Annotated in this window: 53 protein-coding genes (1 of these 53 only partly in view); 28 read left to right on the top strand and 25 right to left on the bottom strand. The window is 71.6% G+C overall.

Annotated features, from left to right (window positions below):
• Together VFB40_RS00305 and VFB40_RS00300 are read right to left on the bottom strand one after the other, a co-directional pair.
• On the bottom strand, nt 1–1007 hold the 5' portion of the coding sequence (locus VFB40_RS00305; protein ID WP_324847192.1) for a carbohydrate kinase family protein. It extends 43 nt beyond the left edge of the window; only the first 1007 of its 1050 coding nucleotides appear in the window; the start codon lies at nt 1005–1007; its stop codon lies beyond the left edge, outside the window.
• Entirely contained in the window at nt 1004–1969 is a 966-nt protein-coding gene (locus VFB40_RS00300; protein ID WP_324847191.1) for a pseudouridine-5'-phosphate glycosidase, read from the bottom strand. Before VFB40_RS00300 ends, VFB40_RS00305 begins: the two co-directional genes overlap by 4 nt.
• A 49-nt stretch (nt 1970–2018) precedes the next feature.
• On the opposite strand from VFB40_RS00300, the gene VFB40_RS00295 reads away from it, so the two are divergent.
• From VFB40_RS00295 to VFB40_RS00285, 3 genes are all read left to right on the top strand, one after another.
• Complete coding sequence (locus VFB40_RS00295; protein WP_324847190.1) at nt 2019–2678, top strand: TetR/AcrR family transcriptional regulator; 660 nt, start codon at nt 2019–2021, stop codon at nt 2676–2678.
• 66 nt (nt 2679–2744) lie between these two features.
• The gene (locus tag VFB40_RS00290; RefSeq protein ID WP_324847189.1) at nt 2745–3584 is read left to right on the top strand and encodes an ABC transporter ATP-binding protein; all 840 of its coding nucleotides are present in this window, start codon (nt 2745–2747) and stop codon (nt 3582–3584) included.
• The gene (locus tag VFB40_RS00285; protein WP_414641990.1) at nt 3581–4447 is read left to right on the top strand and encodes an ABC transporter permease; all 867 of its coding nucleotides are present in this window, start codon (nt 3581–3583) and stop codon (nt 4445–4447) included. The genes VFB40_RS00290 and VFB40_RS00285 overlap by 4 nt, the downstream gene beginning before the upstream one ends.
• 52 nt (nt 4448–4499) lie before the next feature.
• Here the strand turns inward: VFB40_RS00285 and VFB40_RS00280 are convergent, their stop codons facing one another.
• From VFB40_RS00280 to chrA, 3 genes are all read right to left on the bottom strand, one after another.
• Nucleotides 4500–4778, bottom strand: a complete 279-nt coding sequence (locus VFB40_RS00280) for a GlsB/YeaQ/YmgE family stress response membrane protein (protein ID WP_324847187.1) — start codon at nt 4776–4778, stop codon at nt 4500–4502.
• Between the two features lie 163 nt (nt 4779–4941).
• On the bottom strand, nt 4942–5979 hold the full coding sequence (locus VFB40_RS00275; protein WP_324847186.1) for a GNAT family N-acetyltransferase: 1038 nt from the start codon (nt 5977–5979) through the stop codon (nt 4942–4944).
• 55 nt (nt 5980–6034) lie between these two features.
• The gene (gene chrA / locus VFB40_RS00270) at nt 6035–7240 is read right to left on the bottom strand and encodes a chromate efflux transporter (RefSeq protein WP_324847185.1); all 1206 of its coding nucleotides are present in this window, start codon (nt 7238–7240) and stop codon (nt 6035–6037) included.
• A 146-nt stretch (nt 7241–7386) separates the two neighbouring features.
• Between chrA and dhaK the strand changes: the two genes are divergently transcribed.
• The 4 genes from dhaK (at nt 7387) to VFB40_RS00250 (ending at nt 10155) form a co-directional block, all read left to right on the top strand.
• Nucleotides 7387–8379 (top strand): dihydroxyacetone kinase subunit DhaK, encoded by a 993-nt coding sequence (gene dhaK / locus VFB40_RS00265; protein WP_324847184.1) that lies wholly within the window; start codon nt 7387–7389, stop codon nt 8377–8379.
• Nucleotides 8380–8382: 3 nt separating this feature from the next.
• Entirely contained in the window at nt 8383–9075 is a 693-nt protein-coding gene (gene dhaL, locus VFB40_RS00260; protein WP_324847183.1) for a dihydroxyacetone kinase subunit DhaL, read from the top strand.
• Nucleotides 9076–9115: 40 nt separating this feature from the next.
• Nucleotides 9116–9502 carry a dihydroxyacetone kinase phosphoryl donor subunit DhaM gene (gene dhaM, locus VFB40_RS00255; RefSeq protein WP_349261285.1) on the top strand — a complete coding sequence of 129 codons (387 nt, stop codon included), beginning with the start codon at nt 9116–9118 and terminating at the stop codon, nt 9500–9502.
• Nucleotides 9503–9579: 77 nt separating this feature from the next.
• Entirely contained in the window at nt 9580–10155 is a 576-nt protein-coding gene (locus VFB40_RS00250; protein WP_349261280.1) for a YbaK/EbsC family protein, read from the top strand.
• Between the two features lie 635 nt (nt 10156–10790).
• On the opposite strand, the gene VFB40_RS00245 is transcribed toward VFB40_RS00250, so the two are convergent.
• The 6 genes from VFB40_RS00245 to VFB40_RS00220 form a co-directional block, all read right to left on the bottom strand.
• Nucleotides 10791–11786: a TIGR03842 family LLM class F420-dependent oxidoreductase gene (locus tag VFB40_RS00245; protein WP_324847180.1), complete on the bottom strand. Its 996-nt coding sequence runs from the start codon at nt 11784–11786 to the stop codon at nt 10791–10793.
• Between the two features lie 11 nt (nt 11787–11797).
• On the bottom strand, nt 11798–13201 hold the full coding sequence (gene hydA, locus VFB40_RS00240) for a dihydropyrimidinase (RefSeq protein WP_324847179.1): 1404 nt from the start codon (nt 13199–13201) through the stop codon (nt 11798–11800).
• A 15-nt stretch (nt 13202–13216) separates the two neighbouring features.
• Complete coding sequence (locus VFB40_RS00235) at nt 13217–14059, bottom strand: nitrilase-related carbon-nitrogen hydrolase (protein ID WP_349261284.1); 843 nt, start codon at nt 14057–14059, stop codon at nt 13217–13219.
• A 49-nt stretch (nt 14060–14108) separates the two neighbouring features.
• Nucleotides 14109–15638 (bottom strand): NCS1 family nucleobase:cation symporter-1, encoded by a 1530-nt coding sequence (locus tag VFB40_RS00230; protein ID WP_324847177.1) that lies wholly within the window; start codon nt 15636–15638, stop codon nt 14109–14111.
• A gap of 308 nt (nt 15639–15946) precedes the next feature.
• Nucleotides 15947–18232, bottom strand: a complete 2286-nt coding sequence (locus tag VFB40_RS00225) for an MMPL family transporter (RefSeq protein WP_324847176.1) — start codon at nt 18230–18232, stop codon at nt 15947–15949.
• A 322-nt stretch (nt 18233–18554) separates the two neighbouring features.
• Nucleotides 18555–19946 (bottom strand): MFS transporter, encoded by a 1392-nt coding sequence (locus tag VFB40_RS00220; protein ID WP_324847175.1) that lies wholly within the window; start codon nt 19944–19946, stop codon nt 18555–18557.
• 557 nt (nt 19947–20503) lie between these two features.
• Here VFB40_RS00220 and VFB40_RS00215 point away from each other — a divergent pair.
• From VFB40_RS00215 to atzF, 5 genes are all read left to right on the top strand, one after another.
• Nucleotides 20504–22078 (top strand): amino acid permease, encoded by a 1575-nt coding sequence (locus VFB40_RS00215; RefSeq protein ID WP_324847174.1) that lies wholly within the window; start codon nt 20504–20506, stop codon nt 22076–22078.
• Nucleotides 22075–22782, top strand: a complete 708-nt coding sequence (locus VFB40_RS00210) for an urea amidolyase associated protein UAAP1 (protein WP_324847173.1) — start codon at nt 22075–22077, stop codon at nt 22780–22782. The genes VFB40_RS00215 and VFB40_RS00210 overlap by 4 nt, the downstream gene beginning before the upstream one ends.
• Nucleotides 22779–23402, top strand: a complete 624-nt coding sequence (locus tag VFB40_RS00205; RefSeq protein WP_324847172.1) for an urea amidolyase associated protein UAAP2 — start codon at nt 22779–22781, stop codon at nt 23400–23402. Before VFB40_RS00210 ends, VFB40_RS00205 begins: the two co-directional genes overlap by 4 nt.
• 74 nt (nt 23403–23476) lie before the next feature.
• On the top strand, nt 23477–25486 hold the full coding sequence (locus VFB40_RS00200) for a 5-oxoprolinase/urea amidolyase family protein (protein ID WP_324847171.1): 2010 nt from the start codon (nt 23477–23479) through the stop codon (nt 25484–25486).
• A gap of 5 nt (nt 25487–25491) precedes the next feature.
• Nucleotides 25492–27186, top strand: coding sequence for an allophanate hydrolase (atzF, locus tag VFB40_RS00195; protein WP_324847170.1), 1695 nt, complete (start codon nt 25492–25494; stop codon nt 27184–27186).
• A gap of 59 nt (nt 27187–27245) precedes the next feature.
• On the opposite strand, the gene VFB40_RS00190 is transcribed toward atzF, so the two are convergent.
• From VFB40_RS00190 to VFB40_RS00180, 3 genes are all read right to left on the bottom strand, one after another.
• Nucleotides 27246–28487, bottom strand: coding sequence for an SGNH/GDSL hydrolase family protein (locus VFB40_RS00190; protein ID WP_324847169.1), 1242 nt, complete (start codon nt 28485–28487; stop codon nt 27246–27248).
• A gap of 140 nt (nt 28488–28627) precedes the next feature.
• Nucleotides 28628–28918 (bottom strand): hypothetical protein, encoded by a 291-nt coding sequence (locus VFB40_RS00185; RefSeq protein ID WP_324847168.1) that lies wholly within the window; start codon nt 28916–28918, stop codon nt 28628–28630.
• Nucleotides 28919–29161: 243 nt separating this feature from the next.
• Nucleotides 29162–29608 (bottom strand): hypothetical protein, encoded by a 447-nt coding sequence (locus VFB40_RS00180; protein ID WP_324847167.1) that lies wholly within the window; start codon nt 29606–29608, stop codon nt 29162–29164.
• A gap of 90 nt (nt 29609–29698) precedes the next feature.
• On the opposite strand from VFB40_RS00180, the gene VFB40_RS00175 reads away from it, so the two are divergent.
• Nucleotides 29699–30115, top strand: coding sequence for a DUF3151 domain-containing protein (locus tag VFB40_RS00175; protein ID WP_324847166.1), 417 nt, complete (start codon nt 29699–29701; stop codon nt 30113–30115).
• A gap of 152 nt (nt 30116–30267) precedes the next feature.
• Nucleotides 30268–30747: a YbaK/EbsC family protein gene (locus tag VFB40_RS00170; RefSeq protein ID WP_324847165.1), complete on the top strand. Its 480-nt coding sequence runs from the start codon at nt 30268–30270 to the stop codon at nt 30745–30747.
• A 36-nt stretch (nt 30748–30783) separates the two neighbouring features.
• On the opposite strand, the gene VFB40_RS00165 is transcribed toward VFB40_RS00170, so the two are convergent.
• Together VFB40_RS00165 and VFB40_RS00160 are read right to left on the bottom strand one after the other, a co-directional pair.
• A complete protein-coding gene (locus VFB40_RS00165; RefSeq protein ID WP_349261281.1) occupies nt 30784–31542 on the bottom strand; it encodes a dioxygenase family protein in 759 nt (252 codons plus the stop codon).
• A 214-nt stretch (nt 31543–31756) separates the two neighbouring features.
• Complete coding sequence (locus tag VFB40_RS00160) at nt 31757–32452, bottom strand: GTP cyclohydrolase II (RefSeq protein ID WP_324847163.1); 696 nt, start codon at nt 32450–32452, stop codon at nt 31757–31759.
• A gap of 185 nt (nt 32453–32637) precedes the next feature.
• On the opposite strand from VFB40_RS00160, the gene VFB40_RS00155 reads away from it, so the two are divergent.
• A complete protein-coding gene (locus VFB40_RS00155) occupies nt 32638–33174 on the top strand; it encodes a YbhB/YbcL family Raf kinase inhibitor-like protein (protein ID WP_324847162.1) in 537 nt (178 codons plus the stop codon).
• 64 nt (nt 33175–33238) lie between these two features.
• A complete protein-coding gene (locus VFB40_RS00150) occupies nt 33239–33796 on the top strand; it encodes an RNA 2'-phosphotransferase (protein WP_324847161.1) in 558 nt (185 codons plus the stop codon).
• Between the two features lie 45 nt (nt 33797–33841).
• Here the strand turns inward: VFB40_RS00150 and VFB40_RS00145 are convergent, their stop codons facing one another.
• From VFB40_RS00145 to VFB40_RS00125, 5 genes are all read right to left on the bottom strand, one after another.
• Nucleotides 33842–34342 carry a DinB family protein gene (locus VFB40_RS00145; RefSeq protein WP_324847160.1) on the bottom strand — a complete coding sequence of 167 codons (501 nt, stop codon included), beginning with the start codon at nt 34340–34342 and terminating at the stop codon, nt 33842–33844.
• A 39-nt stretch (nt 34343–34381) separates the two neighbouring features.
• A complete protein-coding gene (locus VFB40_RS00140) occupies nt 34382–34783 on the bottom strand; it encodes a YjbQ family protein (RefSeq protein ID WP_324847159.1) in 402 nt (133 codons plus the stop codon).
• Between the two features lie 2 nt (nt 34784–34785).
• Nucleotides 34786–35565 carry an SDR family NAD(P)-dependent oxidoreductase gene (locus VFB40_RS00135; protein ID WP_324847158.1) on the bottom strand — a complete coding sequence of 260 codons (780 nt, stop codon included), beginning with the start codon at nt 35563–35565 and terminating at the stop codon, nt 34786–34788.
• 185 nt (nt 35566–35750) lie between these two features.
• Complete coding sequence (locus tag VFB40_RS00130) at nt 35751–36029, bottom strand: DUF397 domain-containing protein (RefSeq protein ID WP_324847157.1); 279 nt, start codon at nt 36027–36029, stop codon at nt 35751–35753.
• On the bottom strand, nt 36026–36895 hold the full coding sequence (locus VFB40_RS00125) for a helix-turn-helix domain-containing protein (RefSeq protein ID WP_324847196.1): 870 nt from the start codon (nt 36893–36895) through the stop codon (nt 36026–36028). The genes VFB40_RS00130 and VFB40_RS00125 overlap by 4 nt, the downstream gene beginning before the upstream one ends.
• A 338-nt stretch (nt 36896–37233) precedes the next feature.
• Here VFB40_RS00125 and VFB40_RS00120 point away from each other — a divergent pair, with 338 nt between their 5' ends.
• From VFB40_RS00120 to mscL, 7 genes are all read left to right on the top strand, one after another.
• A complete protein-coding gene (locus tag VFB40_RS00120) occupies nt 37234–37821 on the top strand; it encodes an ATP-binding protein (protein ID WP_324847156.1) in 588 nt (195 codons plus the stop codon).
• 256 nt (nt 37822–38077) lie between these two features.
• On the top strand, nt 38078–38887 hold the full coding sequence (locus tag VFB40_RS00115; protein ID WP_324847155.1) for an SAM-dependent methyltransferase: 810 nt from the start codon (nt 38078–38080) through the stop codon (nt 38885–38887).
• Nucleotides 38888–39172: 285 nt separating this feature from the next.
• The gene (locus VFB40_RS00110; protein WP_324847154.1) at nt 39173–42055 is read left to right on the top strand and encodes a helix-turn-helix transcriptional regulator; all 2883 of its coding nucleotides are present in this window, start codon (nt 39173–39175) and stop codon (nt 42053–42055) included.
• A gap of 294 nt (nt 42056–42349) precedes the next feature.
• Nucleotides 42350–43972: a S53 family peptidase gene (locus VFB40_RS00105; RefSeq protein WP_324847153.1), complete on the top strand. Its 1623-nt coding sequence runs from the start codon at nt 42350–42352 to the stop codon at nt 43970–43972.
• 246 nt (nt 43973–44218) lie between these two features.
• Complete coding sequence (locus tag VFB40_RS00100) at nt 44219–45127, top strand: NADP-dependent oxidoreductase (protein WP_324847152.1); 909 nt, start codon at nt 44219–44221, stop codon at nt 45125–45127.
• Between the two features lie 151 nt (nt 45128–45278).
• Entirely contained in the window at nt 45279–46268 is a 990-nt protein-coding gene (locus VFB40_RS00095) for a MerR family transcriptional regulator (protein WP_324847151.1), read from the top strand.
• A gap of 175 nt (nt 46269–46443) precedes the next feature.
• Nucleotides 46444–46959 carry a large conductance mechanosensitive channel protein MscL gene (gene mscL / locus VFB40_RS00090; protein ID WP_324847150.1) on the top strand — a complete coding sequence of 172 codons (516 nt, stop codon included), beginning with the start codon at nt 46444–46446 and terminating at the stop codon, nt 46957–46959.
• 66 nt (nt 46960–47025) lie between these two features.
• Here the strand turns inward: mscL and VFB40_RS00085 are convergent, their stop codons facing one another.
• Nucleotides 47026–47529 (bottom strand): VOC family protein, encoded by a 504-nt coding sequence (locus VFB40_RS00085; RefSeq protein ID WP_324847149.1) that lies wholly within the window; start codon nt 47527–47529, stop codon nt 47026–47028.
• Between the two features lie 71 nt (nt 47530–47600).
• On the opposite strand from VFB40_RS00085, the gene VFB40_RS00080 reads away from it, so the two are divergent.
• Nucleotides 47601–48158 carry a MarR family winged helix-turn-helix transcriptional regulator gene (locus tag VFB40_RS00080; RefSeq protein WP_324847148.1) on the top strand — a complete coding sequence of 186 codons (558 nt, stop codon included), beginning with the start codon at nt 47601–47603 and terminating at the stop codon, nt 48156–48158.
• 97 nt (nt 48159–48255) lie between these two features.
• Here VFB40_RS00080 and VFB40_RS00075 read toward each other — a convergent pair whose 3' ends face one another.
• Entirely contained in the window at nt 48256–49308 is a 1053-nt protein-coding gene (locus VFB40_RS00075) for a pyridoxal-phosphate dependent enzyme (RefSeq protein ID WP_324847147.1), read from the bottom strand.
• A 145-nt stretch (nt 49309–49453) separates the two neighbouring features.
• Between VFB40_RS00075 and VFB40_RS00070 the strand changes: the two genes are divergently transcribed.
• The 4 genes from VFB40_RS00070 to VFB40_RS00055 all read left to right on the top strand — a co-directional run bounded on the left by VFB40_RS00070 (nt 49454) and on the right by VFB40_RS00055 (nt 54385).
• Nucleotides 49454–50101, top strand: a complete 648-nt coding sequence (locus tag VFB40_RS00070) for a TetR/AcrR family transcriptional regulator C-terminal domain-containing protein (RefSeq protein ID WP_324847146.1) — start codon at nt 49454–49456, stop codon at nt 50099–50101.
• A 288-nt stretch (nt 50102–50389) separates the two neighbouring features.
• Nucleotides 50390–51535, top strand: coding sequence for an alpha/beta fold hydrolase (locus VFB40_RS00065; RefSeq protein WP_324847145.1), 1146 nt, complete (start codon nt 50390–50392; stop codon nt 51533–51535).
• Nucleotides 51536–51824: 289 nt separating this feature from the next.
• A complete protein-coding gene (locus VFB40_RS00060) occupies nt 51825–53942 on the top strand; it encodes a putative bifunctional diguanylate cyclase/phosphodiesterase (RefSeq protein WP_324847144.1) in 2118 nt (705 codons plus the stop codon).
• 83 nt (nt 53943–54025) lie between these two features.
• Complete coding sequence (locus VFB40_RS00055) at nt 54026–54385, top strand: DUF6204 family protein (protein ID WP_324847143.1); 360 nt, start codon at nt 54026–54028, stop codon at nt 54383–54385.
• 58 nt (nt 54386–54443) lie between these two features.
• On the opposite strand, the gene VFB40_RS00050 is transcribed toward VFB40_RS00055, so the two are convergent.
• Nucleotides 54444–55499, bottom strand: a complete 1056-nt coding sequence (locus VFB40_RS00050) for a Gfo/Idh/MocA family oxidoreductase (RefSeq protein WP_324847142.1) — start codon at nt 55497–55499, stop codon at nt 54444–54446.
• A 91-nt stretch (nt 55500–55590) separates the two neighbouring features.
• The coding region (locus VFB40_RS00045) for a carboxypeptidase-like regulatory domain-containing protein (protein WP_324847141.1) at nt 55591–55983 on the bottom strand (393 nt) is incomplete at its 5' end.

Raw genomic sequence — 55983 nt, 5'->3', positions numbered from 1 at the left:
GCGAGTACGCATCCGGAGCGCAGCGCCTCGGCGAGGGACGGCGTCGTCAGCCATTGCCGGAGGAACCCGGCCGCGAAGGCGTCGCCCGCGCCGGTGCTGTCGATGGCGACGTCGGCGCCGAGCGGCACGGCGTCTACGTATTCGTAGTCGCCGGTCGAGCTACAGGCCAGAGCTCCGAACGCGCCGAGCTTGACCACCGCCAAGCCGCAGTGTTCGGCGATGGCGCGCGCCGCAGAGACCGAATTCAACCGGTGGATCGTGGCCGGGGATTGATCGGTCGCTGCGATCGGGGGCGGCGCCGAGTGCGCGGCCGAGGCGAGGGTGCGCGCCTCGGCTTGATTCGCGAACAGCACGTCGATTCCGTTGATCCAGTCGAGGAAGCGTTCGGCGCCGGCCGTCTCCAGCGGCCCGACCGACGCGGCGTCCACGGACGTGGTCATGCCGGCCTCGTGGGCCAGGTCCAGGGCGGCGAGGGCGGCCTCGCGGCTGCTCGGGCGCAGCAGGGTGTAGCCGGACAGGTGCAGGTGCGCTCCCGATGTGAAGACGTCGTACGGCAGGTCGTCAGCCGTCAGCGCTTCGTTCGCGCCGGCGTCGGGCACCATCGTGCGCTCGCCGCCGGGCTCGACCAGCACGATCACCGTGCCGGTCGGCCGCTGGCGGTCGATCGCGAACCGGGTCTCGACGCCGTGCGCGCGCAGGCCGTTCGCCGCCGCGCGGCCGGCCGCGTCATCGCCGACGCGCCCCAGCAGCACGCTGCGCGCGCCGAGGCCGGCCAGCCAGCTGGCCGTGTTCGCCGCGGCCCCGCCGCCTTCGACGCTGATGCGGGCCGGACTGTCGCTCGCCGGGACCAGCGGACCGGCGAGCCGCGCCACCAGGTCCGTCATGACGTCGCCGAGCAGCACCACGGTCGGCGCTCCCGAGGCGGCCTTCGCAGCAGGCTGATCTGAGGCCTCGGTTCCGGCAGGGTCCTGATCGGGCGCGGCGGCGCCGGCGGCGGATCGGTTCACTCCGGGTCGGCGCCGGCCGCGCCGCGCGCCAGCTCGGCGGCGATCTGCCCGGCGAGCGCGGCGTTGCGCAGCACCAGCCGCACGTTCGCGCGCAGGCTCTCGCCCCCGGTGTGCCGGTGGAAGAAGTCCAGCAGGAACGGCGTGACCGCCTTGCCGGTGACGCCCTGCGCGTCCAGCTGTTCGAGGGCTTCCTCGAGGACTCGCTCGTGCAGCTCCGCGTCGAGCTGCTCATCCTCCGGCAGCGGGTTCGCGATGACAAGGCCCTGATGGGAGAGCCCGAGCGCGTCGCGGGCCCGGATGACCGCCGCGACCTCGGCCGGCGAGTCGGCCCGCCAGTCGATCCGGTGCCCGGAGTCGCTGATGTAGAAGCCCGGGAAGGCGTTCGTGCCGTATCCGACGACCGGCACGTTCAGGCTCTCCAGGCGTTCGAGCGTCGCCGCCACGTCAAGGATCGACTTCACTCCCGAGCACACCACGGCGATGCCGGTGCGGGCCAGCGCGACCAGGTCCGCCGACTCGTCCCAGCTCTCCCGCGCGCCGCGGTGCACGCCGCCGAGCCCGCCGGTGGCGAACATCCGGATGCCGGCCCGCTCGGCCAGATGCGCGGTCGCCGCCACCGTCGTCGCCGCGCTGCCGCCCCTCGCCACGACGAAGCCGAGGTCACGCACGCTGGCCTTCGCCACGTCGTCGCGCTCGGCGATGGCCGCCAGCGCGGCTTCGTCGAGCCCGACGCGCGCGACCCCGTCCACGACCGCGATGGTCGCCGGCACGGCGCCGGAGGCGCGCACCGCCTCCTCGATCTCGCGTGCGACGCGCAGGTTGTCCGGCCGCGGCAGGCCGTGGCTGATGATCGTCGACTCCAGCGCGACCACCGCGGCGCCCCGCGCCAGCGCCTGCGCGACCTGCGGCGCGACCTCGAGGGCGGCGACGGAGGAGGAGTGAGTCAGCCCGCGTACGTCCATGTCGATCATCTTATCCGTCAGACTTCGCCGGCGCGGCGATAATGAAGCGGTGAACGCACAGCGTGACGCCGACGCGACGGGGACCGCAGCCGAGGCCGCGAAGACGCGGCCGGCGGCGCGCCCGGCGGCCGGCCGCAAGCCGGGCCGGCGGCCAGGAGGCGCCGACACCCGGCAGGACATCCTGGTCGCGGCCCGCGCCGAGTTCGCCGCGCGCGGCTACGAGAACACCAGCATGCGGGCGATCGCCCGCGCCGCCGAGGTCAACTCCGCGCTGCTGCACCACTACTTCGGCACCAAGGACCAGCTCTTCCTCGCCGCCCTCGACTTCCCGCTACAGCCGCGGGAGCTGGTCATCCGGGTCGTCGACGGCGACCGCGGCCGCGTCGGCGAGCGGCTGGTCCGCTTCGCCTTCGGGCTGCTCGAGCAGGCGGCGGCCCGCGAACGCGTGCTCGCGGTCCTGCGCGCCGCGGCCACGAACGAGCAGATGGCCCGGCTGCTGCGCGGCTTCATCGCCCGCGAGGTGGCCGGCCCGATCGCCGCGGCCCTCGACGCGCCGCAGCCGGAACTGCGCGCCGAGCTGGCGATGACTCAGATCGTCGGGCTGATCATGGGGCGCTACCTGCTCGCCGTCGAACCGCTGGCCTCGGCGCCGGTCGAGGAGCTCGTCGCGCTGCTCGCACCCACCCTGCAGCGCTATCTGGTGGGCTGAAGGCGACGCCGCGCCGAGCCCGTGCGGCGGTTTGACAGCGCGCCGCCCAAGCTCAAAACTAATCGCATGGTTAATTTCTCCGGCGCGGCCGCCTCCGCGCCCGCCGACGCGGCGGCGCGGACCGCGCCCGCACCAGCCGTCGACGTACGCGACCTGCGCGTCGTGCGCGGCGGACGGTCCGTGCTCAAGGGCATCAGCGTCGCCATTGCGCGCGGCACGGTCACCGGTCTGCTCGGGCCGAGCGGCTGCGGCAAGAGCACGTTCATGCGCGCGATCGTCGGCGTGCAGAAGGTGGCCGGCGGCGAGGTCCGGGTGCTCGGCCGCCCCGCCGGAGATAGGCAGCTGCGGCATCGGGTCGGCTACGTAACGCAGGCGCCCTCCGTCTACGCGGACCTGTCGATCGCCGAGAACCTGCGGTACTTCGCGGCGATCCTCGGAGTCCCGCGCGACGACGTCCAGCGCGTCATCGAGCAGGTCGGGCTCCAGGGCCGCGAGCGCGACCTCGTCTCGCGGCTCTCCGGAGGGCAGCGGGCACGCGTCTCGCTCGCCGCCGCACTGCTCGGCGCTCCGGAGCTGCTGGTGCTCGACGAGCCGACGGTCGGACTCGATCCGGTGCTCCGGACCGAGCTGTGGGACCTGTTCCACGCTCTCGCCGCGGACGGCGCCACGCTGCTGATCTCCAGCCACGTCATGGACGAGGCCACCCGCTGCGGAAACCTGCTGCTGATGCGCGACGGCGAGATCATCGCCGACGACACGCCCGCGGCGCTGCTCGCCCGCACCGGCGCGAGCGAGATCGAAGCGGCCTTCCTCGCGCTCGTGGCGAAACAGGGCTCTACGACGGTAGCGGGCTCTGATGCGCAGTCGTCCGATCAGCCCGAGCCGGTGAAGGGAGCAACCCGGTGAGCCAGTCGACTCCAGCACCGGCGTCCGAGCAAGCCGCCGCGCACTCGCCGTCCGTCACGCCCGCTGCGGCACCCGCCGCGACTCCGACGCCGACTCAGGATTCTGCGACCAGTGGCCGAGCACGTGCCAGCGTCCGGCGAACCGTCGCCACGGCCGGCCGCGTGCTCGCCCAGTTGCGGCACGATCCGCGCACGATCGGCCTGCTGATCATCGTGCCGTGCGTCCTGCTGGTGCTGCTCAAGTACGTCTTCGACGCGCAGCCGCGGACCTTCGACCACTCCGGGGCGCCGCTGCTCGGCATCTTCCCGCTGATCGTGATGTTCCTGGTCACCTCGGTCGCCACGCTGCGCGAGCGGTCCAGCGGCACCCTGGAGCGGCTGCTGACCATGCCGCTGGCCAAACTCGACCTGCTGCTCGGCTACGCCCTCGCCTTCGGCGCGCTGGCCCTGCTCCAGGCCGCCGTCGCCTTCGGCCTCACCCTCGGTCCGCTCGGCCTGCACGTCAGCGGCCCGACCTGGCTGCTGTTCGTGGTGGCGCTCGCGGACGGGATCCTGGGCACCGCGCTCGGCCTGTTCGTCTCGGCGTTCGCGGCCACCGAATTCCAGGCCGTGCAGTTCCTGCCCGCGTTCATCCTGCCGCAGTTCCTGCTGTGCGGGCTGTTCACACCGCGCGAGAACATGCAGACCGTGCTGCGCTGGCTCTCCGACGTGATGCCGCTGTCCTACGCGGTCGACGCGATGAACCGGCTGACCGCGCAGAGCGGCGTCAGCGGCCTGGTCGTCAGGGACCTGATCGTCATCGCCGGCATCACCGTCGTCGCGCTCGCGCTGGGCGCCGTCACGCTGCGGCGGCGTACTGCCTGACCGCCACCGCGCCGACGATGCCCGCGCCGACGACGCCCGCGCCAGCGCCGCGCTACGCCCTGGTGTGGCTCTTGCCCCGGTTCGCCCAGACCGGGGCGAGGGCCGCGATCAGCGCCATCGCGACGCCGATCTGCAGAATGTGCCGGATCCAGTCGACGCCGCCGGTGTGCCGCACGCCGATCCACGAGGCGATGCCGTTGCCGAGGAACGCCCCGGCGATGCCGAGCAGCACCGTAAGCCACACCGGGATGGCCTGCTTGCCCGGCAGCAGCAGCCGCGCCAGGCCGCCGATGACCAAGCCGGCGATCAGCGACCACAGAATCTGGAACATGAGCTGAGCCTCCACTCGCCGCGCGGACCGGCCGGATGCGGGCCGGGTCGGGTGTCAACCACCCTCACCAGTCTGGGTACCCAGCCGGGCCGACGGCCCACGCAGCTGCGCCGAAAGAGTGAGCGGCTCACCGTCTGGCTGAATCGACGCGGGGGATGCGCGCCTAGAGCTCCCGCGCGTAGTTGATCCAGGTGCGTTTCACGGTGAATCCCGTGCGCTCGTAAATGCCGAGGGCGCCGGTTGGGTTCTGCGAATCCACGCCCAGCGATGCGGTGTCGAAGCCCGCCTCGCGCGCGGTGTGCAGCACCCTCATCAGTAGCGCGCGCGCGATCCCGCGGCGGCGCGCCTCCCGCAGCGTGCCGAGGATCGTGACATGCGCGTCGCGCTCGCCGGTCGCCTCCGTCTTGGCCTTGGAGTACTTCGTCATCGCGAAGCCGACGACGCGCCCGGAACCCGCCGCCTCGCCTTGGCCCGCATCATGTGGCGCCTCCTCGGCGCGCAAGGCGAGGAACGAGAGGTCGGGGCGGAAGCTGACGCTGTCCCGGAAGGTGGCCCGCCACGATTCCGGAAGGGCCGGGGTCGTACCCCAGTGGTCTTGGAACGCGGCGTTCTTCGCGACGCGGACCTGCTCGTCCAGTTCCGCCGCGTACGGCACGATGTCAATGCCCTCAATCGGCCCCACCCGCGGCGGCTCCGCGGCGAGCGAGGTGTACATGCCGTAGTAGTACCGGACCGGCTCGTATCCGAGCCGCTTCAAGAGCGCGCCGGCCGCCTCGTTCGTCGAGGTGCAGCCGGTGTTCAGCACCAGCCGGCTGTCCGGATGCCGCTCTCCGTGCAGCGGCCGCGCCGCCTCAGCCGCCCAACGCATCAGCTCGGTGCCGAGACCGCGTCCGCGATAGGCCGGGTGAACGGCGCCGTGGAAGCCCATCCGGTGGATCTCATCGACCGCGGGGCGCACACGCAGCATGCCGAAGGCGACCATCTGCCCGCCGCAGAACCCGGCCAGCGATCCGCGCTGCGGATCGAACAGCGGCTCGGCGAAGATCTCGGCCAGGTCGTCTTCGCCGTAGTGCTCGTCCTCGTGGTCGACTTCTTCAACCGCACGGCCGAACTGGGCCCACACCGGGATGTCCTGCTCGATGAGCGCACGCCACGCGATGTCCACAACCTGCACGGTTCCATCGCCCTCGTTGCCCGGCAACCGGATTTCCAGCGCGCGCTCGGCGGCGCGGGGTCGGCGGTGCGGCGGGCGCCGGTCAGGACAGCGCCAGTCCGACCAGCGCGGCGACGACGCCCAGCGCGCTGGCGCCGAGCAGCGCGCTGACCACGCCGCGCCGCAGCACCAGCAGCCACAGCCCGGCCGCCGCGAGCACCGCGAACTGCCACGGCTCGGTCAGCGCCTTCCCGAGTGTGAACGCCGACCCGCCGATGGCGCCGATCGTCGCCGGGCCTGCGCCGTCCAGGAACGCCTGTACTGACTCGCTGCCGCGCAGCCGGTCGAAGCGGCTCGCGCCGAAGAAGACGAACAGGAACGAGGGCGAGAACGCGACCGCCGCGGCCAGCAGCGCGCCGAGCACCCCGGCGGCGCCGTACCCGACGACCGCGACCGTCTGGACCACCGGGCCCGGCGTGATCTGACCGAGCGCCACGGCAGTGGTGAACTGAAGCGCCGTCAGGAAGTGATATCGGTGCACCGCGTCCGCCTGCATTAGCGGGATGATGACGAATCCGCCGCCGTATGACAGCGCACCCACCTTGAACGCGGTCCAGATCAGGCCGCCGAGCCCGGCGGCTGCGGGCACCGCGCCGGCGGCGAGCGGCCACAGCGATACCTGCGCCGGCAGCGCGGCCCGCCTGCGCCACAGCGTCTCCGCGATGCCGCACCCGAGCAGCACCAGCACGAGATAGGGCCCGAGCACGATCGCCGCGGCCGCGCCGATCACCAGGTACGCGGTCCACCGACGCCGCTGCCCCGGACGGTGCGCCCGGCGCCGGCTGGCCGGCAGCAGCATCGCCGCCGCATTCAGCGCGACCGCCGCCACGGCCGATCCCGCACCGGCCGCCGCGCCGCGAACCCACAGCGGCGGGTGCCCGGACAGGAACAGCGCCGAGAGCCCGATGATGATCGCGAGGCCCGGCAGGATGAAGCACAGCCCGCCGACGATCGCACCGGGCACGCGCCGCAGCCGCCACGCGCACAGGATCGCCAGCTGCGTCGAGGCCGGCCCCGGCAGCAGGTTCGTCGCGGCGATCGCGTCCTCGAACTCCTCCGCGCCCAGCCAGCAGCGTTCTTCGACGCACAGCCGCCGCAGCAGCGCGATGTGCGCCGGAGGACCCCCGAAGCCGATGCAGCCGATCCGCCCCCACTCGCGCGCGATCGTGCCCAGACCTACCCGCTCGGGCGGGCGCTGCGCCTCGCCGATGGCCGGAGCGGGCGCATGCGGCGTCTGCGAATCGGTCAACGGGAGTCCTCGGCGGTGGTCACCAGCGGGAAGTAGCAATGACCAGACAATACCGTCGTGCCGCCGCATCCCCGACCGGCGCGCGCCACCCCCGCTTCGGGCCCGAGTCACGCCGCGGCGATCGGGTGCGGGCATAATCTGGAGGCGTGAAGAAGCTGATCAACGCGCCCGACAAGGTAGTCGCCGACGCGCTCGAGGGGCTGGCCGCCGCGCACCCCTTGCTCGCCGTGGACCTGGAGAACCGGGTGGTCACGCGCGCCCAGGGCCCGCGTCCCGGAAAGGTCGGCCTGGTCAGCGGGGGCGGCTCCGGGCACGAGCCGCTGCACGCCGGCTTCGTCGGCTACGGGATGCTCGACGCGGCCTGCCCAGGAGAGGTGTTCACCTCCCCGGTGCCCGACCAGATGCTCGCCGCCGCGAAGGCCGTCAACGGCGGCGCCGGCGTGCTGCAGATCGTGAAGAACTACACCGGCGACGTGCTCAACTTCCAGATGGCCGAGGAACTGGCCGGGGACGAGGGCGTGGAGGTGCGCTCCGTCCTCGTCAACGACGACGTCGCGGTCGAGGACTCGCTCTACACGGCCGGGCGGCGCGGCACCGGCGCCACCGTGTTCGTCGAGAAGATCGCCGGCGCGCTCGCCGAGCAGGGCGCGGACCTGGCCGCCGTCGCGGCCGTGGCCGAGGAGGTCAACGCGCGCAGCCGCTCCTTCGGCATCGCGCTGAGCGCCGCGACCACCCCGGCCTCCGGCCGGCCCGGCTTCACGCTCGACGAATCAGAGATCGAGATCGGCGTCGGCATCCACGGCGAACCCGGCCGCCGCCGCGGCCCGATCGCCTCCGCGGCGCAGCTGGCGGAGACGGCACTCGATGCGATCAGCGACGACATGCCGTTGAGCGGCAACGTGCTCGTCATGGTCAACGGCATGGGCGGAACGCCGCTGATCGAGCTCTACATCGTCTACCGCGAAGTGCAGCGGCTGCTGGCGGACCGGGGCGTCACGATCGCGCGCAACCTGGTGGGCAACTACATCACCAGCCTGGAGATGCAGGGCTTCTCGCTGACGGTCTGCCGCCTCACCGAGCAGTTCACCGAGCTGTGGGACGCGCCGGTACAGACGCCCGCGCTGCGCTGGGGACGGTAGCCGTTGACCACGTCACCGGCCGCGCCCGCCTTGGACACCGCCTTCTTCACCGCGTGGATCACCCGCGCCGCCGCCGCGATCGAGGCCGACCGGGTTCGCCTGACCGAACTCGACGCGGCGATCGGCGACGGAGACCACGGCACGAACCTCGACCGAGGCTTCGCCGGCGTGATGCGCGTGCTGGACACCACGAGCCCGCGCACGCCCGCCACGGTTCTCTCGCTCACCGGCACCACATTGATCTCGAAGGTAGGCGGCGCCTCGGGCCCGCTGTACGGCACCGCGTTCCGCCGCGCGGGCAGCGCCCTCGGCGACACCCCTGAGACCGACCTGCCCGGCCTCGCCTCCGCCCTCGACGCGGCGCTCGCCGCGATCCGCAAGCTCGGCGCGGCCCGCGACGGCGACAAGACCATGGTCGACGCGCTCGCCCCGGCGGTCGCCGCGCTGAACGACGCGGCGTCGAAGGCGACGCCGCTGCTCGACGCGCTCTCGGCAATGGTCGACGCGGCGCGGACGGGAGCCGAGGCGACGATCCCGATGCAGGCCTCGAAGGGCCGCGCGAGCTACCTCGGCCCGCGCAGCATCGGCCACGAGGATCCGGGGGCGGCGTCCACGGTCGTGATCCTCACCGCGTTGCGCGACACCGCCGTCGCCGCGGCATCTGACGGCGCATCGAATGGTTCGGACAGTGACTGAGCAACATCAGCAACAACGCACGGACGCGCAGGCTGCCGGGATGGTCGGCTTGGTCCTGGTCTCGCACAGTGCGCGTCTGGCTGAGGGAGTCACCGAGCTGGCGCGCCAGCTCGGCGGCGAGGCGCCGATCGAACCGGCCGGCGGCCTGCCGGAGGGCGGCCTCGGCACCAGCATCGAGCTCATCGAGCAGGCCGTGCGGTCGGCGGATCGCGGTGCCGGGGTTGTCATACTCGCCGACCTCGGCAGTGCCGTGCTCACGGTCAAGCTCCTGCTCGATGACGCCGCCGACCTGCCCGGCCCGGTGGTTCTCGCCGACGCGCCGCTGGTGGAGGGCGCCGTCTCGGCGGCGGTAGCGGCTGCGGCGGGCGCCGACCTCGACGCGGTCCGCGCGGCAGCCGAGGAAGCCCGCGATTTCCGCAAGCTCTGACCTCGTCCTTCGCCCCTCGTTCTCGCCGTCGCAAGGCCTGACACCGTCGCCGCAATATCCGACTCCCGCCGCGTGGCATGCTGGGACCCGTGACCGTGAACGTCGTCCTGCATCCCGCCGCCGATCACCCCGAACTGCTCGCCGCGCCGACCGCCAAGGCCCTCGCCGAGCACGCCGCCGCCCTCCCGCTGCCCGAGATCCAGGTCGGCGCGATCGACCCCGCGCTCGCGGACACCGCCGCATTCTGCGCCGAGTACGGCGTCGGTCTCGACGAATCCGCCAACTGCGTCGTCGTCGCGGCCAAACGGGCCGGCCAGACCACCTACGCGGCCTGCCTCGTGCTCGCCACCACCCGCGCCGACATCAACGGACTGGCCCGGCGTCACCTCGGCGCCCGTAAGATCTCCTTCGCGCCGATGGGCGAGGCGGTCGAGCTCACCGGCATGGAGTACGGCGGCATCACCCCGGTCGGCCTGCCCGCCGACTGGCCGATCCTCATCGACGAGGCCGTCGCCGCCGCGCCCCGCGTCGTGGTCGGCTCCGGCATCCGCGGCTCAAAGCTCTGGCTGCCCGGATCCGCCCTCGCCGCTCTGCCCGGCGCCGAAGTACTGCCCGGCCTCGGCACGGTTCCGGGCGCCCCGGCAACGCAGTGAACGCGCCGCGCGCCTGACCTGTCTCGCTCAGCTGGACAACCGGTCGGGCGGCCTCGCCGGGTTGTGATTATGCCTACGGCTAACGCGCTGCGCGCTGAAGAGCACCACCCGCCCACCCTGCTCCGCGTCCTCGCTGGCGCTCGGGCGCTACGCGAACGTGACGCGCTGCCGCGCACGCGCTGCGCGCTGAACGCTTCGCTGCACTGCGGTGCACGCCGCCTCGCTAGCGCTCGGCGGCTGCGGCCCCATCCTGGCTCGGTTCCCGTCCCTCTCCCGGAACCGGCTTGTCGGCGCAATAGCTCAGCGTCCGCGCCGTGGGATCGAGATTGCGCACTCTGGCCCAGGGATCCTCGACGGTCGCGCACTGAGCGCGGGCCTAGCGAAGCGTCCAGCGCGCAGCGCGTGCGCGGCAGCGCGTTCGGTTCGCGTAGCGCCCGAGCGCCAGCGAGGACGCGGAGCAGGGTGGGCGGGTGGTGCTCTTCAGCGTGCGGAGCCGCCGAGCGAAGCGAGGTGGCGGAGCGCGCGGCTACGGCGCGGTTGTCCCGCTCAACGGGACAGCCAACCGGTTGTCCCGTTGAGCGGGACAGTTCGGTGGTTGCCCAGCTGAGCGAGACAAGGTGCAGCTGCTTGTCGAGCTATCGCAGCGCGGGTATCACATCCTGGCCGTACGCCCAGAGCGTCTGCTCCGGCTGATCGTGCATCAGGTACAGCGCGAACTGGTCGACGCCCAGCTCGGCCAGCTCGGCGAGGCGGTCGCGGTGCGCGGAGGCCGGGCCGAGGAGGCAGAAGCGGTCCACGATCTCGTCGGGGACGAAGTCCGTCGACGGGTTGCCGGCTCGGCCGTGGTGGGAGTAGTCGTAGCCCTCGCGGCCCTTGATGTAGTCCGTCAGGGCTTTGGGCACCGGGCCGTCCGCGCCGTAGCGCGTCACCAGGTCCGCGACGTGGTTGCCCACCATCCCGCCGAACCAGCGGGTCTGCTCGCGGGCGTGGGCCAGATCCTCGCTGACGTATGCGGGCGCTGAGACGCAGATCGTGATGGTGTCCGGGTCGCGGCCCGCATCCTTCGCGGCGTCGCGCACCGTGCCGATCGTCCAGCGCGCGATGTCAGGGTCCGCGCATTGCAGCACGAAGCCGTCCGCCTGCTCGCCCACCAGCTTGAGCGCCCTGGGGCCGTATGCCGCCATCCACATCGGCAATCGGCCGCCGCGCACCCACGGGATCTTGACCATCACGCCGTTGAGCTGCGTCTCCCTGCCTTCCGCCAGGTCCTTGACCGCGCGCATGCACGCGCCGACCGTGGCCAGGCTCTCCGGCTTGCGGCCGACCACGCGCAGCGCCGAGTCGCCGCGGCCGATCGCGCAGACCGTGCGGTTGCCGTACATGTCGTTGAGCGTCGCGAACAGGGACGCGAGTACCGACCAGTCGCGGGTGCCCGGATTGGTCACCAGCGGGCCGACGCGCAGCCGCTCGGTCGCGGCCAGGATCCGCGAGTAGATGACGAACGGCTCCTGCCACAGAACCGTCGAGTCGAAGGTCCAGCCGTAGCCGAAACCGAGCTGCTCGGCCTGCCGCATCGTGTCGACGAGTCTGGTGGCCGGGGGGTCCGTTTGCAGGACGACGCCGAAGTCCATGACGCTTCCTCTCAGACCAGGTACTGGGACAGGCCGCGGCGCACGAACCGGCCGTGCCCCGCCTTGCCGTGGAACTCGCCGTCGCTGATGACCACGGAGCCGCGCGAGAGCACGGTGTCGACCCGGCCGGTGATCTCCATGCCCTCATACGCCGAGTAGTCCACGTTCATGTGGTGCGTCGCGGCGCTGATGGTCTGGTGCGCGTCCGGGTCGTAGACCACGATGTCGGCGTCCGCGCCGGGCGCGATGACGCCCTTGCGGCCGTAGAGCCCGAACATGCGCGCCGGGGTGGTGGAGCACAGCTCGACCCACCGCTCCTTGCTGATCTTCCCGGCGGCCACTCCCTGGTAGATCAGGTCCATGCGATGCTCGACGCCCGGCATGCCGTTGGGGATCTTCGAGAAGTCGCCGCGGCCGAGCTCCTTCTGGTCTTTGAAGCAGAAAGGGCAGTGGTCGGTGGAGATGACGGACAGGTCATTGGTGCGCAGTCCCTTCCACAGCGCCTCGGTGTGCTCGCGCGGGCGCAGCGGCGGGGAGGCGACGTATTTGGCTCCCTCGAAGTCCGGCTTGGCCAGATCGTCGAGCGCTAGGTACAGGTACTGCGGGCACGTCTCGGCGAAGACGTTCTGGCCGCTGTCGCGGGCCTCGGTCACCGCGTCAAGGGCCTGCGACGCGGTCAGGTGCACGATGTACAGCGGCGCCCCGGTGACCTTCGCCAGCTGGATCGCGCGGCTGGTCGCCTCGCCCTCCAGCTCTGGAGGCCGGGTCAGACCGTGGTAGACCGGGTCGGTGCGGCCTTCTGCGAGGGCCTGCGCGACCAGCTGGTCGATCGCGATGCCGTTCTCCGCGTGCATCATGATGACCGCGCCGTTCGCCCTGGCCTTCTGCATCGCCAGGAAGATCTCGCCGTCGGTGGAGTAGAACACGCCCGGATACGCCATGAACATCTTGAAGCTGGTCACCCCGGCCTCGACCGCGGCGTCCATCTCCTTGAGCGCGGCCTCGTTGACATCCGAGACGATCGCGTGGAAGCCGTAGTCGATCGCGCAGTTGCCCTCCGCCTTGGCGTGCCAGGCCTCGATCCCGGCGAGCAGCGACGCGCCCTTGCTCTGCACCGCGAAGTCCACGACCGTCGTGGTGCCGCCCCAGGCCGCCGCTCTCGTCCCGGTCTCGAAGGTGTCCGAGGCGAAGGTGCCGCCGAAGGGCAGCTCCATGTGCGTGTGCACGTCGATGCCGCCCGGGATGACGTACTTCCCGGTCGCGTCGATCACCGTGCCGGCGACCGCGCTCCACGACTCGGCCAGCGGGGTGCTCGGGACGGCCAGCGCGGCGATGCTCTCGCCGTCGACCAGGACGTCGGCGAGCGCCGAGCCGGTCGCGGAGACGACCGTGCCGCCGCGGATCAGGATGCTCATCTGGACCCCTTCCCGTCAGGCCTCGGTCAGCGGGCCGTAGCTGTCAGGACGCCGGTCCCGGTAGAAGGCCCACAGGTCACGTACCTCCTGCAGCTGGCCCATGTCCAGGTCGCGGACCACGATCTCCTCTTCGGTGTCCGACGCCGCCTCGCCGACCAGCTGCCCGCGCGGGTCGACGAAGTAGGACTGGCCGTAGAAGTCGTTGTCACCCAACGGCTCCACGCCGACCCGGTTGATCGCGCCGACGAAGTACTCGTTGGCGACCGCGGCGGCCGGCTGCTCGAGGCGCCAGAGGTACTGTGACAGGCCCCTGCTGGTAGCCGAGGGGTTGAACACGATGCGCGCGCCAGCCAAACCGAGCGCCCGCCAGCCCTCGGGGAAGTGCCGCTCGTAGCAGATGTAGACCCCGATCCGGCCGACCGCGGTATCGAAGATCGGATAGCCGAGGTTGCCGGGCCGGAAGTAGAACTTCTCCCAGAACCCGCGCACCTGCGGGATGTGGTTCTTGCGGTGCTTGCCGAGGTAGGTGCCGTCCGCGTCGATCACGGCCGCGGTGTTGTAGTAGACGCCGGGCTGTTCGTGCTCGTACATCGGCACGATCAGCACCACGCCGTTCTCCCGCGCCACCTCCTGCATCAGCCGGGTGGTCGGCCCGTCCGGGATCGCCTCGGTGTAGCCGAAGTACTCCGGTTCCTGGACCTGGCAGAAGTACGGTCCGTAGAAAAGCTCCTGCAGGCAGACCACCTGCGCGCCCTGCGCCGCGGCCGCCTGCACGTGCGTCACCGCGTTCTCGATCATGGTCTTCTTCTCGCCGGTCCACTTCTGCTGGACCAGCGCCGCCCGCACGATCTCCGACACCCTCACCACGCCCTTCCGTACAGTCCGCACTCATTACATGGAAAGCTCGTCACTGCTGCGCCGCCACCGCTGGCTGTGCGGCCACCCCTTCCCGCCGCGGCAGGGCCGCGAGCAGCAGGTAGAGCACGAGCCCGGCGCCGAACCCGACCGCCCAGCTGTAGGAGTACAGCGGCTTGAGGAACGGGATCAGCCCGTTCGCCGGGAACGGCCCGGAGGTGCCCGGCGCCGTGTTCGCCCCGCCGACCGCGAGCACCGCGCCGACCACGGTCGCGGTCACCGCCGGCCAGCTCCAGCCCGCCGCGAACCAGTACCTGCCGCCGCGCCGGTACAGGTCGGTCGGATCCAGCCGGGTGCGCCGCACGAACCAGTACCCTGCGACCAGCACCCCGGCCACCGCGCCGAGCACGCCGCCGTAGAAGTCCAGCCAGTCGAAGATGTACACATGCGGGTCGCTCAGCAGCTTCCACGGCATGAGCACCACCCCGACCACCCCGGCGATCAGGCCGCCGACCCGCCGCGAGATCACCTTCGGCGCGAGGTTGGAGAAGTCGTAGGAGGGGCTGACCACGTTCGCGGCCACGTTCACCGAGACGGTCGCCACCAGAAGGGTGATCAGCCCGAGCGTCACCACGAACGGGTTGGAGAACTTGGCCGCCAGCTGGGTCGGGTCCCAGATCGCCTTGCCGTAGATGATCGCGGTGCCCGAGGAGATCATCACCGCGATCAGCGAGAAGAAGGTCATCGTGGTCGGCAGGCCGAGCACCTGGCCCCAGGCCTGGCCGCGCTGCGAGCGGGAGAAGCGGGTGAAGTCCGGCATGTTCAGCGACAGCGTGGCCCAGAACGCGATCATCGCCATCAGCGAGGGCCAGAACACCGGCCAGAACCTGCCGCCCCAGCCGAGGGTGGCCGGCTGCGAGAGCAGCGAGCCGACGCCGCCCGCGCGGTAGATCACCCAGGCGAGCACCGCGAGGAAGACCACGAGCACGAACGGGGCGGCCCAGTTCTCGAAGCGGCGCAGCGTGTCCATGCCGCGCCAGATGATCGCCATCTGGATCACCCAGAAGATCGCGAAGGCGACCCACAGCGTCCACGGCTGCCCGAGCACGGAGGAGGCGTTCGTCCACCAGGAGCCGAACAGCTTGCCGGCCACGACGCTGATGCCCTCGCCGCCGATCCAGGTCTGGATGCCGAACCAGCCGCAGGCCACCAGCGCCCGCAGCAGCGCGGCCAGGTTCGCGCCGCGGATGCCGTAGAAGGCCCGGGCGAACACCGGGAACGGGATCCCGTACTTGGTGCCGGCGTGGCTGTTGAGCAGCATCGGGACCAGCACGATCAGGTTGCCGAGCGCGATGGTGATCAGCGCCTGCACCGGGTTCATCCCGGCCGCGATGAGGCTGGCGGCCAGGGTGTAGGTGACCAGGTTGTGCGACATGCCGATCCACAGCGCCGCGTAGTTGTAGAGGGACCAGGTGCGCTTGGCCAGCGGGACGGGCAGCAGTTCCGGGTTGGCGTACGGGCTGTCGGCGAGTTCGCCCGGGTCGGCGAGCTCGACCTGGCCCTCGGTTTCGAGAGAGGCCACGGCGGGTGCTCCGATCGCGAGTGGGACGGGGAGCCGTCACCTCCAGCGTCCCGGCGCGCGCTCGGCCGGCGCCCTGGCGTCTCGCCCGGGGCGCTGGTCGGATCGGCGCCGAACCTTGCTGGTGGAGGGCAAGATGATGCCCGATCCCGCAGATCGGCGAACCACGCCGGACGCTAAATCTTCCTGACGGCGTCCGCGGACCTCGCAAACGGTCCGTGTCCAGGGCGATACGCCGCGTGGAGAATTCGTCGGTTTCTACAGCGCGGGCCGCGTGAACCCGCGCGCCGCGGCCCGCAGGCTGCCTTGGTTCAGTCGTAACTCGCGGCCGGCGCCGGACCGTTGGCGATAACTCCAACCCGCGGCTTGCGGCGCGGCGCCGGAAGGGGGGTGTGATGTGGGTCACATTCGACGTGCAGGTGCGGCAGGATCCGGTCCAGCCACGCCGGCAGCCACCAGTTGGCCCGGCCGAACAGGTGCATGACCGCCGGGACCAGCACGGTCCGCAGCACGAAGGCGTCCAGCGCGACCGCGGTGGCCAGGCCGATGCCGAACTCGCCGATGACCCGCTGGCTGCCGAAGGCGAAGGCGCAGAACACGCAGATCATGATGGTGGCGGCCGCGGTGATCACCCGGGCGGTCTCCACCTGGCCGATCTTCACCGCGCGGGCGTTGTCCCGGTGCCGCACCCACTCCTCGTGCATCCGCGAGACCAGGAACACCTGATAGTCCATCGACAGGCCGAACAGGATCGCCACCATCATCACCGGCAGGAACGCCTCCACCGGTCCCGCGCCGCCCATGCCGAGCTTGTCGGAGCCCCAGCCCCACTCGAAGAACGCGGTCACCACGCCGAAGGAGGCGGCCGCGGCGATCAGGTTCATCACGGCGGCGGTCAGCGGCACCAGCAGGCAGCGGAAGGCGACCACGAGCAGCAGGAAGCCGAGCGCGGCGATCAGCCCCACGAACAGCGGCAGCTTGCCGCCGAGCACCGCGGCGAAGTCAGCGTAGACCGCGGTCAGCCCGCCGACGTAGACCTGCAGGCCGGTGCCGGCCTCGGCCTTGGGGATCACCTGCTCGCGCAGTGTGGTGATCAGGTTCGTGGTCTGCTTCGATTCGGGCGAACTGGCCGGCACCACGCTGATCACCTCGACGCGGCCGTCCGCCGACTGGGCCCCGACCTGCACCGCCGCGACGCCGGGTGTCCGCTCCAGCGAGACGACCAGGTTCGAGAGCGCCGCCTTGTCCTGCGCGAGCGCGTCCGGGCTCGCCGCACCGCTCCCGCTCGCGGGCGGAAGGTCGGCCACCAGCGTCAGCGGACCGTTCACGCCTGGGCCGAAGCCCCCGGCCATCAGGTCGTACGCCTTGCGCGTCGTCGTGCCCGCCGGGTCGTTGCCGGAGTCGGAGGCGCCGAGCCGCAGGGTGAGCACCGGTACCGCGAGCACCACCATCATCGCCAGCGCGAGCAGGCTCATCAGCCGGGGCCGCCGCTCCACCGAGCCGGCCCAGCGGCGCCACCAGCCGCGCTTGTCCTCGGTGCCATGCGTGTCCTCGCTCCAGCCGCCCAGTTCGAGCCGCCGCCGTTCACGCCTGCCGAAGACCCGCAGCCCGAGCAGGCCCAGCGTCGCGGGCAGCAGGGTGAGCGAGGCCAGCACGGTGAACCCGACGGTCACCGAGGCGGCGAGCGCCACCCCGTCGAGGAAGCCGAGGCCGAGCACCATCATCCCGAGCAGCGCGATGCACACCGTCCCGCCCGCGAACAGCACCGCGCGGCCCGAGGTGTTGACCGCCGTGCCGATCGCCTCCCCGACCGGCAGCCCGGAGCGCAGCGCGCAGCGGAAGCGGGTGACGATGAACAGGGCGTAGTCGATCCCGACGCCGAGGCCGATCAGCGCGCCCAGCGTCGGGGCGAAGTCCGCGACGTTCATCGCGTGGCTGAGCAGCCCGATCGCGAGGATGCCGCCGCCGACGCCCGCGACCCCGGTGAGGATCGGCAGCGCCATCGCGAACAGCGAGCCGAAGACCGCGAACAGCACGATCGCGGCGGCGATGATGCCGACCAGCTCGCTGTTGGAGTCCGGGCTCTGCTCGGTGCCCTGCACCGCCGAGCCGCCGACCTCGACCTGCAGGCTGCCGGTCGAGGCATGCTGCGCGGTCTGCACCAGCGTGCGCAGTCCGGCGGCGGAGGGGGCCGCCTTGCCGTCGGCGAGCTGGACCGAGGCGTAGGCGGTGTGCCCGTCGGCGCTGATCTGGCCGCTGCCGGCGCTGGTGCCGGCGTACGGGCTCGACACCGCGTTCACGCCGGGCATCCGGGCTATCGCGCCGAGCGCCGCATTGACTCGCGTCTCCACCTCGGCCGAGCGGACCGAGCCGGCCGAGTCGTGCCATACGACGGTGGCCGAATCCCCGTTCTGTCCCGGAAACTCCGCGCTGAGCAACTGGTACGCCTTGGCCGAGTCGGTGTTCTTCAGCGAGAACGAACTCGAGTACTTGCTGCCCGAGGCCACCGCCGCCGCGCCGAGGCCGAGCAGCAAGGCGATCCAGAGCAGGACTACGGCCAGGCGGTGCCGATGGCACCAGCGCGCGAGTGCGGTCACTCGGTGTCTCCCGGGGTCGAACAGCGAGTGTCGCGCGTGGTGCGGAAACGTGCTGTTGTGCGAAGAACGGCGGTCTATTCGGTTGAACGGGCGGGCGCGTCGCGGCGCCCCCGCGGGCCGGCCGTTTCGGCGCAGCCTGATGTACGAGGCCTTGTTTCACAGACTTCGGACAAAAGGTGATCACCCGGCGAAACGCGTGCCGAGTGGTGCACACCGACCACCATGACAGAACGAAGTGTTTTCCGGGACGGTTCCGGGGTAATTCTTACGATCGTTTCATCGCGCGGGAGCAGGAACGCCGATCTGACGTCGTGTTATAACGCTAGGAATTTGCGCGGTAACGCCAATAAGTGGGCGAGAAAGTGGCGAGAATCACTACGCCCGCCACGACGGCCAGGCCGCCCGCCGCGACCGCGGTCCTGGTGCCGAGCGCGGCGCCCGCGATGCCGTGCACCAGATCCGCCAGCCGCGGACCGCCCGCGACGACCACGGTGAAGACGCCCTGCATCCGCCCGCGCATCTCGTCCGGCGCCGCCATCTGCAGGATGGAGCCGCGGAAGACCATCGAGACGAAGTCGGCCACGCCGCCGATCGCCAGGAACAGGCAGGCGAGCAGGATCGAGCCGGAGAGGCCGAGCCCGAGCATCGCCAGGCCCCACGCCGCGACCGCGCCGATGGTCATCGCTCCGTGCCGGCGCACGCGGGTGTACGTCCCGGACAGCAGCCCGCCGACCAGCGCGCCGGCCGGCATCGCGGCGAACAGCAGCCCGAGCGCGAGGTGGTTGGAGGCGTAGGTGGTCGCGGCCATCTGCGGGAAGAGCGCGCGCGGCATCCCGAACACCATCGCGATCAAGTCGACCACGAAGGAGTTGAGCAGCAGCCGGTTCGCCGCGACGAAGCGGAATCCGTCGGCCACCTGGGCCCAGCCGGTGCGGCGGGCTTCGACCGGCGCATTCGGATCGGCGAGGCCGGAACCTGGGGAGTCCTCAGCCTTCAACGGCGGCAGCGCGGGCAGCCGGTAGACCGCCCACAGCGTCGCGGTCAGCCCGACCGCGTCGAGCAGGTAGAGCGTCGAGAGGCCGATGATCGGGATCAGCGCGCCCGCGACCATGGGTCCGAACAAGGCGCCCGCGAGCATGACCGTCGCGCCGAGCGAGTTCGCGGCCGGCAGCTCCTCCTCCGGCACCAGCCGCGGGATCGCCGAGCCGCGGGCCGCCGAGTTGACGCCGAACAGGCCCTGCTGCGCGGCCAGCAGCACGATCAGCGGCCACACCGAGTGCAGCCCGGCGGCCGCCTGCGCCCAGAACGCGATCGAGGTCACCGCGATGCCCGCGTTGGTCGTCAGCAGCAGCTTGCGCCGGTCCACCGCGTCGGCCACGGCCCCGCCCCACAGCCCGAAGACCACCAGCGGCGCGAGCGCGGCGAAGCTCGCGATGCCGATCCAGGTCGACGAACCGGTCACGTCGTAGATCTGCTTGGGTACGGCGACCGCGGTCAGCTGGCTGCCGACGCTGGTGATCACGTTCGACGACCAAAGTCGCCGGTATGCAGGGTGCCGCAGCGGCCGCGTGTCGATTGCGAACCGGGAGAACGCGCGGCGCGGGCGACCGGGCGCATCGGCGACCGCCGTCGCAGACGCGGCGCTTGATGCGGTAGCGGTGTGGGCCGACGGGTCGGGGATCTCTGCTGTTGGCGCAGCGGCAGAGGTGGGCATGGTACGGAATGCTACTGCCTTGCACCAGTTACCTAACGAACGGTCCGCTCTGTGAACGCGCACCCTTTCCGTTTACCTGTGCGCGCGGATTGACATTGCGGTAACAGACTCGTTCGACGACGGTGACGCGCCAGCGCTTTGCTCACTGACGACCCGCTAGCCAGGCGGGGCGCGTCTAGGGTTCCGCCGGCGCACGGTACATCGCCGTCGCCGGGCCTGGTCCGAGAGACGCAGGCGGCACAGCACGCCGACTCACGCGCTACGCGACGCACGAGCGCGTCGCCGCAGCGGTGATCGTCGGCAGGTGTCGTTCCACGGCGGGAGAAAAGCCCGGGAGGCCAGGTCGATCCGGCACGCCGGATCCCGGTCCCGGAGCGTGCCGTGACAGCATCCGCAGCACTCGCACATTCACAACCATTTGATACTCGGCTCGGTGTCGTCGACGACGCACCGGCCGCCGGGTCCCTCCGCCCTGGCCGCGAGCGTGCGATGACGCGCGTCGCAGTGCCCATTTCCGTCCCGCCCTGCTCCGTCCCGCGCCCAGAAAGGCGAACGCCGTGACCGCGACCGTCTCCCTCCAACCGCCGGGCGGCGTCCCGGCGTCCGGCGCCTCCGACGTCCACGACGCCGAGGACCTCGCCGGTTTCGGCTATCCGCAGCAGCTGCGCCGCAGGCTCGGCTCCTACGCCTCCTTCGCCGCCGGCTTCTCCTTCGTCTCCATCCTGACCACCGTCTTCCAGCTGTTCTCCTTCGGCTACTCCTTCGGCGGCCCGGCCTTCTTCTGGACCTGGCCGCTGGTGTTCACCGGGCAGTTCCTCGTCGCACTCTGCTTCGCCGAGCTCGCCGCCCGCTACCCGATATCAGGCTGCGTGTATCAGTGGTCGCGGCGGCTGTCGACCGGCCTGACCGGCCACTTCGCCGGATGGACGATGCTGATCGGCCAGATCGTGAGCGTCTCGGCGGCGGCGATCGCGCTGCAGGTGGTGCTGCCGTCGGTCTGGTCCGGCTTCCAGCTGGTCGGCGGCGACCCGACGCTGACGACCCGCACCGGCGCGACCAACGCGGTCCTGGTCGGCGCGATCCTCATCGCGCTGACCACCGTGGTCTCGGCCATCGGCGTACGCGTCATGTCCCTGATCAACAGCATCGGCGTCACCTGCGAACTCGTCGGCGTCGGAGTGCTGATCGCGCTGCTGTTCGCGCACGCGAAGCGCGGGCCCGGCGTCGTGCTGCACACCGAGGGCGTCCAGGGCCACAGCGCGTACATCTGGCCGTTCCTCGTCTCGGCGCTCATGGCGGCATACGTGATGTACGGGTTCGACAGCGCCGGCGAACTGAGCGAGGAGACCCGCTCGCCGCGCAAGACCGCTCCGCGCGCGATCCTGCGCGCGCTGGGCGCCTCAGGCGTCGGCGGCGCGCTGCTGCTCATCGGCGCGCTGATGGCGGCGCCCTCGCTGACGGACGGCAACCTGGCGACCGGCGGCCTGCCGTACGTGGTCACCAGCAGGCTCGGAACCGGCCCCGGAAAGGCGCTGCTGGTCGACGTCGCGATCGCGATCTGCGTGTGCACCCTGGCGATCCAGACCGCCGCGTCCCGGCTGATGTACTCGATGGCCCGCGACGGAGCGCTGCCCGGATCGACGCGGCTTGCCCGCGTTTCCCCGCGCACCGCGACGCCGGTGCTGCCGACCGTGATCGTCGGGGTCGCCGCGATCGCGGTGCTCGGCGTCAACGTCGGGCAGGCGCAGCTGTTCACCGCGCTGACCAGCGTCGCGGTGGTGATCGTGTACTGCGCCTACCTGCTGGTGACCGTTCCGCTGCTGGTGCGCCGCCTGCGCGGGCTGCCGAAGGCCGGAGCCGGCCAGTTCTCGCTTGGCCGCCTCGGGCTGCCGGTCAACGTCCTCGCCGTGGCCTACGGCGCGTTCATGGTGGTCAACATGGGCTGGCCGCGCGCCGAGGTCTACGACCCGGCCGGCGGCCACTGGTACCTGAAGTACTTCGCGCTGCTGTTCTGCGCCGGCGCCGGCCTCATCGGCTGGCTGATGTACCGCGCGGTCAACGCCTCGCGCACGCCTGCGGCCGGCGCCTCGCCGCTGGTCATCGGCGACGCCGCGCTGGAGGGGGCGGAGTGACGCGCAGCTTCGAGATCCCCGGCGGGGCGGCGGACTCGCTGCGGCTGCGACGTCGCAGGGCACTGACGCTGACTTGCCTGGGCGACGGTGCCAACGTGTCAATGCTCATCTACTCGGCCGAGAATCCGTTGGACCGCCTCAACATCCCGGACACTCTCAAAGCCCAGATGTCCGCGCGCGTCACGGCGCCGATGGTGCTGATGTCCGACATGGGCCGCGCGCTGGCCAGCGTCACCGGCTCCAGCCTCGACTGGCATGACGCGGTCACCGGCCACGGCCTCGACGCGCATGTCGAGCAGCGGCACGGCCCTTCCTCCTACGCCGCGCACGGCAACGACTGGCGGCGCAGCGCCCGCGCCGGGCTGCTCGACGAGTTGTGGAAGCACGGGCTCGGCGCACGCGACTTGCACGCCAGCGTCAACTGGTTCACGAAGGTCGGGCCGGCCGGAGACGAGCGCGGCAGCCTCGCGTTCGTACCCGGACACGCCGTCGCAGGGGACTGGGTCACCTTGCGCGCCGAGCAGGACCTGCTGGTGGTGCTCTCCACGTCACCGCATCCGCTCGACCCGGCCGAGAACTGGCAGCCCGCCGCGGTGCGCGTGACGGTCGAGGAGGTCGCCGCGCCGGGCGGCGGCGACCCGAGCCGCACGTTCCGCGCCGAGTCCGCCCGAGCGCTCGCCGTCACCGAGAGGAGCCTGCTGTGACCAAGGCCGAGTTGCTGTTCGACCTGACCGTCGCCGCCGGAGACGGCTGGATCGGCGAGGTTCCGGTCGGCGGCTCGTTCCGGATCACCGACCTGGAAGGGAATCAGGCTGTAGACACGCTGTTCTACGACGCCCGCGACTACACCAACCGGTACAGCGCGGTGGACACGATCCGCGAGCAGGGCGCGGTCTATCTCACCACCGGATCGGTGCTGCGCACGGTCAACGGCGACGCGCTCGCCACGATCGTCGACGACACCTGCGGACGGCACGACACGATCGGCGGCGCCTGCTCGCAGGAGAGCAACGTCGTGCGGTACGGCGAACACACCCGGCATCAGCACGCGTGTCGCGCGACGTTCCTGCGCCAGGCGATCGGCTGGGGTAGGGGACTGGACAAGCGGGACCTGACCCACAATGTCAACTTCTTCATGAACGTGCCGCTGACACCTGAAGGCGGCCTGACCTTCCAGGACGGCGTCTCCGCGCCGGGCAAGTACGTCGAGCTGCGCGCCGAACGCGACCTGCTCGTGCTCGTCTCCAACTGCCCCCAGCTGAACAACCCGTGCAACGGCTACAACCCGACGCCGATTCAGCTCACCGGCTGGGCCGCGCCGTGACGTTGCTGACGTACACCTCCCCGCCTCCCGGCCGGACGTCCGTGGCCACGGCTACAAGGTCAGCCGCAGACGGGATGCGTGGCCGGGCCGTCGAGATCCTTGAGCCCGGAACCCAGACCACCGTGCAGGACTTGGCCGGCCGGCGCGGGCTTTGGGGCGTCGGAGTGCCACCGTCGGGGGCGTTCGACGACTACGCGTGCGCGCTGGCCAATCTGGCCGTGGGAAACGATCCCGGTGCCGCGGCGCTGGAGGCGGTATTAACAGGCCCGCGGGTGGTGTTCCGGGATCGTGCGCTGATCGCGGTCGCAGGGGCCTGCCAATCGGTGCGCTTGGCGGGGCGGCGGCTGCGAGCGGGCGTGCCCGCGACGGCGCTGCCCGGTGACGTGCTCGACTTCGGCCCGTGCGGTCCGGCCGGTCTGCGCGGCTACCTCGCGGTACGCGGCGGCTTCGACGTGCCGCGCGTGCTCGGTAGCCGGGCGACCTTCCTGCTCGGTCGCTTCGGCGGCGCGCACGGCCGCGCGTTGGCGCCCGGCGACGTGCTGTCGCTCGGCCGCGAGGAGAACTGCGGCACTCCCGCCGACTGCGGGCCGCTAGTACCGCAGCTCACTGACACGTGGCGGCTACGCGTGATCCCGGGTCCGCACGGCGCGCCCGACTACTTCACCGACGACGCGCTCGCCGACCTGTTCGCGGCCGAGTGGAGCGTCGACCATCGCAGCGACCGCACCGGCCTTCGCCTGGTCGGGCCGCCGGTCCGCTTCGCGCGGGCCGACGGCGGCGAGGCCGGGCTGCATCCGTGCAACATCCACGACTCGGCTTACCCGATCGGCGGAATCATGGTCTCCGGCGACACGCCCGTGATCGTCGGGCCGGACGGGCCCAGTCTCGGAGGCTTCGTCGTTCCGGCCGCGGTCATCCGCGCCGACCGGTGGAAGCTCGGCCAGTTCAGGCCGGGGGACCGGGTACGACTTGAGCCTGTCACGCCGCAGCAGGCTACTGAGGCACTGACCGTGCGGGCCGCCGCGCTCGCCGACCTGGGGCGAGCGGCCGAGCTTGTCCGCGAGCCGGTCGCCGCGTCGGTCGCCACGCACGAACGCCCCGAGGCGTTGGAGCGGATTGCGGCGGCCGCAGACCGTCCGGAACTCACAGTGCGGCACAGCGGCGACCATCACCTGCTCGTCGAGGCCGGGCCGGCGCGACTGGATCTGACCGTTCGTGCTCGGATCCACCTGCTCGCCCGGGAACTCCATCGCAGGGGCCTGCCGGCGATCACCGAGAGCGTCGAGGGAGTCAGGTCTCTGCTGCTCGGGTTCGAACCCGCCAGGCTGCCCGCCGGCGAGCTCGCGGCCGAGGTCGCGCGCGCCTGGATGAAAGTGCCCGATCCGCGCGGCATTCGGCTCGACGTGCGCGAAGTGACCCTGCCGATCTGCTTCGACGATCCCGACGCGCACGAGGCGATGCGGCGCTACCAGCGCGGCGTGCGTCCGGACGCGCCGTGGTGTCCGGACAACGTCGAGTTCATCCGCCGCGTCAATGGTCTGACGACGCGCGAGGAGGTCTTCGAGATCGTCAGGGCCGCGTCGTATCTCGTCGTCGGGCTCGGTGACGTCTATCTCGGCGCGCCGGTCGCCGTTCCGCTCGATCCGGCGCACCGCCTGGTGACCACGAAGTACGACCCGCCGCGCACCTGGACACCGGAGAACGCGGTCGGCATCGGCGGCGCGTACCTGTGCGTGTACGGGATGGAGGGGCCGGGCGGCTACCAGCTGGTCGGGCGTACGGTCCCGGTCTGGCGCAAACCGCCGGCCGATGAACCGGGGAGGCGACATCCTGATCCCTGGCTGCTGCGGACGTTCGACGTCCTGCGGTTCGAGCCGGTCGGCCACGAGGAGCTGACCGTGCTGCGCAAGGAGATCGCCGAAGGGGGCAGGGAGCTGACAATGCGCCAGACGGCGCTGGACTTGGGCACGCTGCCCGGACCTGATGCGCCCATGTCGGACGAGGCGCAGCAGTTCACGCAGCGGCGAGTCGCAGCATTCGCGCAGGAGCGTCGGCGCTGGGCGCAGCGGGGTACGAGACAGTGATGGCGATGGACACCGAAATCGCGGACATGACGCCGGAAGGCCAGCCGCTGTGGACCCGGCTTTTTTCTCCCGACCGAGTCCTGGAGCTCGCGGCGCAGGCCCCTGACGACGGACCGCTCGCCCGCGTTCGCTTCGCGGTCAAGGACAATCTCGACGTAGCCGGAGAGCCGACGAGCGCCGCCTTCCCGCCGCTGGCCGGCTCGGCGCCCGCTCCGCGCCACGCGACCGCCGTGCAACGACTCATCGACGCGGGAGCGATCGCGGTCGGCAAGACCAACCTCGACCAGTTCGCCACCGGGCTCGTCGGGACCCGCAGCCCTTACGGCGCCTGCCACGCGGTCGGTCATCCAGCGCACGTCTCGGGCGGGAGCAGCAGCGGCAGCGCGGTCGCCGTCGCGCTGGGCCTGGTGCCGTTGGCGCTCGGCACCGACACCGCGGGATCCGGCCGCGTACCCGCCGCCTTCAACGGCATCGTCGGGCTCAAGCCGACCCGGGGTCTCGTCTCGACCACCGGCCTGCTTCCGGCGTGCCGGTCGCTCGACTGCGTCAGCGTCTTCACGCGCACGGTTACTGAAGCCCGCGCCGCGTTCAGCGCCCTCGCCGCATTTGATCAGCAGGACCCGTATTCGCGTGCACTGCCGGCGCACCAACCGCTCGTGCCGGTCGAACCGCGCGTCATCGCGGTACCCGACAAGCCACTCGACCTCGACCCGGCGCACCGCGAAGCCTGGGAGAAGGCGCTCGCCTACGCGAGCACGGCCGCGCAACAGGTCGTCAGCTTCGACCCGACGCCCTTCCTCGACGCGGCCTCCCTGCTGTATCAGGGGCCTTGGATCGCCGAGCGATGGAACGCGATCCGGGGAAAGCTGGGCGCGGCAGGTCTTGAGCACCCCGACCTGGACCCGGCGGTTCGCAGCGTACTGCGCGGCGGCGCGGCGGTCTCCGGGACCGACGCGTTCGCCGGTTTCGACCGGCTCGCCGAGCTGCGCCGCGCGACGGAAAGCATCTGGACCGTCGCCGACGCGGTCCTCCTGCCGACGACGCCCGGCCATCCGACTCATGCCGACGTCGCGGCCGATCCGCTCGCGGTGAACGCGCGGCTCGGCACGTTCACCAACTTCGTCAACCTGCTGGATCTGTGCGCGATCGCGCTGCCCGCGGGAAGGCGCGCCGACGGTCTCCCGTTCGGCGTCCAGCTGATCGCACCCGCGTTCCACGACCTGCCGCTGCTCGATCTGGCCGAGCGCTGGGCTGACGAGGCCGTGCAGAAGCATCCCGCGCAAAGGCCTGCGATACCTGCCGGCGAAACGCTCCTTGCCGTCGTCGGCGCGCACTTGTCCGGCCTCCCGCTCAACGGTCAGCTCCTTGCGCTCGGCGCTCGCCTGCGTTTCCGCACGCGCACCGCGCCCGGATACCGGCTGTTCCGCCTCCCCGGAAGCGGTGTACCGCGCCCCGGCTTGGCGCGCACCGGCGACGGACCGGCGAGCGGAATCGTCGTCGAGGTCTGGCAGCTCGACCACCGCGCGGTCGGCGCGCTGCTCGACACGGTCCCCGCGCCGCTCGGATTCGGCCGGCTCAGCCTGGCGGACGGCGACGACGTGCTCGGCTTCGTGCTGCAAGGCGAGGTGCCGAGGGATGCGCTCGACGTGACCGAGCACGGCGGCTGGCGGCAGTACCTCGCCAGCGTCGCCGAACGCTGATACCGGCGAGGCGAGCGTTCACGCCAACAGCAGGCGCACGCGCAGCCGCTACCGGAGCCTCAGCTTGACCGCAGCGCGGCGACGTGCCGCGCGAAGACGCCGCCCTCACCGAATGCGAGGTCTGCGAAGCGCTCGCCGATCCGCCGGTACCCGGCCGCGTTCGGGTGCAGGTTGTCGGGCAGGTCCGCGACGTCCTCGGCGCCGAAGAGCAGCCTGCCGTCGAGGTAGTGCAGGTTCGGATCCTGCGCCGAGCGCTCCTCGACGATCCGGGCCAGCGTCTCGCGGATCAGCCCGAGGCTGAGCCTGCCGAACGCGGTTTCCGCCGGGTCCGTGTTCGACACGAACCACAGCTCGGGGCGATGCGGATCGGCGACCGTCGGTCCCGGGCGGTCCTCGACCGGCGGGCAGATGATCGGGGAGACCAGCAGCAGCGGCGTGTCCGGGTGCCCGTCGCGGATCGTGTCGAGGAAGCCGTGCACGGCCGGGATGAACGCGCGCAGCCGGAAGGAGTCGGCGTTCACGATGTTGATGCCGATCTTCAAGCTGATCAGATCGGCCGGCAGATCCCTGATGGCGCGCGCCGTGAACGGGTCCAGCTGGGCGTGACCGCCGAGACCGAGGTTCACCACCTCGACGCCCGCGCGCCGGGCCGCGATCGCGGGCCAGATCTCGGTCGGCCGCTCGGCCGCGTGGCAGTGGCTGATCGAGCTGCCGTGGTGCACCCAGCGCGGCTCGCTGCGGCCGGCTGCGGCCGAGGGCAGGATCGCGCGGTCGGCGCGCAGTGCGATCAGATCGACGCGGGTGTGGTGCGGCAGCCAGATCTCGATCTCCTTGGCCGTGTCGCCGAGCCCTGCGAAACGCACCGTCCCGGCCCGGCCGGGCCTTCGCTCGACGATCGCTCCGGTCTCGTTCCGGATCTCCAGATCGCCGACGACCTGCGTCGCTCCGGCCGCTTGTACTGCGCCGTCCACGACCAGGTCGAACCCGCCGACGCCTTGCGTGATCGCGTCACCAGGCCAAAGCGGCTGCGTCGTCAGCACGTCGAGCTCGACCGAATCGGCGCTGGTGCAGAAGGCGAGGCGTACGCCGGAAGGCTGCACGACCATGTCCTCGACGCCCTGCTCCGGATACTGCGCCCTGGTCCAGGCAGGCAGGCGGCGCGGCAGCCAGCCGGCCGGCGTGCGCTCCAGGTCGAGCGCGCCGCGCAACAGCACCGGGCCGGACGCGAAGTCCGTGATGCCGAAGGCCGCGGGCCGCTGCTGCGCGGGAGTGGGCGCCAGATCGCGCGTCGAGTCGGTCACGTTCGGGACTTTACCGGTTCAGTTTCCCGTGGCGACACCGGAATCGACCCCTCGCGGAGGGGATTGCGAGGGGTCGATTCCGGATCGGGAAGCGGTCTTGGAGTGATGGGTCGGCGGAGCGTTGAGTGTTGAATAGGGGATCAGACCCGGTTTACCAGCGTGGCTATGATGCGGCCGACGGCGAGGTAGAACAGAGCGGCGAGGCCGTAGTTGATCACGACCGCGAGCTTGTAGTTCGACGGGGTGAACAGATCCCTGAACCATGCGGCCAGCGTGCTCGCCCAGTCCGCGTCCGTGCTCACGATGCTGTTTCCACCGTTCGCGCCGACGAGGACGAAGATGATGTGCAGCACGATGATCGCCGCGATGACGATGGCGGCGAGCTCCACGATGCGTCCCGCGGAGCTGCGGGTGGTTGCGTATCCGGCCATGCCAGCGGATGCCCGCGAAAGAACTATCGAAACGTGCGATCCCCTGGCGGGAGCAGGGATTTTCGGCCGCGATGATCGAATTCTGATGCGTTGCGTGCCGGATCAACGACCGTCTGTTCCGGGTGGTCCGGGATCAAGGACAGGAGGCTGATCCGGCGTACCGCGGCGTCGGGCCCGGCGAAGTCGCCGAGGGGCGCGGCGGGGGAGTGCGGCGGGCAGTGTAGAGCACTGCGACGGATACCGTCAGTCGCGCGCCGGGTGCTCGGTCGGCTGCCGCAGCGCCACGGCGTCCGTGGGCGGCATCGGACGGGGCCGGCGCGGCTCGCGCACTCCGCTCAGGCCGGGGTCGTCGGGGAACAGGCGTTCGTGGCGGCCGTCCCAGCCGCGCCTGCGCGCCGACCGGCTGCGCAACAGGTGGCGCAGCTGCCGGCGCAGGGCCCGCAGCCGGGGCCGGGCCCAGCGCGCCGGAGCGGTCAGCGCGAGCACGAGCGGATGCGCGCCGAACTGGAACAGCGCGAGATTGAGCCGATAGTCCGCGGCCGCGAACACGCCGCCGCGCTCGCGCAGGACGTGCCTGCTGCGCCGGGTCCGTTCGAGGGCGGGATCCCCGGCGAGCACCACGACGGGCGCGAGCAGCAGGGCCAGCAGACCCATCGCGACAAACCAGCCCAGACTGGAGAATCGGTTCATGGCCTCATCGTGACTCCGGGATCGGGTTCTGTGGCGTCCTGCTCGCGCACAGCGAACGCACCGCGACCGAAACGTGATAAACATGCCGTCATGACGGCTCACGAGAACCTGCTCGGCGGCCCGCCGCCAACCCTGCTGCCCGAGGACCCGGCCCCGGCCGAGCTGCTGGCCGCGGGAGCGGATCCGGTCAAGGTGGCGGCCGACCACCCGGCCTCCTCGCTGGCCTGGGCCGTCCTCGCCGAGCGGGCGCTGCACGAGGCCGAGCCGGTCCCGGCGTACGCCTTCGCGCGCACCGGCTACCACCGCGGGCTCGACGCGCTGCGCCGCAACGGCTGGAAGGGCCACGGTCCGATCCCGTGGGAGCACGCACCCAACCGCGGCTTCCTGCGCGCGCTCGGCGCCTTGGCGCGGGCCGCGGAGGAGATCGGCGAGCAGGACGAGGCCAAGCGCTGCGTCCAGTTCCTGCGCGACAGCGACCCCGTCGCAGCACGGGAACTCGGCCTCTGACGGGCCGGGAAGACTGACCGAGCCGACAAAGCGTGTGATCTGACGGACTCGTGGTCCGGCACGCCGATGACCGGTGATCGGTGCTCGACGCAGGCAGCCTGCCAGGCCGAAAATGCGGCGGCCGTTCGCGGGGCCGCCACTAGGATCGCGCCATGGACGAGATCGCCAGCCATCCGAACGTGCGCGCCGTCGAATCGGCGCTGAGCGCGGCCGGAATCGAGCCGCGGGTGCGCGTTCTGCCCGAGACCGCGCCGACGGCGCTGGCCGCCGCGCAGCAGATCGGCTGCCCGGTCGCCGCCATCGCCAACAGCCTGGTCTTCGACGCCGCCGGCGAGCCGCTGCTCGTGCTCACCAGCGGTGCGCACCGGGTCGACACCGGAAAGCTCGCCGCGCGCCTCGGCGTACCGAAGCTGTCGCGGGCCAGCGCCGACTTCGTCCGCGCGCACACCGGGCAGGTCATCGGCGGCGTGGCGCCGCTCGGCCATCCCGCGCCGATTAGGACCCTGATCGATGAGACGCTCGCCGGCCACCAGGAGATCTGGGCCGCGGCCGGGCATCCGCACACGGTCTTCCCGACCACGTACGACCAGCTGCTCGCAGCCACCGGCGCCGAGCCGGTCGCGGTTGACTGAGCGGTGAACTGATCGGCTTCGGATCGCTCGCGCCGCTCAGCCGACCTGCACGGATCGCTTCGCCAGACCCATCCAGAACCCGTCGATGACGCTGCGCTGCGTGGACAGCTCGTCCGCGGCGGCGCCCAGCGTCACGAACAGCGGCGCGAAGTGCTCGGTGCGCGGGTGGGCGAAGCGGCCGGCCGGGGCCTTGTTCTCGAAGTCGAGCAGCGCGTCGACGTCCTGCGCCGCGAGCGCGCGCCTGCCCCAGTCGTCGAACTCGGCCATCACCGAGGAGACCTGGCCGCCCATGCTCAGCGCCCGCAGGTTGTGCGTGAAGAAGCCGCTGCCCACGATCAGCACGCCCTCGTCGCGCAGCGGCGCCAGCTTGCGCCCGATCTCGAGCAGCCGCCGCGGATCGAGCGTCGGCAGCGAGATCTGCAGGGTCGGGATGTCAGCCTTCGGGTACATCTCGACCAACGGCACGTACGCGCCGTGGTCAAGGCCGCGGTCCGGCACGTCCTGCACCGGCGTCCCCGCGCCGCGCAGCAGCTTGCGCACGCTGTCGGCCAGCTGCGGCGCGCCCGGGGCCGCGTACTTGACCTCGTAGTAGTGCTGTGGGAAGCCCCAGAAGTCGTACACCAGCGGCACCGTCGTCGTGGCGCCGAGGGCCAGCGGCGCGTCCTCCCAGTGCGCCGAGACCATCAGGATCGACTTCGGCCGCGGCAGGTGCTTCGACCAGTCGGCCAGCTGCCCCGGCCAGATCGGGTCGTCCGCGAGCGGCGGCGCGCCGTGACTCAGATAGATCGCCGGCATGCGCTCGCCGCGCGGCTCAGCCGCCGTCTCGACCGCTGCCGTCTCGACCGCTGCCGTCTCGACCGCTGCCGTCTCGACCGCTGCCGTCTCGACCGCCGCCGTCTCCGTCACCGCGTCCTCGGCCCCGTCCGCGTTCATTGCTTCGTTGATTTCGTTAGTGCTCGTCTCACTCATCGCCGTCCCGGCTCCCTTCTCCTTCGTCCTCTCCGTTCCGTCACGCGGGCAGGTCGAGGGAGTGGTGCGTGTGCGAGACCTTCGCCTGCAGGTAGCGCAGGTTGGACTCGGACACGTGCACACCGGTCGGCAACTGCTCAACGATGTCGATACCCAAGGCGTCGAGCTGGAGCGCCTTGTCCGGGTTGTTGCTCAGCAGGCGGATGCTGTCGGCGCCGAGCGTGTGCAGCATCTGCGCGGCGGCCGTGTAGTCGCGCTCGTCGTCGCCGTGGCCCAGGGCACGGTTCGCGGCGTAGGTGTCGAGGCCCTGGTCCTGAAGCGCGTACGCGTCCAGCTTCGCGTACAGGCCGATGCCCCGACCCTCTTGACGCAGGTAAAGCAGGTAACCGCCGGCCTTGGCGATCCGCTCGGCGGCCTCACGCAGCTGCGGACCGCAGTCGCAGCGCTGGGAGCCGAACACGTCGCCGGTCAGGCACTCGGAGTGCGGCCGGACCAGCGGCGTCTCGGCCGTCGCGTATTCGCCGAGGCCGAGCGCCAAGTGCTCCTTGCCGTCCGCCAAACCGGTGAAAGTGAAGACGTCGGCCACGGTCTCCCAGCCGTCGGGGAACCGCAGCGGCACGCGCACGCTGGTGCGCACAGCGGCGGTCGGAACCGCTTCGGCGGGGGCGGTCTCGGACGGCGCCGACGACGGCCCGAAGCAGGGATGGCGCTCGGCGACCGTGGTGACTGGCGACATGCTCGCGGCTCCTTAGCCCGGGGCGGATCGACTTCCAAGCTGCTGCAACCGCAGCCTAGGCACAAATATTTCAACTCTCAAGTTTTTTCTGTCCCCGCTGCGCGGGGCACTAGGGTTCCCTCGAAGGCGCGGGCGCCCGGCGGACGTCCGCGTCCCACCGTCCGTCTCCGAGAGAGGACCGACCGATGGCCGAGCGCGCCCCCAACCCGTACGACTTCCTGCCGCAGAAGCCCACCTTCCACCTGGCCAGCGACGACATCGCCGACGGCGGCACCATCGCCGAGGCGCACGTCTTCGACGGCTTCGGGCTGACCGGCGGCAACACCTCGCCGCACCTGCGCTGGTACGGTGCGCCGGAGAGCACCGAGGGCTACGTCGTCACCGTGCTGGACCCGGACGCCCCTACCGGCAGCGGCTTCTGGCACTGGGCCGTGGTCAACCTGCCCGCCCACGTCTCCGAGCTGCCGCAGGGCGCCGGCTCCGGCGACGACAAACTGCCCGGCGGCTTCCACGTCCGCAACGACTACGGTACCCGGGCGTACGGCGGTCCCGCGCCGCTGGCCGCGCCCAAGCGGCACCGGTACATCTTCACCGTGCACGCCCTGGACGAGCCGCTCGAGGTCGATGCCGACACCACGCCGGCCGCCATCGGCTTCAACCTGTTCTTCCACACGATCGCCCGCGCGCAGCTGATCGCCGAGTACGAGGTGCCCGAGTCCTGAGCGGCGGCGGATAACCGGTGGCGGCCGGGTCGCGGCGCGGCGTATTAATGAGCCCGATATGAAAATGAGTGACAAGCAACTCGTACGGCTCTCCAAGTGGATCTCACTGCGCCTGCGTCACGACCCGGCGGGCATCGGCCTCGCCGTCGACCGGGCCGGCTGGGCGGCCGTCGACGAACTCATCGCGGCTTCGGCCCGGCACGGGCTGCGCTTCGACCGCGCGGCCCTGGAGACCGTGGTCGCGCAGAACAACAAGCGCCGGTTCGAATTCGACGAGACCGGTACGCGGATCCGGGCCCGGCAAGGGCACTCGATCGACGTCGAGCTCGGATATGCCGACGCCCCGCCGCCCGAACTGCTCTATCACGGCACCGCCGACCGATTCCTGCCCGAAATCCGCCGCGCGGGGCTGCTGCCGATGGCCCGGCACGACGTTCACCTCTCGGCGGACGTCTCGACCGCGCATGCGGTTGGCGCACGGCACGGCAGGCCGGTCGTGCTCACCGTTGATGCGGCAGGCATGGCGGCGCACGGACACACGTTCCGTGTCACGGGCAACGGCGTCTGGCTCACGGCTGCCGTCCCGCCGCGATATCTACGAGAGCCGTCCGCGTTTATGTGAGCCCTCTGAATCTGCGTGAGTCCTCCGCTGCGTGAGCCCTCTCGGTCAGCCGAGCAAGCCCGTGGCGCCGTCGGTGAGCTCACGCAGGATGTCGGCGTGTCCGGCGTGCCGGGCGGTCTCCTCGATCATGTGCGCGTAAATCCAGCGCAGCGAGACCTGGCCCAGTTGTGCCTGCGGCACCAGGTGGTCGAGCTCGAACTTCGCCGCGATCTCCCGCGACCGGGCGCAGGCCGCGTCGTACGCCGCGATCAGCTCCTCGACGGACTCTTCCGCGCCGACCGCGAACGTGGCGTCGGGATCGGGCAGCGGCGACGGCTGCTGCGCGAGGATCTGCTCGAACCAGATGTTCTCGACGATCGCCAGATGCTTGAGCAGCCCGGCGATCGTCGTCGCCGAGGGCACGAAGCTGCGCTGGGCTTCCTCCGCGGACAGCCCGGCGGCTTTGCGTCGCATTATCGCTCGCTGGAGGTCCAAGGAGGCCTCCAGCACCTGGCGTTCGCCGCCGGCCGCGGAGCGCGCTGAAGCAAGTACGTCAGGGTGCGTCATCGCTCCACCGTAGTTTTCGCGGACCGGCGCCGCCAACCATTAACCGGCCAGGAACGAGATACGCAGCGTACGCGTGCGGTTGTCCGTGTTGGTGTCCACGATCACGATGCTCTGCCACGTGCCGAGTTGCGGCTCTCCGCCGAGCACGGGAATCGACAGCGAGGGGCTGATGAACGCGGGCAGCACGTGATCGCGGCCGTGCCCGGTCGAGCCATGCCGGTGGCGGTAGCGATCCACCGGCGGCAGGACGTCGTCGAGGATGGCCGAGAGGTCGTCCTCGGTGCCCGAACCGGTCTCGATCAGCGCGAGGCCGCACGTCGCGTGCGGCAGGAACAAGTTCACGAGGCCGTCGCCGCGCCCGTGACAGGCATCGGTGACCTGCCTCGTCACGTCGGTGATGAGGCGGCTTCCGGTCTCGACCTTCAGTGTTCGGCTGTCCATCACTACCACCGCTTCGATCTGCTACGGCTGACGCGGGTCGTAATGGCCCGCGGTACATAACGTGACGCTGCGGTAAGAACCTTGTATTGCGCGCCCGGGATGCTCACCGGCAGGCCGCGGTTCAAGTCCCGCAGCGCCGCCTTTACTACGTCATCCGCATTCAGCCACATCCAGCTAGGGATGTCGCTCGTCTCGATCTCCGCGCGCTGATGGAACTCGGTATGCGTGAAGCCGGGGCACAGCGCTATGCACCGCACTCCGCTGCCGCGCACTTCCGCGGCGACACCCTCGCTGAACGAGACGATCCACGCCTTCGCCGCGCTGTAGGTGCCGCGAGGCACGAACGCGGCGACCGAGGCGACATTGATCACGGAGCCGCGCTTGCGCTCGATCATCCCGGGCAGCACGGCGTGCGTGAGGCGCATCGTCGCGCGGATGTGCACGTCGACCAGCGTCTCTTCTTCCTCCACGCTGCTCTTCAGGAAGCCGTGCCCCAACCCGAAGCCGGCGTTGTTGACGAGGATGTCGACGGGTGGCGCGTCCTCTGGTTCGCCTTCGCCGCGCAGCCGCGCCGCGACCTTGGCGCAGCCCTCCGTCGTCGAGAGGTCAGCCGGGAGCGTCTCGACGTGTGGTGCGCCGCGCCCGCGCAGTTCCTCGGCGACGGCGTCCAAGCGCGCCGAGTCGCGGGCCACCAGCACCAGCCGGTGCCCTGAGCCCGCGAACTCGGCGGCGAAGGCCTTGCCGATTCCGGCCGTGCCGCCGGTGATCAATGCCGTCGTCATGGCGACAGCTTCGCATGCTCCGGCGGCACGGCGCGAGGGCACGTGGCGGACAGGCCCCGGCGCGTCACCCGGCCCCTGGAGGCGCGCCGTCGCGGTGCTCTATCCGCTCTCTTCGCTCGCTCTACCCATTGGCTCGTCCTCCGCGTCGGCCTTGCCGCCGCGCGGGTGTGACGAACCGTCAGCTGCTATCCGAGGTCAGCGAACTGGCCGTCGGCCATTCCCGCCACGAAGGCCTGCCACTCGGCCGCGTCGAAGACCAGTGCGGGCCGGGAACGGTCCGTCGAATCCCGGACCGCCACATGCCCGGCCTCCAGCGCGGCCAGCTCCACGCAGCTGCCGCTGCCGCTGCTGTGGCTGCTGATCCGCCACTGCGCGCCGGACAGGTCGAGGGCGTACTTGCCGCGGCGCGGCGCGTCCGCGGGGTCGGCCGCGCCGGCGGCTTCGATCTCGGTTCCCTTGTTCATGTCAACTCCTTGGTTGCATCGTGAATCAGGGTGCGTGACTCGCGCGGGCCTAGCGCAGACGCCCGCAGATGATCGAAATATACGTTATAAAGCTTTACGTCACATTCGTCCTCTACGTAGCACGCGGTGGTGTGCTGCTCCAGGTAGACGACATCGGGATCGTCGTCTCCGGGGAAGGACAGAATCGTGAACGGCATGTCCAGCCCCGTGTGCTCTCCGGCCGTGAACGGGATCACCTGCACGACCGTGCCCGGATCCACGGCCCGCTCCAGCAATCGGTTCAGCTGGCTGCGCATGGCCTGAGTACCGCCCACCGGACGGCGTATGGCCGCCTCGTCGAGGATCACCCACAGTTGCGGCGGGTCCGCGCGCTCCAGCAGCTTCTGGCGGTCGAGCCGCAACTCGACCAGCCGGTCCACCTCCTCGGCCGGCGCTTCCGGGCGGCAGCTGCGGATCAGCGCCCTGGCGTACTCCGGGGTCTGCAGGAGACCCGGCACCAGCTGGTTGTGCATGAACCGCATCGCGCAGGTCTCCGCCTCGAAATCCAGGATCGGGGTGATGTGGCCGGGAAGCACGTCCCGGTACGACTGCCACCAGCCGCGCTTGCCGCTCTCCCGGGCGATCTCGATCAGCTCGTCGCGGGCCGGCCCGGCGCCGAGGCCGTAGAGGTCCAGCAGGTCGGCCACGTCGCCGTGGTGCACCGCCACCTGGCCGGTCTCGATCCGGGAGACCTTCGAGGCCGACCACCGGCCCAGCGGCGCGAGCCGCTCGGCCACCTGCTCCCCGGTGAGCCCGGCCGCGATCCGCAGCCGTTTGAGCTCGCCGGCCAGCCGGCGGCGGCGCACGGTCGGATAGCGGCCGGGCATCACGCCCGCCCCCTTCGGCCCTGCCCCTGCGCCTTGCGATACAGCGCGCTCCGGCGCCGTGTCAGCCTGCTTCGCCAGTACAACGACAGGGCCTCCCACGCTTCTCGGACCGTGCGCCGCCCGCGGGTACACGGGCGCCGCGTTTACGGCGCCGATCCTGACGTCTCAGGAGCCACCGGGTGAGCGGACTACCGCGTATTCACCTGAAAGAGTTGCAGTAGTGCAATTTGCATCGGCAATCGCGTGAACGCTTCGTAGCATTCCGTGCAGGCCGCGCAACGCACGGCGCAACGCACGCGGAATCGGACACGACGAGCGGGACCAAAGGTGGCAGCCCGATGAGATCGGCAGCGGCGGCGCAGACGGATCATTCCGCGTGGACCCCGGCGCTGCCGGGCTGGAATCCAGGCGCAGAGCCCGGAGCAGCCCCGCAGGCCGCCCTTTCCGAGGCGCCCCTTCCTGAGGCAGCCGTGGATGGGGCGCTGGCGGGTCCGGGGGCGCTTGAGGCGAGGACGCGGCCGGAACGGCGCACCGCCGTCAATCGCCCGCCGGCCGTCTCAGCGCGCTGGCAGTTTCCCGCGCAGCCGGTGCACGCCCGGATGGCCCGCATCTGGCTGGAAGCGTGGATCGCGGACCGCGGCCTCGGCCAGGACGCCTGTTACTGCGCCGCCGTCGCCTTCAGCGAGCTGGTGACCAACGCGGTGCTGCACGGCGCGGGGCCGGTCACCGTCGAGGTCGCCATCGCGGCGGGCCGCATCGAGTGCGAGGTCAGCGACGGAGCCTGCGACCTGCCCGTGGTCTGCCAGGCCGGCGACGACGACGAGCACCACCGGGGGATGTCGCTGGTCGAGGCGCTGACCGCCGACTGGCGGGTCCGGCTGCGGCCCGAAGGCGGCAAGGCGGTCGCGTTCGTCGTCGAGGCGTAGCGGCCGAAACCGGCCAGGTGCGGTGCGGTGCGGTGCGGTCGGCCGCACGCGGGCCGCTGAGCGGCGCCGCCAAATCGTCGAACGCACGATCGATTGCTGCAATTGCGAATGCCTCGCCCGGCCGCTCTTGCGTTCAGTGCGGAAACAGCTACGCTGCGCAGCGGTTCACCTAGAATTCACCGCGGCAGGCTTCCGGGCCGGCCGCCATCGGCGGCGCCGAGCGCGCCGCGCCGCGGATCCAGGGGAGGGGCGGAACTTGACAGCCAGCAGTGCACCGGAGCTGTGGGGCGACACGGACACCACGAAGGCGCATCCCGCACGCGTGTATGACTACTGGCTCGGCGGCAAGGACCACTTCGCCGCGGACCGGCTCGTCGCGGAACGCGCCATCGCCAACGCCCCGGAGGTGACCCAGGCCTGCCGGGAGAACCGCGCCTTCCTCGGCCGGGCGGTGCGCACCCTGGCCGAACGCGGCGCGCGCCAGTTCCTCGACATCGGCACCGGCTTCCCGACCATGGGCAACAGCGACGAGGCCGCGCACGCCATCGCGCCCGACGCCCACGTGGTCTGCGTCGACAACGACCCCGTCGTGCTCGCGCACAGCCGCGCCCTGCTGGCCCGCCGCAGCCCCGAATGCACCACCGTCCTCGCCGGGGACCTGCGCGAGCCGAAACGGATACTGGCCGACCCGCAGCTGCGCGCGGTGATCGACTTCGACCGACCGGTCGTGCTGCTGCTCATGGCGATCCTGCACTTCATCCCGGACTCCGCCGATCCGGCCGGCATCGTGGCCGCATTCCGCGACGCGATGGCCCCCGGCAGCCATCTGGTGCTGTCGCACGCCACCTACGACTTCAACATCAAAGTGCTGAACAACTCGCGCGTGTACAACGACGCCACCGCGCCGTTCATCCCGCGCAGCCGCGTCCAGATCGCCGAACTGCTCACCGGATTCGAGGTGCTCGAACCCGGCCTTGTGGACGTCGCGCAGTGGCGGCCGGACGGCAGCAGGCCGATCCCGCCGCAGCACCTCAACATCTACGGCGCGGTCGCCCGCAAGCCGTAACCGTCCGTGACCAGCCGGTAACCATGATCGAATCAACAGCAGGGCTCTGATGTGCTCTGCGGCCGAACGGAGAGCAAGTATATACGTAGGCTACGATGCGTACCATTGCCGATTCCCCCATCTCAGGTATATAGTCCCCGGCAGCGCTTTATACGGTAGTTGCACGGTCTCGCTGCGTATGCGCGGCAGGAATCCCCGGGCTGCGCGACCTCGTTCCACGGCGACGCAAGGCGAAGCCGTCCGAGTACGGGTCCGCACCGCGCCGTCCTTCGAGGAGGTTCGACCGTGTCCACCCTCGTCCGACCGGTGGTGATCAGGGCTGCCCACGGCCGGGGCCCCGTGCTCGCTCCCGCTCTCCCGCAGCCGGTGGCCGACCCGCCGATCGGCCGCGAGGAGCTGCTGCGCCAGGCGCGCGAGCGGCTGCGCCAGGGGCCCGGGGCGCTGCTGCACGGACCGGCCGGGATCGGCAAGTCCAAGCTGCTGACGGTACTGGCCGCCGAGGCCGCCGCCGCCGGGGTCAGGGTGCTGCGCTGCACTCCGGCCGAGGCGGAGCTGCGCCTGCCGTTCGTCTGCCTGATCGACCTGCTCGGCCCGGTTTCGGACGAGACCATCGCCCGGCTGCCCGGCGGCATGGGCACCGCGCTGCGCGCGGCCCTGCTGCGCGGCACCGTGCCGCACAGCGACCAGGACCGGCTGAAGGTCCAGCTCGCGGTCCTGCACCTGCTGCGCGAGCTGTCCGCGCGCATCCCGCTCTGGCTGGTCATCGACGACCTGCAGTGGGTGGACCGGCCGACCGCGCAGGTGCTCGGCTTCGTCGCCCGCCGCATGGCCGACCTGCCCGTGCGCGTCCTGGCCGCGGAGCGCGCGCCCGAGGGCGGCTCCCCGGCCTACGTGGACCTGGTGCCGCCGGACATCGCCGAGTTCGCCGTCGCGCCGCTCGGGCTTTCCGACGTGGCCGCGATGCTGGACCAGTACACCGGCGCGAAGCTGCCGCCGCCGACCGTGCGCCAAATACACCGCGCCTCCGGCGGCAACCCCTTCTACGCGCTCGAACTGGCCCGCGCCCTGCCCCCGGACCAGTGCGCCCTCGCCCCCGGCGAACTGCTGCCGATACCGTCCCGGCTGCGCGCGGTGCTGCTGCGCCGGCTGCGCGAACTACCCGACCCGACCCGCTCGGTTCTGCTGCTGGCCAGCACCGCGGACCGGCCCACGCTCACCCTGCTCGGCAAGGTGGACGGCGAGGCCGACTTCGCCCACCACCTCGCGGTGGCCGAACGGCTCGGCGTCATCAGGGTCGGCGCGGACGGCCTGATCCAGTTCGAGCACCCGCTGGTGCGCGCCGCGATCTACGCCGACGCCTCCTCCAAGGCCCGCCGCGCCGCGCACGCCGACCTGGCCTCCGCCGTCGTCGAACCGGTCGAACGCGCCCGGCACCTCGCCCTCGCACACCCGGCCGAGAACGAGCAGGTCGCCGCGACCCTCGCCGAGGCCGCCGCGTCCGCGCGCCGCCGCGGCGCCCCCGCGACCGCCGCCGAACTGGCCGCGCTCGCCGCCCAGCGCACCCCCTCCGACGAGGGCACGCTGCGCACCGAGCGGCTGCTCGCCGCCGCCGAATACGCCTGCGACGCCGCCCTGCGCGGCGAGGCGCGCAGGCTGGCCGAGCAGGTCCTCGGCCAGAGCGCCTCCCCGGCGCACCGCACCGCCGCCCGCATCCTGCTGCTGCGCTGCGCGGGCAACTCGCTCGGCGAGGTGGGCCCGCTCATCGCGCAGGGCCTTGCCGAGGTGGCCGGCGACCCGGGGCTCGAGGCCAAGCTGCGCTGCTGGTCCGCGCGGGTCGAGCTCGTCGTCGGGCACGTGATGGCCGCCGCGGTCTTCGCGCGCGAGGCCGCGCAGCTGGCCCGCCGCGCGGGCGACCCGCTCACCGAGATCTCCGCGCTGACCACGCTCGCGCACAGCCACGGCCTTACCGGTGACCCGGCCGGCCGCGCCGCGCTGGAGCAGGCATTCGAGCTGGCCGCACACAACCCGGCCGCCGCCTGGGGGCCCGCTGGGCTGTGGGAGCCGGTGCGCCGCGAGGCCCTGTACGACATGCAGGCCGACCGGCTCGCCTCCGCCGAGCGCAAGGTGGCCGCGCTGCTGGACCGGGCCGGCGACGCGATCGGCGTCGAGGACCTGTGCACGATCCTGATCACCCAGACCGACATCCGCGTGCGCGCGGGCGCCTGCCGCGGCGCGACGCAGAGCGCGCAGCGGGCCCTGCGGCTGATCGAGGACTTCAGCGACGCCTGCGGCCCCGTGCTGTTCGCGGCGGCCCTGGCCGAGACCGCGGGCGGCACCCTGGCCCGCGCCCTCTACTACGCCGAGGCCGGTCTGGCCGCCTCCCGAGCCGACGGCGACCAGCACGGCCTGGTGCGCAACCTCGCCGTGCTCGGCCGCATCCACCTGCTGGCCGACGAGCCCGCGCGCGCGGTCGAGCCGCTGCGCGAGGCCGAGGAGATCGAGCGGCGCATCGGCATCACCGACCCGGCCTCCGGCAACTGGCACGCCGACCTGGCCGAGGCGTTGGTCGCGATCGGCGAGCCGGAGGAGGCCGCGGCGCTGATCGCGGCGGTCGGCGAGCAGGCCAGGCGGCTCGGCCGGCGCAGCGTCATCACGGCCCTGGACCGCTCGGACGCGCTGCGCCTGGCCGCGATCGGCAACCTCGCCGAGGCCGCGGTACGGCTGCGCGCGGTCGCCGAGCAGCAGCAGAACCTGCCGCTGGAGCGGGTGCGCACCCTGCTCGCGCTGGCGCAGGTCGAGCGCCGGCGCAGGCACCCCGGCGCGGCGCGCGACGCGCTGGCCGAGGCGCACCGGCTCGCCGCGGACGCCGGCGCGACGCTCTGGGCGGAGAAGGTCGAGCGGGAACGCGGCCGGCTCGGCGATCCCATCGCACAGGCCGGAGCGGGCGCGGACAACTCCGCGCTGACCGGGGCCGAGCGGCGCTGCGCCGAACTGGCCGCGGCCGGAGCGACCAACCGGGAGATCGCGGCAGCGCTGTTCGTCAGCGTGAAGACGGTGGAAGCGACGCTCTCGCGCAGCTACCGCAAGCTCGGCGTGCGGTCACGCACCCAACTGGCGCGCATGCTCGCCGAGGCGACGCCTTCGCCGGCTCGGCTGCGCGCGAGCTGAGTCCCTCAGCTACAGCGTCAACGCCTTAGACAGTCGCGGGGCGCGCCGGTGTAACCGGCGCGCCTTCGCGTTTGCACAGTTCGCGCAGTGGGCGGCGCTCGTCCGGCCCGCCGACGGATTGGGCACATTACCACGATGTTTCGTGATATCGGCGGGCCTGGGTTGAAGACAAGGGTTTTCCCGCTTATGGCAGCACCCTGTCCCGCCTAGCGTGAAAGGCGTGTTCACCGGCTTGCGCCAGCCAGTAGAACGCGCCCTGCACGACCCGCCATGCCCACCCGTGGAGGAGCACTAGTGAAAGTCCGTCATCGGCTGCTGAGCGCACTCGCGGCGCCGATACCCGTGCTGGCCCTGGCTGCCGCACCGTCCCACGCTGCCGCCGCACCGCGCGTCGCCCTCTCCGGCGACGTGGTCGGCGCGGTCAGCCACTCGACCCGCCTCGGCGATCTGGCCGCGAACGCGCCGGTCTCGGTGGCCGTCACCCTCGCCCCGCGCGACCCGGCCGCGCTCGACGCGTTCATCGCGGCGGTCAGCAACCGCAAGAACCCGCTGTACGGCAAATACGTCACCCCCGCGCAGTTCGCCGCGCGCTTCGGTCCGACCGCCGCCACGGTGAACCGGCTCACCACCTACCTGCACTCCCAGGGCTTGAAGGTCGGCAACATCGCCAAGGGCAACCTCGTGGTGGACGCCTCCGGCACCGCGGCGCAGATCGCCAAGGCGTTCGGCACCCACCTGTCCAATTACCGTCAGGGCTCGAAGTCCTACTACGCCAACGACGCCGCGCCGACGCTGCCCTCGGACGTCGCCGCCGGCGTGGTGGACGTCTCCGGCTTGAGCAGCTACGTGAAGCTCCAGCACAAGTCGGTGACGCCGGCCGCGGTCCAGCCGCGCGCGACGAACTTCACCCCGGCCAAGATCCGCAGCGGCTACAACCTCAGCTCCCTGATCAGCGCCGGCTACAAGGGCACCGGCAAGAGCGTCGCCCTGGTCGAGTTCGACGACTACGTGCAGTCGTACATCACCACCTACGACAACAAGTACTCGCTGGGCGTCTCCTCCAACCCGTCCCGCGTCACCGTCGACGGCGGCTCCGGCGGGGTCGGCAGCGGCGAAGTCGAGGTCGAACTCGACATCGAGGTCGTGCAGGCCATCGCGCCCGGCGCCCCGATCAAGGTGTATGAGGCCCCGAACACCGACGCCGGCGAGCAGGACCTCTACGCCGCGATCGTCAGCGCCGACGTCCCGGCGACCTCCAGCAGCTGGGGCGCCTCGGAGCTTGACCGCACCAGCTCGAACCTGAACGCCGTGCACACCGTGCTCCAGCAGGCCGCCGCGCAGGGCCAGTCCATCTACGCGGCCTCCGGGGACAGCGGCTCGCACGACGCGCAGAACGGCGCGACCGCGGTCGACTACCCGGCCTCCGACCCGAACGTCACCGGAGTCGGCGCGACCAACATCACCGAAACCTCGACCGGCGCGTACAGCAGCGAGTCGGCGTGGTCGGGCAGCGGCGGCGGCGTCTCGGTGACCTGGGCCAAGCCGAGCTTCCAGTCGGCGCTGTCGGGCAGCTACCGCTCCGTGCCGGACGTAGCGACCGACGGCGGCCCCAACAGCCCCTGGTACATCTACTCGGCGGGCAGCTGGCAGCAGGTCTGGGGCACCAGCGCGGCGGCCCCGAGCTGGGCGGCGTTCACCGCGATCTACGACCAGTACGCCGCCGCCAAGGGCAAGGCGGCGCTCGGGTACGCCAACCCGACGCTGTACTCCATCGGCGCGGGCTCGACCTACTCGAGCGCGTTCCACGACGTCAAGAGCGGAAGCAACGGCGGCTTCAGCGCGGGCACCGGCTACGACCGGGTCACCGGCTGGGGCTCGTACAACGCCGGGAACTTCATCACCGACGAACTCGGCTGAGCCCGCCGCACACGGGCTCGCCTCCAAGGCATGCGCCTGCTGAACACCTCACCGATAGCTGCCGTCGGTCGCGGCACATGCACTCGGACGGCCTCCGGACCCCGGTCCGGGGGCCGTCCGGTGTCACCGGCACCGGCCGGGAGCCGGTCGGCGGCCGGGTAGGACCAAAGGATGAGATGCTGCCAGGTGCAGCGGGCACGACACTGGTGAAGGCACCAGTGCGCGGCACAAGAAGGGCACTCATCCATGACACGAGCGATCGTCTACGACGAGTACGGCGGACCCGAGGTCCTGCGCCTCGCCGAACTGCCTGATCCCGAGCCGGGCCCCGGCCAGGTGCGCATCAAGGTCCGCGCCGCGGGCGTGCAGCCGGCCGACACCAAGCTGCGCAGCGGAGCCTGGAAGGACTGGGCGCCGGTGACCTTCCCCGGACGGCTCGGCAACGAGGCCTCCGGGGTCGTCGACGCGATCGGCCCCGAGGTCACCCAGTTCGCCGTCGGCGACGAGGTGCTGGGCCCGGCGAACGGCGCGTACGCGGACACGATCGTCGCCTCCGCCAAGCTGCTCGCGCTCAAGCCCGGCGCGCTGACCTGGAGCGAGGCGGGCGCGCTCTCGGCATCCGGACAGACCGCCTCCACGGTGCTGGAAGACCTCGCGGTCAAGCCGGGCGAGACGGTCCTGGTCAACGCGGCGGCCGGCGGCGTCGGCCTGATGGCGGTTCAGATCGCCGTCGCCCGCGGGGTGCGGGTGATCGGAACGGCCCGCGAGGCGAACCACGACTTCCTGCGCGAACTCGGCGTCATCCCGGTGACCTACGGACCTGGCCTGGCCGACCGGGTCGCCGCCGCGGCGCCCGAGGGCGTGGACGCGGCACTGGACGCGGCGGGCGGCGAATCGCTGGAAGCCTCGCTGCGGATCGTCGGCAACCCGGAGCGGGTCGGCACCATCGTCGACCAGGCCGCCGCCAACCGGCTCGGCGTCAGGGCCCTGGGCACCCGGCGCTCCGGCTCGCGCCTGGCCGAGCTCGTCGCCCTGGCCGCGGCGGGCGAGCTGCGCGTCTTCGTGTGGAAGGAGTTCCCGCTCGAGCGCGCCGCCGACGCGCACCGGGAGAGCGAGGGCCGCCACCTGCGCGGCAAGATCGTGCTCGTGCCCTGATTCGCCCGTTGCCGCACGCTCCACCAGCCACGGCCGTCGCACCGCGAACCGGTGCGACGGCCGTGCAGTATCCGACGTGTGACGGGCGTCACAGGCCGGGCCGGAAAACCGGCTTGAGTCTCCAGTAACTGGAACCGGAACCGTAGAAGCCATGGAAGACCGCGCTACGCAGCGGCTGCTGACGATCGGGGAGCTGTCCCACCTGACCGGGGTGCCTGTGCGCACCATCCGGTTCTACTCGGACACCCGATTCGCCGGAGCCGCGCTCGTCGAGCCCGCCGGGCGCAGCCCGTCCGGCTACCGGCTCTACGACCTCGAGGCGGCAGCCCGCCTCGAGCTCGTGCGCACCCTGCGCGACCTGGACATCGACCTGCCGACCATCGCCCGCGTGCTCGCGAAGGAGGTCAGCGTCGCCGAGGTCGCCCGCGCCCACGCGGACGCCCTCGACGCCACGGTCAAGGTGCTCCGGGTACGGCAGGCGGTGCTGCGCGCGGTCGCGGTCCGCGGATCCGACTGGATGGAGATGGAACAGATGCACCGACTGGCCAAGCTGGACGCCGCCGAGCGCAAGCGCATCCTCGACGGCTACCTCGACAAGGTCTTCCGCGGCCTGGACGAGGAGGAGTCCGGGCGCGGGGCGTTCGAGCGGATGATGCGCGCCGCCTTTCCCGACCTGCCCGAGGAACCCACCGCCGAACAGGTCGAGGCCTGGGTGGAGCTGGTCTCGCTGATCCAGGACGAGGACTTCGTCGCCCGCTGCCGGCAGATGGCCGAGCACGGCGCGCAGAAGCGCCGGCGGCTGTCCGACGAGAAGTGGAACCGGGTGCAGGCCGGATTCGGCACCGTCCTGGCCCCCGAGGCGCAGAAGGCCTACGCCGAGGGCGTCGACCCGGTCTCCGACGCCGGGCAGGCCCGGATCGAGGCGATCATCGCCGCGTGGGCCCAAGTCGTCGGCATGCACGACCTCGAGGCAGGGCGCAGGGAACTGGTGGAGAGCATGGAGGCCAACCTGGACCGGCGGGTCAACCGCTTCTGGGAGCTGGTCTCCGCCGTCGCGGGCAAGCCCGACCTGGCTTCGCAGGGCGCGCCCTCGTTCGAGTCGATGGAGTGGCTCCTCAAGGCGCTGCGATCCGCGTCCTGATGTATTTCTGACCGGCCGTCAGAACAGCCTTCTGATGATGGTCCACCCCGCGTTCCCGCATCGTTATCAAGAGCGGGCCCGCGGGGCTGGACAACGTGCCCTGCGATACGTCACCCTGCCCTCTGCATCGCACGGAACAAGGGTTTCGCGCGGAATCTGGGGTGGGGAAAGGGACATGAACGGCTTCTTCAAGTTCGTCATCCGCGGCAACGTCGTCGGCCTGGCCGTGGGCGTGGTGATCGGCGCGGCCTTCAGCACGGTGGTGGGGGCGTTCGTCTCGGCGTTCCTGTCACCGCTGGTGGACTGGGCGACCAGCGGCGTCGGGGACTACAGCAGGATGGCGTTCCACGTCGGCTCGGTCACCTTCGGCTACGGGGCCTTCATCAACGCGCTCATCGCGTTCGCGCTGACCGCGTCCGCGATCTACTTCCTCGTGGTGCTGCCGGTCAACAAGATCAGCGAGGAGCTCAACCCGCACCACGACCTGACCAAGGCCAAGCGCGCCTGCCCCGAGTGCCTGACCCAGATCCCCGCGATGGCCCGGCGGTGCAGCGCGTGCACGGCCCGCGTCGAACCGATCCTGGACGCGGACTCCGACAAGCTCATCGAGAGCACGCCCGGCGAGATCGAGCTGGGCGCCTCGGCCGCGCTGTCGGTCAAGGCGGTCGGTGCGGTGGCGAAGGCCGAGTAGCGCCGACCGGCCGGATCACGCGGCGGCACACACGGGCCGCGCCGTAATGCGCGGCCCGTAGTGGTTTCACAGCACCTTGCCGCCGTACATCTCGCCGAGCGGATCCGCCAGCAGTTCGATCCGCGCCCCGTCCGGGTCGCGGAAGTAGAGCGAGACGCCGCTCTCGACCTGGCACGCCACCCCGGCCTCGGCCAGCTTCCCGCGCAGCCGCTCCCAGCGCTCGGGCTCCACCGAGATGGCCAGGTGGTGCAGCCCGCCGAGCACCTCGGCGTACGGGCCGAGGTCCAGGCCGGGCAGGTCGAAGAAGGCCAGCAGGTTGCCGTGGCCGATGTCGAAGAAGAAGTGGTTCGAGCCGCGGTAGTCGCGGTTCTCGAAGATCTCGGTGAGCGGAAACTCCAGCAGCTCCTGGTAGAAGCGCACCGTGCGCTCCACGTCCGAGCACAGCAACGCCACGTGGTGCACGCCCCGCGCGCTGCTGCCCGGGCGCTGCTCGCGCAGATACGTCGCCCGGATCCGCGCCCGCTCCGCTTCGATCCGGTCATAGTCGAGTGCCGTGCCGTCAGGTGCCATCTCGCGCCCCTTCACGCATTCCCCCTGCTTGCGGCGACTCTACCGCCGCGCCGCCGGTTAGGATGGTTCACATGACCGGGGCAACGGGCACGCCCGATACGGGCACCCCCCAGCCGCGCTGGCTGACCGCCGACGAGCAGCGCACCTGGCTCGCATTGCTGGCCGCGATCAACCTGCTCGACGAGGACCTGGACCGTCAGCTCCAGCGCGACGCCGGCATGCCCCATACGTACTACATGGTGCTCGCCGCGCTTTCCGACTCGCCGGGCCGCCGCATGCGGATGAGCGACCTCGCCTCGCTCAACCACGCCTCGCAGAGCAGGCTCACCCACTCGGTCAACCGGCTGGTCGCGGCCGGATGGGTGCGCCGGGAGAAGTGCACCGGCGACCGCCGCGTGGTCTACGCCGTGCTCACCGACGCCGGTTTCGAGGTGCTGAAGGCGGCGGCGCCGGGGCACGTCGAGGCAGTGCGCAACGCCCTGTTCGACCGGCTGAGCCCGGAGCAGGTGCGGCAGCTGCGCGAGATCTGCGAGACCCTGATCGCGCGCCGCGGCGGTTCGCCGCGCTGGCCGCACCCCGACGACGCCGCCGAATGGCGCGCCGAGGCGACCGCGGACGAATGCGTGTAGCGCGGCAGCCGCACCCCGACGACGCCGCAGCCGCCGGACGTCCGGCACCGCCGCCCGGGCGAGCGAGGGACCGCGGGACGGCAAAGCTCAGAACCGGTCAGGACTCCAGCGTCGCAGGGTCCGTATTCGCGCCGCTGATGACGACCACGACGCGCTCGTAGACGTCCGGCACATACGCGCCCGACTGGATCGCCGCGAACGCGGCCGCGGCGCCGTACTCGGCCGGGATGCGGCGCTGATCCCACAAGGCCCGCCGGGCGCGCACGATCTCCTCATCGGTGACCTGTACCGGGACGCAGCCGGCCGCGCGGGCCAGATCCAGCGCCAGCTGGGAGATGCGCCGGGCGCCGAAGGAGTCCCCGGCCGGCGTCAACGCGCCCTCGGCGCCCGGGGCGTCGATCGGGAACCCGGCCTCGAGCGCGGCGCTCAGCGTCCTGCCGCGCTGCGGCTCGACCGGGACCACGCGGATGCCGGTGTGCTCGAGCGCGGCGCAGGTGCCCGCCACCAGGCCGCTGCCGACCGGGACGATGATCGTGTCGATCTCCGCGCCGATCAGCTCGCTGATCTCGGCGGCCAGCGTGCCCGCGCCCACCGCGATCATGGGGTTGTCGGACGCGTGCGAGTAGAGGGCGCCGATCCGTTCCGCGTGGTCCGCGGCCGCCCGGGCCGCCAGCTGCGGATCGCCCTCGACGCTGTGCACCTCGGCCCCGTACTCGATCAGCCGCCGCATCAGCCGCGCCCTGGCGGCCCGGTATCCCGCGGCCCGATCAGGGGTCTGCGCCTCCGACTCCTCGGCGATGAACACCGTCGCGCGGCCGCCCGTCTCGCGCGCCGCCCACGCGCAGGCCACCGCCGCGTTGCCGTTGCCGCAGACCGCCGTGACGGTCCCCGAATCCGGCAGGGCGCCGTGCTCCAGGTGATACAGCGCCAGATTCGCCGCGCCGCGCGCCTCGAAGCTGCCGGTCACCTGGGTGCTCTCGCAGGCCAGGTAGAGGCTGGACTCGTCGAACGGTTTGACGTCCGCGGCCACCAGGGTCACCGGCCGGATCCGCGCCGCGATCCGCCCGGCCGCGGCCTTGACGTCCGCCGGGCCGATGGGCGGGGTGCCCGTGAACGGACTCGTACTGGCTGGCCCGGCACCGACGTTCATCTTCGACCACTCGTTTCCTGGCGCGCGATTCTCGCAGCGGGCGCGAAGCCGCGAGCCGGGGGCGCGAAAGCCGCGAACCCTGATGCCACCATCCGGCCTGGTCGGCTCCTTCCGAGCTGATACACCGTAAGTTACGCTGTATCCCATGGCTCGTCCATCTCTCGGCGAAGATTCGCTCTCGCTCGACGTGATCGCCAGGGCGGCGCTTCGCATCATCGACTCCGAAGGCGCCGACGCGCTGAATTTCCGCAGGCTGGGCAAGGAACTCGGCGTCGCGCACATGACGGTGTACCGCAGGCTCGCCGAATACAAGGTGCCGCTGGACGGCTGTGTTCTCGACTATGTTGTCGGAACGATTCCGCAGCTGCCCGCCGATGCAACATGGGCCGACGCGACCGAAGCGCGCTTCACCGCCCTCTACGAACTCATCGTCGCCCACCCGGGCATCGTCGCGATGCGCCGCGGCGGCCCGTGGCTCGGTCCCAAGGTGATGCAGCGGCTGATCGAGCCGCAGCTCTCCGCGAACCTCGCCGCCGGGATGACGCCCGATCAGATGGTGCGGGCATACCGGCGGATGTACCTGTTCACCCTCGGCTGCGCCTGCTTCACCGACCACGCGACGCCCGACGCGGTCGTGCAGCGCACCAAGGCCGCCATCAGCGCCCTTCCACCGGAGCAGTTCCCCGCTGTCACCGCGCACCCGGAGGCGATCCTCAAGGGCGTCATCGACCACGAGGTCTTCTACGGCGGGCTGCGCCAGCTCATCCGCGCCGCCGACCCCGGCCTCGAATAGCCGCACCGCCAGTCGCACCGCCGCGCGAGCGTCGTCGGCCCCTTCGATGACGCGGCTTTTCCGGGAAGTCACCGGAAGAGACGAGGCGCGCTAGACCATCGGCATAAACCTCTTTCCGTTTGGGCGAAGGACCCGGCACCGCCCGCGGCACCGGTCGTTGCACGGGCCGACCCGATCCCTGACGCCGCGTCGCGCCGGGCCACGCCCCGAGGCGCGGCCCTGCGGCGCGCCCGCGCGAAGGAGAGCCCTGATGAAGCCTGCCGGTCCGGTCGAGTCCGAGGACGCGCGATGAGCCGCGTCGAGATCACCGTCGCGCAGTACCGCGGCTACGGCTACGACTGCCGCACCCTCGTCAACGCCGAACCCGAGCTGCCGCCGATCGTGCTGGTCGGCGGCGCGTTCCAGCAGAAGGGCGCGTGGGGCCGGCTCGAGACGCTGCTGGCCCGCTCGGCCTCGGTGGTGACCGTCGACCTGCCCGGCTGGGGCGACGCGGACCTGCTGCCGGCGCGGTACTCGACCGCGTTCCTCGCCGAGGCGCTGCACCACGTGCTGGAACTCGCCGGGCACCGTCGCGCGCACGTGTTCGGCGGCTCCTACGGCGGCGCGATCGCGTTCCGCCTCGCCCAGCACCACCCCGAGCTCGTGCAGAGCCTCGCGCTGATGGGCACCGGCGCGGCCGTCGACGAGCCGCTGCGCTCCGGGCTGCTGCGCACCATCGCGCTGCTGCGCGCCGACCGCGTGGAGGAGTTCGCGCAGTACTCCGTCTCGCTGCTGACCAACGACGACCCCGCCGCGCGCATCATCCGCGGCCCGGCCGTGCGCCGCATCCTGACCGGCGTCTTCGGCGGCATCAGCGCCGACGACGCCGCCAAGTTCATCGAGAACACCCTGCGCCTGCTCAAGCACGAACTGCACGGCGGGTACCCGCTGGTGACCGTGCCCGTCCTGCTCGGCACCGGAGAACACGACGACTTCACCACGCCGCGGCAGTGCCGGGCGCTCGGCCGGTACTGCGCCGACGCCCGCTTCACCGCGCTGCGCAACGCCGACCACGCCGTGCACCTCGAAGTCCCCGACGCCCTCGCCGACCTGCTGCTGCGCTTCTTCTCCGGCCGGTCTTTGGAGGGATCGGCGGCCTGGCACTCCGTGCAGCGGTGTGACGTTGGACACTATGAGAGGGAAGACACTGGGACGGAACACAACCGAAGCGCGGCCGTCCGCGGCGAGCGCGACGCTGGTCCGCGGTGGAGCGCCGAGGAGGATGAGGCGGATGAACAGCTACGGGACGGCGGACGCCGCCCGAGTGGTACACCCCGTGACATGCTCCTCGACAGCCGCACCGGGTCGCGTGACAGCGGCGTCGCGGCAGGCGCCGCGCCGGCGCCGTACGCGACCCGGCCCGCGGACCCCGAACCGGCGGCTGCGCTGGGTTGATGCGGCCCGGTCCGATCCGTCACCCGGGCGCGCTAGCTCCACGTGCGGCCCTCTTTCGCGACGCCGTCATTAACGCATATGGTGATCGCGCACGCGGCGGAGGGTTGGGAAGCATGGCACGACCTATTTTGACCCCCGGAGACGTGCATTCGGAGGGCCGCGCCGCCGCCCGAATGTGCGTCCGCGGACCGGCCCGCCGCAGCTCCGTAGCGCAGCGTCGCCTTCCGGGCGCGCCCAGTAGGCCGCGGCGTGCGCTGCGCCGCGCGGGATCAGGCGCGGAGCGCCTGCCTTGACCGCGGCCGAGGCGGTGGAGTCGGTAGCCCGGGCGTGGACGCGCGCCATCGCCGACACCAGCTACGTCACCTACACCCCCGCCGAGGCCGACGCGCTGCTGTTCGACCACACCGGGCAGGCCGCCGCCGCGCTGCGCGGGGACCGGGATCCGGCCGCCGCCGGTCGGGCCATCGGGGCCGCGCTGGTCGCCGGGCACTACACCGATCCCGCCTCGCTGGCCGCCACCCTCTCCGTGTTCGCGCAGCACGGCGCGCTGCTCGGCGGCGGTCCCGCCGAGCTCGGCGCGCTCCAGGGCGGCATCGCGGCCGGCTACTCCACCGCGCTGCGCGAGCTGACGCTCAATCAGCAGGAGGCCATCCGCAGCGCCGCCTTCGCCGCCCGCGACGAGAGCGAGGCCCGCTTCCGCGCGGTCTTCTCCTCCGCCCCGATCGGCATCGGCCTTGCCGACCTCAACGGACTGGTCGTCGAGGTCAACCAGACCCTGGCGACCATGCTCGGGCGCACCCCGGAGAGCTACCGCGGCCGGCACATCCGCGAGATCGCCCAGCCCACCGACCCGCCGGAGCTGTGGGCCGCCCTGTCCGAGGTGCTGCGCGGCGAACGCGACTTCTACGCGGTGGACAAGGAGTTCTCCCGCGCCGACGGCACCAGCCTGTGGACCCACCTGCGCGCCACCGTCATCCGCGACGAGATCGGCCGCCGCCGCTTCCTGCTCGGCCTGTTCGAGGACATCACCGAGCGCCGCTCGATGCACCTGCACCTGCGCCACCAGGCCACCCACGACCCGCTGACCGGACTGCCTAACCGCACGTTGTTCTTCGAGCACCTCGAGGAACTGCTCGGCAGCGCCGACCCGGAGTGCAAGGTGGCCCTGTGCTACCTCGACCTGGACGGGTTCAAAGAGGTCAACGACACCCTCGGGCACGTCGTCGGCGACCAGCTGCTGGTCGGCGTCGCGCAGCGGCTGGCCGAGTGCGCGGAGCGGCCGGGCCGGCTGGTCGCCCGGATGGGCGGCGACGAGTTCGTGATGCTGCTGGCCGACCACGCGGACGCGGCCTCGGCCACCAAGGCGGCCGACGAGATCCTCGACGCGCTGCGCCGCCCCATCTCCTTCGACGGCCGCGAGATCCCGGTCTCGGCCAGCGTCGGCGTGGTCGAGCACTCGATCGGCGGAGCGCACCCGACCGAGCTGGTGCGCGCCGCGGACATCACGCTGTACTGGGCGAAGGCCGAGGGCAAGGGCCGCTGGGCGCTGTTCGACGCCGACCGCAGCGCCTCGGAGATCACCCGCTACACGCTCAGCGCGGCGCTGCCCGGGGCGCTGGAGCGCGGCGAGTTCGTGGTCGACTACCAGCCGATCGTGGACCTCAAGACCGGCGCGGTGTCCGCGGTCGAGGCGCTGGTGCGCTGGCGGCACCCGGACTTCGGGCTGCTCAAGCCGGACCGGTTCATCGGCCTCGCGGAGGAGACCGGCGTCATCGTGCAGCTCGGCCGCTGGGTGCTGGAGCAGTCCTGCGCCCAGGCGGCGAGCTGGGGCCCGGTCGGTCCGGACGGCGCGCCGCCCGCGGTCAACGTGAACCTGGCGGTGCGTCAGACGCACGATCCGCACCTGGTCGCCGACGTGTTCAAGATCCTCGACGCCACCGGCCTGCCGCCGCAGCAGCTCCAGCTTGAGATCACCGAGAGCGCGGTGGTCGGCACCGAGGACGGCTCGCTCGACGTGCTGCGCGAACTGGCCAAGGCGGGCGTGCGCATCGCGATCGACGACTTCGGCACCGGCTACTCGAACCTGGCCTACCTGCGGCAGCTGCCCGCGCACATCGTCAAGATCGACGCCTCCTTCACCGCGGGCCTGCGCGCGGGCGGCACGGACGGCCACGTCGACGAGCAGATCGTCGGCGCGCTGGTGTCCCTCGCCCACGGCCTCGGCATGTCGGTGACCGCGGAGGGGGTCGAGGACCAGGAGCAGGCCGCGCGCCTCGCCGCCCTCGGCTGCGACTCGGCCCAGGGCTGGTACTTCGCGCGGGCCGTCCCGCCGGAGCAGCTGACCGGACTGCTCGCGCTGCCGGTCACCGGAGTGCCGGCACCGCTAGACCGCCGCCAGGCGCGGTAGACACCGCCGGGTGGGAAAGGCCGTGCGAAGCGCGGCGAGAAATGCCGTGGCACCGGCGGCGGTGCGTGCCTTACGTTCTGCCGGTGAGTAACCGCACTTTCCGCATCACCGTGCGCGGCGCCTTCGACGGTTTGACCGAGGCGCAGCGGGCCGAACTTCTCGCCGACGCGGCAGAACACGACGTGCTGAACGCGAGGTTCACCCCGGAGGGGAACCTCAGCTACGACCTCGCCGCGCGCCCCTTCTTCTCCTTCCGGTTCCTCGACTCCGGGGAGCAGGAAGAGGATCTCGTCGAGGCCGCGAGCCGGGCCGAGCAGTCGGCGCGTGCTTGGCTCGACGCCCGCGGATACGGATACAAGAACCTCAAGTCGCAGGCTGAGGACCTCTCGCAGGCTCCGCTCGGCAAGCGTCAGCGCCGCGCGGCTGCGCGAGAGCTCGGCTGAGGGCGGCGCCGCGGGGGAGGGGCGCCCTCCCGTGCCCGAATTCCGGCGGCCGCGGATGTCAGGAGCGCGCGTACGCGACGCGGCGGGCGGTCTCGAGGATCTCGAGTGAGCGCACGGCGTCGGTGGGGTCGACCGGAGCTGGCGCCCCGTCGAGCAGCGCGGCCGCGATCGCGGCGTAGTAGTTCTCGTATGCGCCCGGTTCCGTTTCGACGGTCTGCGTCGCGCCGGGCGTGCCCAGCGTGCCGAAGCGGTCGGGATCGTCCGCGCCCCAGTCCTTGTCGCCGGGTCGCTGACCGCCACGCAGCGCGTCCTCCTGCACGTCGAGGCCGTACTTCACATACGCGGCCTGCGAACCGAGGACTCGGAACCGCGGTCCGAGGTCGCTGGCGACCGCGCTCATCCACAGATGCGAGCGCACGCCGTTGTCGTGCTCAAGCGCGATGAACGTGTCGTCGTCCGACTTGACCCCGGCGCGGCGCACCTCGGTCTCCGCGTGGCGGACCGTGGCCGGGCCGAAGAGGTGCAGCGCCTGATCCACCAGGTGACTGCCGAGGTCGTAGAGCAGCCCGGCCGCCTCCTCGACGCCGCCGAGCTCGCGCCAGCCGCCCTTGGGCGTCGGCCGCCAGCGCTCGAAGCGGGACTCGAACCTGGTCACCTCGCCCAGCCGGCCCTCGTCGATCAGCTTGTGCACGGTCAGGTAGTCGCCGTCCCAGCGCCGGTTCTGGAAGATCGACAGCAGCAGTCCGGCGTTGCGCGCGGTGGCGACGAGCTCCGCGGCCTGTGCGGCGGTCGGCGTCATCGGCTTGTCGATCACCACCGGCAGCCCGGCCCGCAGCGCGGCGTGCGCGAGCGGGGCGTGCGCGCTGTTCGGCGCCGCGACGACGACCAGGTCGGCGATGCCGGGATCGGCGAACAGCTCCTCGGCGTTCGCCAGGACCCGCACGCCCGGATGCTCCGCGCGCGCCTGGTCGGCGCGTTCCGGCGACCCGGTCACGACCGCCGCGACGCGCATGCGCGGCTCCGCGGCGACCAGCGGAGCGTGGAAGACCGCTCCGGCCAGACCGTAGCCGATGATCGCGACGTCGAGAACCGGAGCCGAAGCCGAGTCAGACATGCGGTCAGCCAATCACAACCGCCCGCGCTAAGACAGCGGTGGCCCCGCTCACGCGGAGCGGGGCCACCAGTTGCCGCTCAGGCCTTGGGCGTCAGTCGATCAACAGGGTGAAGCTCTGCGTGACCGTCGCCCCCTTCTTGATCTTCACGGTGGCGACCTGCGGCTGGTAGCCGTCCTTGGCCGCGATCACGGTGAGCGGGTTGTTGCGGTAGTCGAGCCACAGGGCGTAATGACCGGTGACGTCGGTGTGCAGGGTGTAGTGGGTGGCCCAGGTGTCGATTTGGACCGTCGCACCGGGGATCGGCACGAGCTTGCCGCTCTTGTCGGTGTACTGCACTATTCCGGTGATCTTGCCCCACGTCGCCGGCGGGCTGACCTTCATGCTCACCGGGACCTTGTCCAGCTTGTACGGGGTGTCCGAGCCGAGCGTGAGCGCGGCGGTGTACGTGCCGGGCTGCACGATCGACGGGTCCGCGGCGTTGAG

The organism is Actinocrinis sp. (assembly GCF_035650855.1).
Taxonomy (GTDB): domain Bacteria; phylum Actinomycetota; class Actinomycetes; order Streptomycetales; family Catenulisporaceae; genus Actinocrinis.
This window is presented reverse-complemented; position numbering and strand designations above follow the sequence as displayed.

What these genes read in the sequence shown, in the direction of transcription:
- VFB40_RS00130 (WP_324847157.1), bottom strand. Translation starts at nt 36,029, where the DNA reads ATGAACAAGGGAACCGAGATCGAAGCCGCCGGCGCGGCCGACCCCGCG.
- VFB40_RS00185 (WP_324847168.1), bottom strand. Translation starts at nt 28,918, where the DNA reads ATGGCCGGATACGCAACCACCCGCAGCTCCGCGGGACGCATCGTGGAG.
- VFB40_RS00245 (WP_324847180.1), bottom strand. Translation starts at nt 11,786, where the DNA reads ATGGACTTCGGCGTCGTCCTGCAAACGGACCCCCCGGCCACCAGACTC.
- VFB40_RS00120 (WP_324847156.1), top strand. Translation starts at nt 37,234, where the DNA reads ATGAGATCGGCAGCGGCGGCGCAGACGGATCATTCCGCGTGGACCCCG.
- VFB40_RS00200 (WP_324847171.1), top strand. Translation starts at nt 23,477, where the DNA reads ATGCGTGGCCGGGCCGTCGAGATCCTTGAGCCCGGAACCCAGACCACC.
- VFB40_RS00075 (WP_324847147.1), bottom strand. Translation starts at nt 49,308, where the DNA reads ATGAACGTCGGTGCCGGGCCAGCCAGTACGAGTCCGTTCACGGGCACC.
- VFB40_RS00125 (WP_324847196.1), bottom strand. Translation starts at nt 36,895, where the DNA reads ATGCCCGGCCGCTATCCGACCGTGCGCCGCCGCCGGCTGGCCGGCGAG.
- VFB40_RS00290 (WP_324847189.1), top strand. Translation starts at nt 2,745, where the DNA reads ATGGTTAATTTCTCCGGCGCGGCCGCCTCCGCGCCCGCCGACGCGGCG.
- VFB40_RS00135 (WP_324847158.1), bottom strand. Translation starts at nt 35,565, where the DNA reads ATGACGACGGCATTGATCACCGGCGGCACGGCCGGAATCGGCAAGGCC.
- VFB40_RS00170 (WP_324847165.1), top strand. Translation starts at nt 30,268, where the DNA reads ATGGACGAGATCGCCAGCCATCCGAACGTGCGCGCCGTCGAATCGGCG.
- VFB40_RS00080 (WP_324847148.1), top strand. Translation starts at nt 47,601, where the DNA reads ATGACCGGGGCAACGGGCACGCCCGATACGGGCACCCCCCAGCCGCGC.
- VFB40_RS00095 (WP_324847151.1), top strand. Translation starts at nt 45,279, where the DNA reads ATGGAAGACCGCGCTACGCAGCGGCTGCTGACGATCGGGGAGCTGTCC.
- VFB40_RS00140 (WP_324847159.1), bottom strand. Translation starts at nt 34,783, where the DNA reads ATGGACAGCCGAACACTGAAGGTCGAGACCGGAAGCCGCCTCATCACC.
- VFB40_RS00250 (WP_349261280.1), top strand. Translation starts at nt 9,580, where the DNA reads ATGCTGGGACCCGTGACCGTGAACGTCGTCCTGCATCCCGCCGCCGAT.
- VFB40_RS00155 (WP_324847162.1), top strand. Translation starts at nt 32,638, where the DNA reads ATGGCCGAGCGCGCCCCCAACCCGTACGACTTCCTGCCGCAGAAGCCC.
- VFB40_RS00085 (WP_324847149.1), bottom strand. Translation starts at nt 47,529, where the DNA reads ATGGCACCTGACGGCACGGCACTCGACTATGACCGGATCGAAGCGGAG.
- VFB40_RS00165 (WP_349261281.1), bottom strand. Translation starts at nt 31,542, where the DNA reads ATGCCGGCGATCTATCTGAGTCACGGCGCGCCGCCGCTCGCGGACGAC.
- dhaM (WP_349261285.1), top strand. Translation starts at nt 9,116, where the DNA reads ATGGTCGGCTTGGTCCTGGTCTCGCACAGTGCGCGTCTGGCTGAGGGA.
- VFB40_RS00070 (WP_324847146.1), top strand. Translation starts at nt 49,454, where the DNA reads ATGGCTCGTCCATCTCTCGGCGAAGATTCGCTCTCGCTCGACGTGATC.
- VFB40_RS00160 (WP_324847163.1), bottom strand. Translation starts at nt 32,452, where the DNA reads ATGTCGCCAGTCACCACGGTCGCCGAGCGCCATCCCTGCTTCGGGCCG.
- VFB40_RS00100 (WP_324847152.1), top strand. Translation starts at nt 44,219, where the DNA reads ATGACACGAGCGATCGTCTACGACGAGTACGGCGGACCCGAGGTCCTG.
- VFB40_RS00050 (WP_324847142.1), bottom strand. Translation starts at nt 55,499, where the DNA reads ATGTCTGACTCGGCTTCGGCTCCGGTTCTCGACGTCGCGATCATCGGC.
- VFB40_RS00150 (WP_324847161.1), top strand. Translation starts at nt 33,239, where the DNA reads ATGAGTGACAAGCAACTCGTACGGCTCTCCAAGTGGATCTCACTGCGC.
- VFB40_RS00065 (WP_324847145.1), top strand. Translation starts at nt 50,390, where the DNA reads ATGAGCCGCGTCGAGATCACCGTCGCGCAGTACCGCGGCTACGGCTAC.
- VFB40_RS00180 (WP_324847167.1), bottom strand. Translation starts at nt 29,608, where the DNA reads ATGAACCGATTCTCCAGTCTGGGCTGGTTTGTCGCGATGGGTCTGCTG.
- VFB40_RS00300 (WP_324847191.1), bottom strand. Translation starts at nt 1,969, where the DNA reads ATGGACGTACGCGGGCTGACTCACTCCTCCTCCGTCGCCGCCCTCGAG.
- atzF (WP_324847170.1), top strand. Translation starts at nt 25,492, where the DNA reads ATGGACACCGAAATCGCGGACATGACGCCGGAAGGCCAGCCGCTGTGG.
- VFB40_RS00175 (WP_324847166.1), top strand. Translation starts at nt 29,699, where the DNA reads ATGACGGCTCACGAGAACCTGCTCGGCGGCCCGCCGCCAACCCTGCTG.
- VFB40_RS00145 (WP_324847160.1), bottom strand. Translation starts at nt 34,342, where the DNA reads ATGACGCACCCTGACGTACTTGCTTCAGCGCGCTCCGCGGCCGGCGGC.
- mscL (WP_324847150.1), top strand. Translation starts at nt 46,444, where the DNA reads ATGAACGGCTTCTTCAAGTTCGTCATCCGCGGCAACGTCGTCGGCCTG.
- hydA (WP_324847179.1), bottom strand. Translation starts at nt 13,201, where the DNA reads ATGAGCATCCTGATCCGCGGCGGCACGGTCGTCTCCGCGACCGGCTCG.
- VFB40_RS00280 (WP_324847187.1), bottom strand. Translation starts at nt 4,778, where the DNA reads ATGTTCCAGATTCTGTGGTCGCTGATCGCCGGCTTGGTCATCGGCGGC.
- VFB40_RS00220 (WP_324847175.1), bottom strand. Translation starts at nt 19,946, where the DNA reads ATGCCCACCTCTGCCGCTGCGCCAACAGCAGAGATCCCCGACCCGTCG.